The sequence below is a fragment of the Streptomyces telluris genome, assembly GCF_024519335.1.
GTDB classification, from domain to species: domain Bacteria; phylum Actinomycetota; class Actinomycetes; order Streptomycetales; family Streptomycetaceae; genus Streptomyces; species Streptomyces telluris.
The window spans coordinates 1-55,720 of the sequence record NZ_JANIID010000040.1 but is presented as its reverse complement, the minus strand read 5'-3'; the positions used below and the strand labels follow the sequence as shown (position 1 = coordinate 55,720).

The window sequence follows — 55,720 nt, the reverse complement described above, 5'->3', positions numbered from 1 at the left end:
GGGGCTCATGGTGCGCGGGTAGAAGGAGCCGGGGAAGGAGTCCTGGTGCCAGTTGGGCGCGTCGATCGCGCCCTGCAGGTCCAGGCCGCCACGCACGGGCGGGCGCAGGGCGACGGCGAGGAAGAAGTGCAGCTGCCACTGGTCCTGCTGATCGCCGCCGGGGGTGCCGAAGGCGAGGACGGGCTCGCCGTCCCGCAGGGCCAGGGACGGGGTGAGCGTGGTGCGCGGGCGGCGTCCGGGGGTCAGGGAGTTGGGCAGCCCGGGTTCCAGCCAGGCCATCTGCAGCCGGGTGCCGAGCGGGAAGCCGAGCTCCGGAACGACGGGGTTGGACTGCAGCCAGCCGCCGCTGGGGGTCGCGGAGATCATGTTGCCCCAGCGGTCGACGACGTCGAGGTGGCAGGTGTCGCCGCGGGTCGCGCCGCTGACGGTGACGGTCGGCTCGCCCGCGCCCGCCGCGGCCGGGGCGGTCCGCTCCGCCGCGGCGACGACGTGCCGGGCCAGGTGCGGGCTGCGGCCCTCCGGGCTGCCGGGGCGCAGGGTGTACGAGGCGAGGTCGCCGATCAGCGCGCGGCGGGCGGCGTTGTAGCCCTCGGAGAGCAGGGCCTTCAGCGGGACGTCGGCGGCGTCGCCGTACCAGGCCTCGCGGTCGGCCATGGCGAGCTTGCTGCCCTCGATGAGGGTGTGGACGTACTCCGGGGTGCCGTAGTCCGGCGGCCCGTCGAGCAGGGCGAGCTGCTGGAGGAGGACCGGGCCCTGCGACCAGGGGCCGGGCTTGCAGACGGTCCAGCCGTTCCAGTCATGACTCACCGGCTCCTCGTAGCCCGCGCGGAAGTCCGCGAGGTCGTCGCCGGTGAGGGGGGCGGTGTGGCGCTCGCCGGAGGTGTCGAGGGTCGGGCGCGCCGCGGCCGCCACGAGCGCCTCGGCGACGAAGCCCTCGCGCCAGACGCGGCGGGCCGCGTCGATGCGCTGCTCCCGGCTGCCGCCGCCCGCCTCGGCCTCGGCGAGCAGGCGGCGCCAGGTGGCGGCGAGGGCGCGGTTGCGCAGGAGCGTGCCGGGGGCCGGCGGGCGGCCGCCGGGCAGGTAGAGCTCGGCGGAGGACGTCCACTCCGTCTCGAAGATCTTGCGGACGGTGGCCACGGTCCGGCCGATGGCCTCGACGGGCGCGTGCCCGTGCTCGGCGTACCCGATGGCGTACGAGAGGACGTCGGCGAGCGGCTTGGTGCCGTGGTCGCGCAGGAGCAGCATCCAGGCGTCGAACGCGCCCGGCACGGCGGCCGCGAGCGGGCCGGTGCCGGGGACCAGGTCGAGGCCGAGCGAGCGGTAGTGCCCGATGGTCGCGCCCCGGGGCGCCGGGCCCTGGCCGCTGAGCACCCGCACCGGGCCGCCGGCCGGGGCGAACACGGCGGGCACCTCGCCGGCCGGGCCGTTCATGTGCGGCTCGACGACGTGCAGGACGAATCCGGCGGCGACCGCGGCGTCGAAGGCGTTGCCGCCGCTCTCCAGTACGGCCATCGCGGACTGCGAGGCCAGCCAGTGGGTGGTCGACACCATGCCGAAGGTGCCCTGCAGGGTGGGCCGGGTGGTGAACATGGCGTCCAGAAAGGCAGATCCCCCTGCCGGTGCGCAATACCGCCTGCGGGGGACCTGTGGGCCGTCCGTCCGAGGGCCGCCCGCACAAAGCACGGCGTTACGGTTGATTCCGCTGCCGGCAGCCGGGCCGGCCGGGGAAAACAAGCTGGAGGATGCGCCGTGCACGGTGAATACAAGGTGCCGGGCGGCAAGCTCGTCGTCGTCGACCTGGACGTCGCCGACGGGGTGCTGCGCGACGTACGGGTGGGCGGGGACTTCTTCCTCGAACCGGACGAGGCGCTCCTCGACATCAACCGGGCCCTGGAGGGCGCGCCCGCCGACCTGACCGCCCCGCAGCTCGCCGCGCGCATCGACGCGGCCCTGCCGGAGGGCACGGTGATGTTCGGCTTCTCCTCCGAGGCGGTGGGCGTGGCGGTGCGCCGGGCCCTGGCCCAGGCCACGGACTGGACCGACTACGAGTGGCAGCTGATCCACGACGGCCCCCAGTCCCCCGCGCTGCACATGGCGCTGGACGAGGTACTCACGGCCGAGGTGGCGGCCGGCCGGCGGCCGCCGACCCTGCGTGTGTGGGAGTGGGGCTCCCCCGCGGTGGTCATCGGCAGCTTCCAGTCGCTGCGCAACGAGGTGGACCCGGAGGGCGCGGAGCGCCACGGGATGACGGTGGTGCGCCGGATCAGCGGCGGCGGGGCCATGTTCATCGAGCCGGGCAACACCATCACCTACTCGCTGTGCGTGCCGGACGCCCTGGTGCAGGGCCTGTCCTTCGCCGACAGCTACGCCTACCTGGACGACTGGGTGCTGGGCGCGCTGGAGGGCATGGGCGTGAAGGCCTGGTACCAGCCGCTCAACGACATCGCCACCGAGTCGGGGAAGATCGCGGGCGCGGCGCAGAAGCGGCTGGTGGGCAGCGCGGGGGCCGTCCTGCATCACGTGACGATGGCGTACGACATCGACGCGGACAAGATGCTGGACGTGCTGCGCATCGGCAAGGAGAAGCTGTCGGACAAGGGGACGAAGAGCGCGAAGAAGCGCGTCGACCCCCTGCGCCGCCAGACCGGGCTGCCGCGGGCCGGCGTGATCGAGAAGATGATCGAGTCCTTCCGGGGCCGCTACGGGCTGACGGCCGGCTCGGTCACCCCCGAGGAGATGGCGCGGGCGCAGGAGCTGGCGGCGGTGAAGTTCTCCTCTCCGGAGTGGACGGCGCGCGTGCCGTAGGGCCGGTGGGTGGTCGGCGGGGGGCGGGCACGTGCGCCGTGGTCCGGCGACGGGGCCCGCCCGCCCCGCTCGGCTCGGCTCAGCTCAGCGCCGGGATCAGGTGCTCGCCGTAGGCGTCGATGGTCGCCTCCTTCGCGTCGTGCATGGCGTAGACCGCGAACTGGTCCACGCCGAGGTCGCGCAGGTGCTCCAGCCGTTCGCGGTGGGCCGCCACGGGGCCCAGGAGGCAGAAGCGGTCCACGATCTCGTCGGGCACGAAGTCGGTGGAGGGGTTCCCGGCCCGGCCGTGGTGGCTGTAGTCGTAGCCGTGGCGCTGCTTGATGTAGGCCGTGAGGGCCTCGGGCACCAGGCCGGAGTGCTCGCCGTAGCGCTCGACCAGGTCGGCGACGTGGTTGCCGACCATGCCGCCGAACCAGCGGCACTGCTCGCGGGCGTGGGCGAGGTCGTCGCCGACGTAGGCGGGGGCGGCGACGCAGATGCGCACCGCGGCCGGGTCCCGGCCGGCTTCGGCGGCGGCGTCCCGCACGTGCTTGATCATCCATTCGGTGAGGAAGGGGTCGGCGAGCTGGAGGATGAACCCGTCGGCCTCCTGGCCCGCGAGGGCGAGGGCCTTCGGCCCGTAGGCGGCCATCCACACGGGCAGCCTGCCGTCCCGGACCCAGGGGATCTTCAGCGCCGTGCCGCCGACGTCGGCCTCGCGGCCCTCGGCGAGGTCGCGGATGACGCGGATGGACTCCCGCAGCGAGGCGAGGGTGTTGGGCTTGCGGCCGGCCACCCGCATCGCGGAGTCCCCGCGGCCGATGCCGCACACCGTGCGGTTGCCGTACATGTCGTTGAGGGTGGCGAAGGTGGAGGCGGTGACCTCGGGGGTGCGGGTGGAGGGGTTGGTGACCATCGGCCCCACGACGAGCCGCTCGGTGTGCTCCAGGATACGGCTGTAGATGACGAACGGCTCCTGCCACAGCACGGCGGAGTCGAACGTCCAGCCGTAGCGGAAGCCTGAGCGCTCGGCGCGCCGCATCAGGTCGACGACGGCGGTGGCGGGCGGGTCGGTCTGCAGGACGAGGCCGAAGTCCACGGGGGTGCTCCTTACGTCATACGTGGTGCGTCGTTGCGTCTCACGTCAGGTACTGGCAGGTGGCGCGGGGGACGTAGCGGCCGTGGCCGGCGCGTCCGGTGAACTTCCGCTCTTCGATGACGGCTTCGCCGCGGGAGAGGACGGTCTCGACGCGTCCGGTGACGCGCTTGCCCTCGTAGGCGGAGTAGTCGACGTTCATGTGGTGGGTGGCGGCCGAGAGGGTCTGCTCGGCGTGCGGGTCGTAGATGACGATGTCGGCGTCGCCGCCGGGGGTGATGGTGCCCTTGTGCGGGGCGAGGCCGAACATCCGGGCGGGGGCGGCGCAGGCGATCTCGATCCAGCGGCGGCGGGTGATGCGGCCGTCGACGACGGCCTGGTGCAGGAGGTCCATGCGGTTCTCGATGCCGGGCAGGCCGTTGGGGATCTTCGAGAAGTCCCCGCGGCCGAGCTCCTTCTGGCCGGAGAAGCAGAACGGGCAGTGGTCGGTGGAGACGACCTGGAGGTCGTCGGTGCGCAGGCCGCGCCAGAGGGCGGCTTGGTGCTCGCGGGGGCGCAGCGGCGTGGAGCAGACGTATTTCGCGCCCTCGAAGCCGGGCTCGGCGAGGTTGTCGGTGGACAGGAAGAGGTACTGCGGGCAGGTCTCGCCGAAGACGGGCAGGCCCTTGTGGCGGGCCTGCGCGAGCTCGGCGACGGCCTCCTCGGCCGAGACGTGCACGACGTACAGGGGGCTGCCGGCGACGCGGGCGAGCTGGATCGCCCGGTGGGTGGCCTCGGCCTCCAGCAGCGCCTTGCGGACCTCGCCGTGGTAGCGGGGGTCGGTCTGCCCGGCGGCGAGGGCCTGTTCGACGAGGACGTCGATGGCGATGCCGTTCTCGGCGTGCATCATGATCAGCCCGCCGTTGCCGGCAGCGCGCTGCATGGCGCGCAGGATCTGTCCGTCGTCGCTGTAGAAGACGCCGGGGTAGGCCATGAAGAGCTTGAAGGAGGTGACCCCTTCGGCGACGAGGAGGTCCATCTCCTTCAGGGAGCCCTCGTTCACGTCGGAGAGGATCATGTGGAAGGCGTAGTCGACGGCGCAGCGGCCGTCGGCCTTGGCGTGCCAGGCGTCGAGGCCCTCGCGCAGGGCCCGGCCGCGGCTCTGGACGGCGAAGTCGACGATGGTGGTGGTGCCGCCCCAGGCGGCGGCCCGGGTGCCGGTCTCGAAGTCGTCGGAGGAGGCGGTTCCGCCGAAGGGGAAGTCAAGGTGCGTGTGGGCGTCGACGCCGCCGGGGATCACGTACTTCCCGGTGGCGTCCAGGGTGCGGTCGGCGTGCCAGCCCTGGGCGAAGGCGCTGCCGGACGCGGCGAGGGCCGCGACCTTGCCGTCCTCGACGAGGACGTCGGCGCGGGTCTCCTCGGCGGCGGTGATGACGAGGCCGCCGCGGATGGCCGTCGTGGTCATGGCCGTTCCTTTCCGGCGATGGTGAACTGGACCTGCTGCAGCACGGTTTCCAGGGCGGCGGCGCCCTCCTCCGCCTCGGTGATGGTGAGCGACAGGGGCGGCGCGATGCGCAGGACGTTGGCCTCGCGGCCGCCCTTGCCGATCAGCAGGCCTTCCTCCCTGGCCAGTTCGAGGGCGAGGGAGGCCGCTTCGGGCGAGGGCGACCCGTCGTGCTCGACCAGCTCGATGCCGATCATCAGGCCGCGGCCGCGCACCTCGCGGACGACGGGGAAGCCGGCGGCGACGGCGCGGAGCCGTTCGATGAGCAGGCCGCCGACCCGGCGGGCGTTGCCCTGGAGGTCGTGCTCCAGGAGGTGGGTGAGGTTGGCGAGGCCGGCGGCCATGGTGACGGGGCTGCCGCCGAAGGTGGAGATGGAGTTGGCGTCGAGGCAGTTCATGACCTCGGCGCGGGCGACGACGCCGCCGATGGACATGCCGTTGCCGATGCCCTTGGCGAAGGTGAGGAGGTCGGGCGGGCCGTGCTCGGCGTGGGCCTGCCAGCCCCAGAAGTGGTCGCCGGTGCGGCCCCAGCCGGTCTGCACCTCGTCGGTGATCCAGAGGATGCCGCGGGCGGCGAGGACCTCGCGGAAGGCGGCGTAGAGGCCGTCGGGCGGGGAGGTGAACCCGCCGACGCCCTGCACGGGTTCGGCGATCAGGGCCGCCACCCGGCCGTGGGTCTGGCCGAGCATGTCCTCGAGGTCGGCGACGCAGGCGGCGGTGAAGGCGGCGTCGGACAGGTGGGCGTAGGGGCCGGAGGTGCGGACCCCGCCGTGGACGTAGAGGGTCTGCAGGGGCGAGAGGCTGGTGGGCGACCAGGCGGAGTTGCCGGTGATGCCCACGGCGGAGAAGGAGCGGCCGTGGTAGCTGTTGCGCATCGCCAGGATCTGGTTGGAGCCGCGGTGGGAAGTGGCCAGCAGGAGGGCCGCGTCGTTGGCCTCGGTGCCGGAGGTGGTGAAGAAGACGCGGGCGTCGGGGATGCCGGAGAGGGCGGCGATGCGCTCGGCGAGCTCGACCATGTGCCGGTCGAGGTAGAGGGTGGAGGTGTGCAGGATGCGCCCGGCCTGCTCGGAGACGGCCTTGGTGACCTCGGGCAGGGCGTGGGCGGTCATGGTGGTGAGGATGCCGCCGAAGAAGTCGAGGTAGCGCCGGCCGTGGGCGTCCCATACGTGGCGGCCCTCGCCGTGGGTGAGCTCCAGGGGCTCGCGGTAGTAGAGGGAGAGCCACTCGGGCATGACCGCGCGGTGCCGGGCGTGCAGGTGGGTGGCCGGGGAGCCCCCGGGCCCGGGCGCGGAGGTCATGGCCGGACCAGCCCGTCGTAGGCGTCGGGGCGGCGGTCGCGGTAGAAGGCCCACTGCTGCCGGACCTCGTCGATGAGGCCGAAGTCCAGGTCGCGGACGACGAGTTCCTCCTTGGTGTCGCTCGCCACGTCACCGACGAACTGCCCGCGGGGGTCGACGAAGTAGGAGGTGCCGTAGAAGTCGTTGTCGCCGTACTCCTCGCGGCCGACGCGGTTGATGGCGGCGACGAAGTACTCGTTGGCGACGGCCGCGGCGGGCTGCTCCAGCTTCCAGAGGTAGCCGGAGAGGCCGCGGGAGGTGGCCGAGGGGTTGTAGACGAGCTGGGCGCCGTTGAGGCCGAGCTGGCGCCAGCCCTCGGGGAAGTGGCGGTCGTAGCAGATGTAGACGCCGACCCTGCCGACGGCCGTGTCGAAGACGGGCCAGCCGAGGTTGCCGGGGGCGAAGTAGTACTTCTCCCAGAAGCCCTTGACCTGGGGGATGTGGTGCTTGCGGTATTTGCCGAGGTAGCGGCCGTCGGCGTCGATGACGGCGGCGGTGTTGTAGTAGAAACCGGGGCCCTCGGTCTCGAAGACGGGGACGACGATCACCATGCCCGTCTCCCGGGCCAGCTCCTGCATCCGGCGGACGGTGGGCCCGTCGGGGACGGGCTCGGCCCAGCGGTAGTGCTCGCTCTCCTGCACCTGGCAGAAGTAGGGGGCGTTGAAGACCTCCTGGAACCCGATCACCTGCGCGCCCTGGGCGGCGGCCGCGCGGGCGTGCTCCTCGTGCTTGGCGAGCATGGATTCGGTGTCGCCGGTCCAGGTGGCCTGGACCAGAGCGGCGCGGACGACATTGGCCATGAGCTGCTCCTTCACGGGGGCGTCAGCCGGGCCGACCGGCCGGGCTGACACGCGTAGATCCACGTGTGGTTGCGACCGTAGGACGCGGCACGCCGCGCGGCAAGACCATCGATCGTCCTGTGGATAACCCGGCCCCCGCATGACAGAACAGAAAAACTTGCAAGTTTGCCTGTCAATATTTACGGTGGGCGCATGCCCGCCCAGGAAACCGGCCAGGAACCCGATCAGGAAACCGGCAAGGAAGCCGGCCGAGTCTCCGGCACGGCTCAGGAACGCGCCGCCGCCGATCTGGCCGCGACGGTCTCCCAGCTCATGCGCCGTCTGCGCGCGGCCTCCCCGCAGGGCTCCCTGACCCCCTCCCAGCGCACGGTCCTGGGCCGCCTCGCCGGCGGCGGGCCGGCCACCACCGCGGACCTGGCCCGCGCGGAGCTCGTGCGGCCGCAGTCCATGCGCGTCATCGTCGCCAGGCTGGAGGAGCTGGGCCTGGTCGCCCGCTCCCCGCACCCCACGGACGGGCGCCAGGTCCTGTTCTCCCTCACCGGGGACGGCGAAGAGGCCGTCGCCTCCGTACGGCACTCCAAGCACGCCTGGCTCGCCGACGCCATCGCCGACCGGCTCACCCCGGACGAACAGCGGACCCTCGCCGACGCCGCCCTCCTGCTCAAGCGCCTGGTGGAGGAGTGAACACTTTAAGGGAGCCCCCGCGGGCCCTCCCTGCGCACGCCCAGCACACGAGCGCGACGGCCGCCACCGGCCTCCTCGCCCTTCGACCCCCGAGAAGGAGCCCACGGCCATGCCCGTCACCACCCTCGACACCACCACCGCCCTCGTGCTCGTCGACCTCCAGAAGGGCATCGTGGCGATGCCCACCGCCCATCCCGCCGAGGAGATCGTCGAGCGCGGCGCGCGCCTGGCCGCCGCCTTCCGCGAGCGCGGCCTGCCGGTCGTCCTCGTCCGCGTCGTCGGCTCCGCGCCCGGCCGCTCCGAGGCGCCCCTGCGCGGCGGGCGCCCGCCGGCCGGCTTCGCCGACCTGGTGCCCGAACTCGGCCGGGAGGACGGCGACATCGTGATCACCAAGCACACCTGGGGCGCGTTCCACGCCACCGACCTGGACCTGCAGCTGCGGCGCCGCGGCGTCACCCAGGTCGTCCTCGCGGGCATCGCGACGGGCGCGGGCGTGGAGTCCACCGCGCGCGCCGCCCACGAGCACGGCTACCACGTGACGGTCGTGACCGACGCCGTCACCGACCCCGACCTAGAGGTGCACCGCATCGCCGTGGAGAAGGTCCTGCCGCGCCTGGCGGAGACCGGTACGACCGACGATGTGATCAAGCTCCTGGGCTGACGCCGCGGCCGGCCCGCTAGCCCACATAGGCGGCGTACGCGGTCATCGCCCCGGCGACGACCGCGTACGCCGCCAGGGCGATGACCGCACCGCGGTGGTGCAGCTTCTCCACCCGCTCCGGGTCGCCGCCGCGGACGGTCCAGCGCCAGGACAGCACGGTGGCGACCACGGCCAGCAGCACGTAGACGAGCGTGAGCAGGTGCAGGGCGTCGATGAGCGTCAGCCCGACGGTGCTGGTGATGACCGTGTTCACCTGCTGCATATTGATCATGACAACGAACAGCCCGCCGCCCAGCAGGGACAGCCGGCTCTGCATCGAGTCGAGCTTCTCCCCCATGCCCAGCGCCTCGCTGTGCGAGGGCAGCAGGAACGTGGCCGTGCCGATGAGCAGCATCAGGTACAGCGGGCCCGTCAGCTTCCAGAAGATGACGGGGTCGCTGCGCGACAGGGAGATCTGGACGAGCAGCCGGCTGCGCGTGCTGCCCTTCCCCCGAGGGAGGCTGGGGTCGCCGAAGTTGGTGGGGAAGTGCCGGTCGGCCGCGACGAGCCGGAAGCCGGTGATCCGCCAGCCGGGCGGCGCGATCCCGGAGTTCACCCCGGAGTCCTCGTTGTCGGGCGTGAAACGGAACTGGTCGGCCTCTTTGCGCGAGGTGATCTTGATTTCGATGCGGTGGCGGTCGAAGGGGAAGGCCCGGACGCCCCAGTCCTGCCGGAAGGTCCCCTGCACCCGGACGACGTCCCGGAACATGCCCTTCTCTCTGGTCAGCTCCGGTTTGCTCCGCTCCAGGTCGTCGTTGTAGTTGCTGAACGCCACGCCGGGCAGCGGATCCAGCTCGCGCCGCGGGCAGACGCTCCATACCGTCACCCGCGCCCCGAAGGTGTGCCCGACGGGGTCGAGGCCGTAGAGGTCGCTGAGGTAGGCGCCGGTCCGGCAGGTGTCCGGCTCCGCCGCGCTCGCGGCGGGACTGCCGAGCAGCCACGCCGCGAGCGCGCCGAACAGTGCCGCCAGCATCCCCGGGACGCGGGCGAGGGCCCGGCGCAGGCCAATGGATTCCCCACAGTGCACAGCCATATGCCGGTGATCCTCACCGGAACGGCGGCCGGTGATTCACCCTCCGCGCTCACCGCCCGGGCGCATTTCAGCGCACCGGCGGCTCGCCGCTGGGGTGCACCACCATCGCCGAGCCCCCGCCGCGCCGGGTCCGTTCGGCGGCGGCCGCCCACCGGCCGTCCGGCAGCAGCTGGACGCCGGTCGCCGCGCCGATCTCGGGGTTGGCCTTGAAGACGTGCCCGATGTGCTCCAGACGGCCGCGCAGCGGGCTGTTCCACAGGCCCGGTTCCAGCTCGGTGGCGGCGGCGTTGCGCTGGCTCGCGCGCGGCGCCGCGATCGCGTCGACGAGCGGCATCCCGCGGTCGACGTGGTTGAGGATGGTCTGCAGCGCCGTGGTGATGATCGTGGCCCCGCCGGGCGAGCCGAGGGCGAACGCGGGCCGCCCGTGGTCGAGGACGACGGTGGGCGACATCGACGAGCGCGGGCGCTTGCCCGGCCCGGGCAGGTTGGGGTCGTGGACGCCCGGGGTGACGGGGACGAAGGAGAAGTCGGTCAGCTCGTTGTTGAGCAGGAAGCCGCGGCCGGGGACGGTGATGCCGCTGCCGCCGGTCTGCTCGATGGTGAGCGTGTAGGCGACGACGTTGCCCCACTTGTCGGCGGTCGTCAGGTGGGTGGTGTGCTCGCCCTCGTAGGGCGTGGGCGCGGCCTTGCCGTGGGTGCCGCAGGACACCGGGCGGCGCGGGTCGCCGGGCGCCAGCGGGCTGGTGAGCACCGCGCCGTCCTTGATCAGGCACGCGCGCGAGTCCGCGTAGCGCTGGGAGGTGAGGGCCTTGGTGGGCACGGACTCGAAGGCCGGGTCGCCCACCCAGCGGTTGCGGTCGGCGAAGGCGATCCTGGCGGCTTCGATGTAGCGGTGCAGATAGGTCTTGGCGTCGAGCTTCGAGAGGTCGCTCTTCTCCAGGATGTTGAGGGCCTCGGCGACCGTCGTACCGCCGGAGGACGAGGGGCCCATGCCGTAGACGTCCAGGCCGCGGTAGGACGTGCGGGTCGGCGCCTGGCGCTTCACCGCGTACTCCCGCAGGTCCCGCTCGGTCAGGTCGCCCGGGCGGGCCACGCGCCCGGAAGCGGGGTCGACGGGCGGCTTGCGCACGGTCCGGACGATGTCGCGGCCGACCTCGCCGCGGTAGAGGGCGCCGACGCCGCGCTCGCCCAGCAGCGCGTAAGTGCGGGCGAGGTCGGGGTTCTTGAGGGTGCTGCCGACGGCGGGCGGGCGGCCGCCGGGCAGGAAGAGCTTCGCGCTCGCCGGGAAGTCCTTGAAGCGGGCCTCGTTGTCGGCCGTCTGCTGCCGGAAGGTGGCGTCGACGGTGAAGCCCGAGCGGGCGATGCGCTCGGCCGGCCGCAGCACCTGGGCGAGCGAGCGGGTGCCCCAGGTGCGCAGGACGGTGTCCCAGGTGGCGGGGGTGCCGGGGGTGCCGACGCTCAGGCCGCTGGTGACGGCGTCGGCGAAGGAGACCGGCTTGCCCTTCTCCAGGAAGAGGTTCTTGTCCGCGCTCAGCGGGGCGCGTTCGCGGCCGTCGATGGTGGAGACCTGGCGCCGCTTCGCGTCGTAGTGGACGAAGTAGCCGCCCCCGCCGATGCCCGCGGAGTACGGCTCGGTGACGCCGAGTGCGGCCGCGGTGGCCACGGCGGCGTCGACGGCGTTGCCGCCCTTGCGGAGCACTTCGATGCCGGCGGCCGAGGCGTCGGCGTCGACGCTGGCCACGGCGCCGCCGTAGCCGGCGGCGACGGGGGTCTTGGCGGGGGTGCGGCCCTGGTCGGTGGACGGGCCGCCGGGCCGGGCCGCGGCCGGGAGGGCGCCGAGTCCGACGACCAGTGTGGCCGCCGCGGCGAGTACGGGCAGACGTCGGTGGGGCGGCTTCTTCGTTCTCGGGCGGGCCATTCTGCCTCCAAGCGGCGAGCGGGCCCCGGAGCCTACCGCCGCCACCGCGGCGCGCAACCCCACCGGACGCAATCGGCGGCGCCGGGCGGCGCGCAACCTGCACCCGACGCGACCGGCGGTGCCGGACAGGCCTCAAGCCCGTACGGCACCGCCGGTCACCACCGTCGTGGCGCGCCGCTGCTGCGGCGGGTGGAAACAGCCTGCGCGTCGCGTCAGCGGCCGCGGGCCGCCGAGATCACGGGGCCGGACATGGCCGCCTCGCCCTTGGCGTTCGGGTGGAACGGGGCGGCCGGGTTCTCCGGCTGGGCACCCTCGATCCAGCGGTCCGCGGTGGGCTTGCACACGTCGTGGCCGAGGGTCGGCTTGTAGGTGTCCGCGAAGCGGACGCCGGCCTTGCGGGCCTCGCCCTGCAGCATCGTGTTGAGCTTCTTCTCGGTGTCCCGCAGGTAGGGGACGTCGCCCGCGGCGATCGGCACGGCCGGGAAGCACCCGACGCCGTCCTCCGGCATGATCGCCGGGTAGCCGACGAGCACCACGCGCGCGTACGGGGCGCGCTTGTGCACGTCCTTCAGCACCTTGGCGACCTTGGGCGCGGCGTCGGCGATGCGGGCGGTGAGCTGGTCCGTGCCGCCCTCGGTGTACTTCGTGCGGCAGGGGGCGCCGGCCGGGTCGGTGACGGACAGCTGGGCACAGGTGCCGATGATGTCGCCGAAGCCGATGTCGTTGCCGCCGATGCCGAGCGTGACGAGGCGGGTGCTCCGGCCGAGCGCGTTGAGCTGCGGCGGGTTGTCGCCCTGGGCGCGCCACATGTCGTCGGTCTTGGCCCCGCTGCAGCTGACGTCCTTGAAGGACGTCTGGTGCAGGGCCTTCGCGGTGAGCGCCGGGTAGTTGACGCTGGAGCGGGCGCAGTCGCCGCCGCTCTGCTCGGGAACGCCGGGGGCGGAGGTGTAGGAGTCGCCGAGGGCGACGTAGCGCTGGCCGCCCGCGGGGGTCGCGGCCGTCCCGGCGTCCGCCGCCGTCGCGGTGCCGGCGAAGGACGCCGCCAGGGCCGCCGCCGCGCCGAGCGCCGCGAGTCCCTTCCCGTACCGCCCACCACGCTTGTGCGTGTGTGCCACCGATGCCTCCATGAAATTGTCCGGTGTACGTCTTGCGATGATCGCGGACGTCAGACTCGCCGGGCGGTGACCGTCTGTCAACTGACGGCCCGAGATTAAATTGGAGTGCAAGAATCAAATTAGGTAGAGTGCAGATGTGCGATTGACCAAGAGCACCGACATAGCGCTGCGCATCGCCATGCGCCTGGCCGTGACCGGCGACGACAGCCCGACCACCCGTGAGGTGGCCGAGGCGGTCGGCGTGCCGTACACCCATGCCGCCAAGGTGGTCAGCAGGATGCAGCACCTGGGAGTCGTCGAGGCCCGCCGGGGCCGCGGCGGCGGACTCACCCTCACCACCGCCGGGCGGACGGGATCCGTCGGCCGGCTGGTGCGCGAGCTCGAAGGCACCGGCGACGTCGTCGGCTGCGAGGACGATCCACCCTGCCCGCTGCGCGCGGCCTGCCGGCTGCGCGGGGCCCTGCGGAACGCGCAGGAGGCGTTCTACGCCTCCCTGGACCCCCTCACGGTCGAGGAGCTGACCGGGCCGCCGACCGGGCCGGTCCTGCTGAGCCTCGGCACGCGGCCGCAGGACTGAAAGCCCCTCCCCTCCCCGCGGTCCTTCGCACGACCAAAAATATGCATTCGAGATGCCAATTAAGGAGCGCCGATGCTGTCCCCCAAGTCGACCGAGATCGTCCGCGCCACCCTCCCCGCCGTCGGCGGCGCCATCGGCGAGATCACCCCGCTCTTCTACGACAAGCTCTTCGCCGCCCACCCCGAGCTCCTGCGCGACCTCTTCAACCGCGGCAACCAGGCGAACGGCACCCAGCAGCAGGCCCTCGCCGGCTCCATAGCCGCCTTCGCGACCGCCCTGCTCGAGCACCCGGGGACCCGCCCCGACGCGATGCTCGCGCGCATCGCCCACAAGCACGTCTCCCTCGGGATCGCCCCCGAGCAGTACCGCGTCGTCCACCTGCACCTCTTCGCCGCCATCGCGGAGGTCCTGGGCGAGGCGGTCACCGAGGAGGTGGCGGCCGCCTGGGACGAGGTCTACTGGCTGATGGCCAACGCCCTCATCGCCCTGGAGGCCCGCCTGTACGAGCAGGCCGGCGCCGCCGCCGGGGACGTCTTCCGCCCGTACCGCGTCACCGGCCGCATCGAGGAGACCGCGGAGGTCACGACCTTCCTGGTCCAGCCGCTGGACGGCCGCCCCCTGCCCGACGCCCGGCCCGGGCAGTACGTCTCGGTGCGGACGGAGCTCGCGGACGGTGCCCGGCAGATCCGTCAATACAGCCTTTCCGGCCACCCCGACGACGCCCTGCAGTTCTCCGTCAAGCGCGTGACCGGCGACCCCGACGGCGAGGTCTCCCACCACCTCCACCACCACGCGCGCGTGGGCACCACGCTGATGGTCGGCGCGCCCTGCGGGGACGTGACCCTGGACGAGGGCACCTCACCCGTCCTGCTGGCCTCCGCCGGCATCGGGTGCACCCCGATGACCGGGATGCTCTCCCACCTGGCCGCGACCGGCTCGCACCGCCGCGTGATCGCCGTCCACGCCGACCGCAGCGAGGCCACCCACGCCTTCCGCAGCGACCTGCTGCAGCTCACGGAGAAGCTCCCCGACGCGGTCGCGCACATCTGGTACGAGCAGCCCGAGGGCGACTGGCCCGCCGACCGCACGGGGTACGCCGACCTCTCCCGCATCGGCATCCCCGCGGGCACCACGGCTTACCTCTGCGGCCCGCTGCCCTTCCTCCGCGCGGCCCGCACACAGCTCCTGGCGGCGGGCGTCGCGGCCGCGGACATCCACTACGAGGTCTTCGGCCCGGACCTGTGGCTGGGGCAGGACGCCTGACCGGCGGCACCGCGCGCCACCGATGGGGCGCCATCACCCACCGGCGCCCCATCCGTACACCAGCACCCCTCTTCGTTAGCACCTTCGAGTGACGGGCGGTTCTCCGGTCGGCCGGAGGGAAGAGTCATCGCACTCACGTCCGAGGAGGGCTCTCATGCCGCACTCACCCGCCCGTTCGCTCCTCCGCCTCCTCACCACCCTGCTCGCGGCGCTCTCGCTGGGGGCGCTCATGGCCGGCCCCACGGCCGCCCAGAGCAAGACCTTCGCCGCGCGCACGGTCTCGATGGTGAACTTCCGGTTCGTCCCGCAGACGCTGACGGTCAACGTCGGTGACACGGTCACCTGGATCAACAACAGCGGCAGCACGCACACCACCACGTCCGACGCACTGCTCTGGGACCTTCCCGTCGGCCCCGGCCAGGCGTCCCGGGCCGTGCCCTTCAACACCCCGGGGACGTTCCCCTACCACTGCACCCCGCACGCGGGGCTCGGCATGACGGGCACCATCACCGTCCAGTAGCCGCCGCGAGCGTCACGGATGGATCTGCCCGGCACCCGGCATCAGGGTGCCGGGCTCCGCCGGGGCGACCTCCACCGCCTCCGTCTTCAGGCTGCGGCGCTGGCGCCTGGCGACCCACGTCGCGAACCACGACAGGAGCATGCACATGCCGATGTAGATCGGGGAGATGACCATGACGACGGGGATGAACGGCAGCCCGTAGTCGAGGTTGCTGGCGATGAGCTTGCCCGCGTGCAGGAACTCCTCGTAGGTGATCAGGAAGCCCAGCGAGGTGTCCTTCAGCGCCACGACCAGCTGGCTGATGATCGTCGGCAGCATGGCGCGGACCGCCTGCGGCACGAGGACATGGGTCATCACCTGCGTCTTGCGCATCCCGAGGGCGTACGCCGCCTCCCGCTGGCCGCGGTCGACGGAGTTCACCCCGCTGCGGAAGACCTCGGCGAGCACCGAGCCGTTGTAGAGGGTGAGCCCGGTGACGAGGGCCGGCAGCGGCTGGACCTTGAGGGCCACGAAGACGAAGAAGATCATGACCAGGACCGGCATGGCCCGGAAGAACTCCACGAAGAGCGTGGCGGTCCAGCGCAGGATCCGGTGCTCGGACAGCCGGCCCGCGGCGAGCAGCCCGCCGAGGGCGAGGGAGAGCACGGCGGCGTAGGCGAAGGCCTTGAGCGTGTTGCCGAGGCCGCGCAGCAGCAGCTCCTGGATGCCCTCGTACGCGAAGGGCCGCCACTTCTCCGCCGTGAACTGGTTGGTGTCGAACAGCAGGTAGATCACCCCGGCGACGATCCCCAGGATCACGGCGGTGGAGACCAGCCCGTAGATCAGGTGGCGCCGCCGGGCCATGGGCCCGGGGATGTCGTAGAGCGCGGTGTCGGTCATCGGGGCACTCCCCAGCGCTTCTCCAGCACGTTGAAGATCGCGCTGATGGACAGGGTGACGATCAGATAGCCGACGGCGATCCAGATGAAGGACCAGATGACGCTGTAACCGAGCTCGTTGAGCGGCTTGTACGTGCCGAGGAGCTCGGTCACGCTGAACGACCCGGCGATCGCGGAGTTCTTGGCGAGCGCGATCAGGGTGGAGCCGACCGGCGGGATGACGGAGCGGAAGGCCTGCGGCAGCACGACCAGGCTCAGGGTCTGCGCGAAGGTCATGCCCAGACTGCGGGCCGCCTCGCCCTGCCCGGTCGGCACGGTGTTGATGCCCGAGCGCAGGGCCTCGCAGATGAAGGCCGACGTGTAGCAGCCGAGGGCGAGGACGGCGAACAGCTCGAAGGGCAGGACGACGCCGAAGCGCGGCAGTCCCAGCAGCACCGCGAAGAACAGCAGCGTCAGCGGGGTGTTGCGCAGCACCGTCACCCACACCGTGCCGAAGACCCGCAGGGAGCCGACGGGGGCGACCCGGAAGGAGGCCATCACGAAGCCCAGGACGAGGGCGAGCAGCGAGGAGTAGACGGTGAGTTCCACGGTGCCGAGCAGGCCCTCGCCGTAGAGGGAGAGGTTGTCGGTGAGCACGTTCACAGCGGGGCTCCTCAGCTCGCCGGGTAGCGGTCGACGGCGGGCGGCGGCGGGGCGGGCACCCCGGAGAGGCCGAGCGTCGCGTCGTACGCCTTCTTCCAGTCGCCGTTCTTCTCGTGGGCCGTGATGGCGTCGTCCAGGGCGAAGCGCAGGGCGTTGTCGCCGCGGGGCACGCCGATGCCGTAGGGCTCCTTGGAGAAGGGCTTCCCGGCGATCTTCAGCTCGTCGGGGGCCTTGGCCGCGAAGCCCATGAGGATGGTGTCGTCGGTGGTGACGGCGTCGACCTGGAGGCTGAGGAGGTTGTCCACGCAGACCGAGTAGGTGTCGTAGGCGACGGCGATGGCCTTGGGGTACTCGCGCTGGATGCGCTGCAGCGGGGTGGAGCCGGCGGCCGAGCAGACGCGCTTGCCCGCCAGGTCCTGGGGCCCGTTGATGTCCGTCTCGTCGGTGCGGACCAGCAGCGACTGCCCGGCGATGAAGTACGGCCCGGCGAAGCCGACCTGCTTCTTGCGCAGGTCGTTGATGGTGTAGGTGCCGACGTAGTAGTCGATCTGGCCGTTCTGGAGGGCGGTTTCGCGGTTGGCGGAGGCGATGGTGCGGAAGCGGATGGTCTTGGGGTCGAAGCCCAGGGAGGCGGACATCATCCGGGCGATCTCGATGTCGTAGCCGGAGTAGACGCCCGTGGCGGGGTCCTTCTCGCCCATGTAGGGCTGGTCCTCCTTGGCGCCGACGACCAGGTGGCCGCGGGCCTTCGCGGCCCGCCAGGTGGGCGAGTCGGGGAGCTGGAACGCCTTGTCGACCGTGTAGACGGGCAGTTCTTCGGGTTTGGGGCCCTTGACGGGCGGGCTGCCGGGCTTGCCGCAGGCGGCGGCGAGCAGGGCGAGCCCGGCGAGGACCAGGCCGGCGGCCCGGCGGCCCCGCGTGCGGGTCCCCGTGAGGCGCCCGGCCCCCTGCCCGTTCCGGTTCTTCCCTTGCCTGTTCCGGTTCCGGTTCCCTTGCCTGTTCATGTGCGCAGCACTCCCCGCTCAGTGCTTGAGGATCTTGGAGAGGAAGTCCTTGGCGCGCTCGCTCTCGGGTGCGGTGAAGAACTGCTCGGGGGAGCGGTCCTCGACGATGCGGCCGTCGGCCATGAAGACCACGCGGTTGGCGGCGGAGCGGGCGAAGCCCATCTCGTGGGTGACGACGACCATCGTCATGCCGTCCCGGGCGAGCTGCTGCATGACCTCCAGCACCTCGTTGATCATCTCCGGGTCGAGCGCCGACGTCGGCTCGTCGAACAGCAGGGCCTTGGGCTCCATGGCCAGGGCGCGGGCGATGGCCACGCGCTGCTGCTGGCCGCCCGAGAGCTGGGCGGGGTACTTGTCCGCGTGGGCGAGCAGGCCGACGCGCTCCAGCAGCTCGCGCGAGCGCCGGTCGGCCTCCTCCTTGGACCGCTTGCGGACCTTCACCGGTGCCAGGGAGACGTTGGCCAGCACGGTCTTGTGGGCGAAGAGGTTGAAGGACTGGAAGACCATCCCGACCTCGGCGCGCAGCTTGGCGAGCTCGCGCCCCTCCTCGGGCAGCGGGTGCCCGTCGAGGAGGATGGTGCCGGACTCGACGGGTTCCAGCCGGTTGATCGCCCGGCACAGGGTGGACTTGCCGGAGCCGGAGGGGCCGATGACGACGACCACCTCGCCCCGGCCGACGGTGAGGTCGATGTCCCTCAGAACGTGCAGCTTGCCGTAGTGCTTGTTGACACCACGTAGTTCGATCAGGGGATCGACGGCCATGCCCAGTCCCGCCCACTCTCCGCGCTCTTCGGGTCGACGCTCACCATCCGGGCAAGCTATTCCCCTCCATAGGGGACTTCAGCCATGACACGCATTCATATGGGCATTCGTTGCACATTGCCCGCCATTTGCCCTAGGTACACAGACCGGGCCTGGGTACCTAGCCTGAGGGGGACGGACTGGGGGAACTCGGGGGAAAGGAGCCGGGGGTGGGCGACAGCAGGCCCGTCTACCAGCGCATCGCGGACGATCTGCGCCGGCGTATCGACGAGGGCGGGCTCGCCGTGGGAGAGCGCATCCCCTCCCGTTCCGAGCTCAAGCGCACCTACGCCGCGAGCGACCAGACCGTGGACCGGGCGGTGCGCGTGCTGAAGGCCGCCGGGTATGCGGAAGGCCAGTTCGGGCGGGGCGTGTTCGTCACCGACCGGGCGCCCCTGGGCAGCCTGCTCCGCTCCACCGGGGCCGTCGACTCCCCCTTCGCCGCACAGATCCGGGGCTACGGGCCGCCCGTCCCGCGCCGGGGCGAGCAGTCCGGCCGGCAGCCGCAGCCCGACGGCGGCACCGCCCGTAACACCACCCTTACGTGGGAAGCGTCGTCCACCGAAACCGCCGCCCCGGAGCGGATCGCCGAGCGGCTGCACATCGGCGTGGGCACCCGCGTGCTCTGCACGCACTACGAGTACCTGGCCAACCGGCACCCCGTGCAGCTCGCCACCAGCTGGGAGCCGCTCGCCATCACCGAGGGCACGGACGTCGCCCTGCCCGAGCGCGGCCCCTACGCCCGGCGCGGGGTCCGCGGGCGGCTGGCGGCCATCGGGATCCGGGTCGTGCGCGCCCGGGAGCTCGTGGGCTCCCGGCCGGCGAGCACACCGGAGGCCGAGGCGCTCGGCTGCGCCGCGGGGAGCTGCGTCACGGTCATCGAGCGCACGCACTTCGACGGCGACGGCCGGGCCGTGGAGACGTCCGACATCGTCGTGCGCGCCGACCGGTGGCGGGTCGAGTACGACATCGCCTTCACCAGCTGAGACCGCCCCCCGGCCCGCCGCCCGCCCCTGTTCTGTCCCCGTCCTGCCCCGCCACCCCGGCCGCCCCGCCCCGCCCCGCTCGCCCGAGGGAGATCAGTTCTCCGCGAGCTCCGCGTACAGCTGCGACAGCTCCGGTGCGCCGTCGGCCGCCCACTCGCGGCCCGCCTCGACCACGTCGACCTCCCGGCCGTTGGCGAGCCGCACCACCGGCTGGCCGTCCGGCCAGATCCACCATCCCGCGCCCGGCACCGTACGGATGACGACCGTGCCCAGGTAGAGGCCCGCGTCGTTGCCCAGCCAGGGCACCAGCTCCGGGTCGTCCCGCCAGCGCGGCTGCAGCTGGTCCAGCGCCTCCAGGGAGGCGGGCGAGTCGTCGAGCACCACCCCTGCGGACTGCGCGTGCGTGCGCAGCAGTTCGCACTCGGACAGCAGCTCCGCAAGACCTTCCGGGTCGCGGTCGACCGCGTTCGCCAGTGCCGCGCCGCGCCCCGGTCCGTGTCGCTTTCGCCAACTGTCCAAGAAGGGAATGTTCATACCGGACAGGATCGCACTCGCACGGATGGCCCCACCACAGGCGCGCGGCGTCCGACGTGACCGGATGGCCTCCTTGACGTTGCCCATACGTCTCCTTAGCTTCATGCAGCCACAGACCGAGCGGGGAACCAAGGGAGGCATGAGACACATGCTGCTCCGAACGCAGACACCGGGCGGGAAACGGCACAGACGGTGGACGGCGGCGCGGGCTGCGGCCCGGGCCGCCGCGGTGGGGATCGTGGGCGCCGCCTGCGCCGTCGCTGCCGCAAACGCTCCGGCGCTCGCCGCCGGCTTGCAACCCGGTGCACAACCCGGCAGAGAGCCGCTCCCGCTGGAGCGGCTCTTCGACAACCGGGCGGTCAGCGACGACGCCCGCCCCGGCGGTGCCGACTTCGACGGGGCCGGCAACTCCCTCTCCGCCCAGGACCTCACGGCCGCCGACTGGACGCCCGGCCGTGAACTCGCCTTCGACGGCGCCCGGCTGCACTGGCCCCGCTCCGCCCCCGGGAAGCCCGACAACGTCCGCGCTGCCGGCCAGGCCGTCCGGCTCGGCGGCCGTGGGGAGGCCCTGACGTTCCTCGTCGCCGGCACGACCAAGGGCGCGCCGGGGGGCGACGCCGCCGGCACCGGCACGGTGCGCTACCGCGACGGCTCGCGCAGCACCTACCGGCTCGCCGCACCGGACTGGCGCGCCGGCCTCCTGACCACGAAGGCCGTCGGCCTCCCCCACCTCAACACGAGCAGCGGGCGGAAGACCGCCACCACCCGGCTGTACACGGTGTCCGTGCCGGTCGCGCCCGGCCGCGACGTCGAATCCGTCGTGCTGCCGCCTGACCCCGGGCCCGAGCGCGACCTGCACGTGTTCTCGCTCGCGCTGCGCGGCACCACCCGCGGCTGGACCGGCACCTGGGCCGCCTCCACCTCCGGCTACGCGGCCGTCGGCCCGTGGACGGACCGCACGCTGCGGCTGGTCGTGCACAGCAGCGCCGGCGGGTCCGCGACGCGCATCCGGCTGGAGAACACCTTCGCGCCGCGCCCGGTGCGGATCGGCCACGCCACCGTCGCCCTGCAGGGCAAGGGCGCGGCCACGGCCGGCGCGCCGCGGGCGCTGGCCTTCGGCGGGCGGCCGGGCACCGTGATCCCCGCCGGCGCCCAGGCGTTCAGCGACCCGCTGGGCTTCCGGGTGCCCGAGGACACCAACCTGCTGGTGAGCATCCACCTGCCCGGCACCGTGCCGGCCGTGCCCGTGCACAGCTACACCAGCCAGGTCTCCTACCTCACCGGCGACGGCAGCGGCGACCGGACGGGCGAGCGCGGCGCGGGCGCGTACACCGCGACGCTCTCGACGTGGCCGCTGCTGACGGGCGTGGACGTAGCGGACGGGCCCGGGTCCGTGGTGACGCTGGGCGACTCCATCACCGACGGCGAGCGGTCGACGCCCGGCGCCAACGGCCGCTGGCCCGACCTGCTGGCGCGGCGCCTGCGGGGGCAGCACGGCGTGCCGCGGTTCGGGATCCTCAACCACGGCATCTCCGGCAACCGCGTGGTGACCGACCGCTATCCCGGCGACGGGACCAGCACCATCATGAGCGGCGTCAGCGCCCAGCACCGGCTGGAGCGGGACGTGCTGGCGCAGACCTCGGCCCGTACGGTCATCGTCTTCGAGGGCGTCAACGACATCCGGTCCGGCACGAAGGCCGAGCAGGTCATCGCCGGGCTCAAGGCGATCGCGGCGCGCGCCCACGAGCGCGGGCTGCGGGTCGTCGCCGCCACCATCGCGCCCTGCGGCGGCTTCTACGACTGCACGCCGGACGCCGAGGCCCAGCGCACCGCCATCAACCGGCACATCCTGGCCGGCGCCGGCACGTACGACGCCGTCTTCGACTTCGACGCGGCGATCCGGGACCCGCAGCAGCCGGACCGGATGCTTCCGGCCTACGACGGCGGCGACCACCTGCACCCCAACGATGCCGGCATGAAGGCGTTCAGCGACGCGATCGACCTGCGCAAGCTGATCTGACCGCGCCGGCCGCCGGCCGTGCGCGGCGGCGCGGGCGGGAGAGCGCGGCGGGCGGGGCGCCCGGGCTCAGACGTCCAGGTCGACGACGACCGGGGCGTGGTCCGAGGCGCCCTTGCCCTTGCGCTCCTCGCGGTCGACGAACGCGTCCTGCTTCGCCTTCACGAAGGGGGTGTTGCCGTAGACGAGGTCGATGCGCATGCCCCGGTTCTTGGGGAAGCACAGCTGGCGGTAGTCCCAGTACGTGTACGGGCGGTCGTACTTCAGCGGGCGCGGCACGACGTCGGACAGGCCCAGGTCGCGCAGGGCGCCGAGCGCCGCCCGCTCGGCCGGGGTGACGTGCGTGGCGCCCTCGAAGACGGCCGGGTCGTAGACGTCCTCGTCGGTCGGGGCGATGTTGTAGTCACCGAGGACGGCGAACGGGCGCTCGCCCTCCGCATCGGCGGCGACGGCGTCCCGCAGGGTCTCCAGCCAGCGGAGCTTGTACGCGTAGTGGTCGTGGCCGACCTCCCGGCCGTTGGGCACGTAGACCGACCAGACGCGGACGCCGCCGCACGTCGCCGAGATCGCGCGGGGCTCCTGCCCGCCGTCGTAGTCGGGGCCGCCCGGCAGGCCGCTCACCACGTCCTCCAGGCCCACCCGGGAGACGATCGCCACGCCGTTCCACCGGCCGGTGGCGTTCACCGCGGCCTCGTAGCCCAGCTCGCGAAGCTCGTCGAACGGGAAGGCGTCCTCCGCGCACTTCGTCTCCTGTATGCACAGCACGTCCGTGCCGCTGCTCTCCAGCCAGGCCAGCAGCCTCGGGAGACGGGCGGTGATCGAGTTCACGTTCCAGGTGGCGATGCGCATGGAGCAACCCTAACGGCCGGGTCCGACATTCCCCGTCCGTCAGAGGGTCACGCTCTCCCCGGGCGCCAGCCGGGCGTGCTCGGCGCCGACCCGGGCGGGCGTCAGCATCCGGTCGTACACCGGCCGCGCGAGATCGGTGAGCAGCGCGTCGTGCACGTCGATCGCGAGGCGCGGCGCGAGCTCCCGCACGTAGTCGATGACCTCCGAGATCTTGTTCCAGGGCGCCATGACCGGCAGCATCAGCGTGTCCACCGGCACGTCCGGCAGCGTCAGCGCGTCGCCCGGGTGGAAGACCGAACCGTCCACGAGATAGCCGACGTTCGTGATCCGCGGGATGTCCGGGTGGATCACGGCGTGCAGCTGCCCGTGCACCTGCACGTCGAAACCCGCCGCCGTGAAGGCGTCCCCCTCCCCCACCGTGTGCACCCGGCCCGGGAAGGCCGGAGCGATCTGCTCCGCGACGCTGCGCAGCGTCCACAGCTCGGCCGCGGGGTTCGCCTCCAGCGCGGCCCGCAGGCGGTCCTCGGCGAAGTGGTCGGGGTGCTCGTGGGTCACGAGGATCGCGTCGGCGCCGACGGCCGCGTCCGCCTCGCTGAAGGCCCCGGGGTCGATGGCGAGCGTGCGGCCGTCCTTCTCCAGGCGGACGCACGCGTGGCTCTTCTTCGTCAGCTTCAGCTTGAGCTCCATGAGCCCATACTGCTACGCCCCGGAGCCCGCCTCCTCGGCGATGACACGCTGCGCGGCGGCGAACGCGGCGCCCGCGGCCGGCAGGCCGCAGTAGACGGCCGTGTGCAGCAGCGTCTCCTTGATCTCGTCGGGGGTGACGCCGCTGCGGAGCGCTCCGCGGGTGTACGGGGCGATCTCGTCGACGTGGCCGCGGGCCGTGAGGGCGGTCAGGGTGATCAGGGCCCGGGTGCGGCGGTCGAGACCGGGCCGGGACCAGGCGCCGCCCCAGGCGGAACGCGTGACGAGGTCGTGGAAGTCACCGGTGAAGCCGTCCCGGTCGACGGGCTCGTCGCCGAGGACCTCGCGCCGGACGCGCTCGCCGCGCTCGCGGTCGTCGGCGGGGCCGTGCATGTCCGCCGGGGGCGGCCCGAAGCCGCGCGGGGCGGCGGAGCCGGGCGCGCCGAAGCCGCCGGCGTGGCCGGCCGCACCGGGCAGCCCCGCCCCGGGCACGGGCAGACCCACGCCCCCGAATCCGCCACCGGCCGGCGCCGGCCCGGGTATCCCTGCGGGCACCCCCGGCCCGGCGACGCCCGCGCCCGCGCCGGAACCGGAACCGGAAGCGTTGGTGCCCGCAGGCTCATGCGCACCGGCACCGTGCCCGACCGGCCCGAACCCGGCACCGGAGGATCCCGGGGAATCCACGCCGGGACCCTGGGCCCCGGAACCCGCGGAACCGTGCACGCCGGGCCCCTGCCCCACCGGCCCGGGGCCCGTCCCCGGGGAACCCGGGGAACCCTGAGAGCCGGAAGCGCCGGGGCCCGCGGCATTCTGGGCACCGGACTCCCGCCCCATCAGGCCGAAGCCGGTACCCGAAGCCCCCGGTCCGCCCGGTCCGCCCGGTCCGGAAGCGCCGGAAGCGCCGGGACCGGCGAGGCCGGGCGCGCCGGGGGCCGGGGCGGCGGAGCCCGTCCCCGGTGCGCCGAAGCCCGCGCCCGCGCCGGGAGAAGTCGTGCCCGGCGCCCCCGTACCGGAGTCGGTGGCCCCGGCCACGCCCGCTCCGGGCGGCACCGCCGGACCCGCGCCCGTTCCCGGGCCGCCGAAAGCGCCGCCCGTACCGGAGCCCGGCGCGCCGAAGGCCGGGTTCGTGCCGTCCTGGCCCGTGCCCGGCGGCATGGCCGAAGCCGTACCGGCCCCCGGGCCGCCGGACGGCGCGCCCGTGCCGAAGGCCCCGCCCGCGCCGGAACCCGGGGCGCCGAAGCCCGCGCCGACTGCGCCGGCGGCCGAAGCCCCCGGCCCCGCCGTGCCCCCGGCCGGACCCGACGGCCCCGCCGCACCGGCCGCACCCGCCGCGCCCTGCGCCGCAGCCGCCCCCGTCACCGGCGACAACCCCTGCTGCGTCGACATCTGCCAGGCCGTCGTGAAGTGGCGGACCAGCAGGTCCGTCACCGCCGACGGCTGTTCCACCGGGGCCAGGTGCGACGCGCCGGGCACCACGGCCAGCTTCGCGTCGTGGATGCCCGCGACCAGGACCCGCGCGTCGGCGGGCGGCGTCGTGGTGTCCTCGGCGCCGACGATGACGAGCGCCGGCACGCTGATGCGGGTCAGCTCGGCCCGTACGTCGAAGGCGGCCAGCGCGTCGCACGAGGCGATGTAGGAGTACGTGTCGGTGGTGCCGACCATCTGCACGGCCCAGTCGACTATGGCGGGCTGGGCGCCGGAGAAGTTCGCGGTGAACCAGCGCTCGGGCGCGGAGCGGGCGACGGGGTCGAGGCCGTCCCGGCGGACCGCGGCACCGCGCTGCCGCCAGGAGTCGGCCGTGCCGTAGCGGGCGGAGGCGGCGACGAGGGCGAGGGAGGCGAGCCGGTGCGGGTGGCGCAGGGCCAGGTCGATGCCGACGGCGGCGCTGAGCGAGCAGCCGGCGTAGCCGAAGCGGTCGACGCCGAGCGAGTCGAGCGTGGCGACGAGCCGGTCGCCGAGTTCGCCGACGGTGGGGGTGGGCGTGGCGGGGGCGCCGCCGTGGCCGGGCAGGTCGAAGCGGAGCACCCGCCAGTGCCGGGTCAGCTCGGGTATCTGGCGGTCCCACATGTGCCACGTGGTGCCGAGTGCGGGGCCGACGACCAGGACGGGCCCGTCCTCGGGGCCGTCGGTCCGGTACTGGAGGGGCTGCGGGGTCTGCTTCTCGCTCACCCGCGCCACGCTATCCGACGGCCCGGAAGGGCGATCAGGGCGTGGTCGTGGACACCACAAAAACCCGTGGGTACTTCGGGTCGTCGAGGTTGGCGGTGATCTCCAGGGAGGGCTTGGGCTTGTCCTGGTCGACGGTGGTGCCCGCCCAGCGGTGCCCGCCGCCCAGGTCCCAGCCGACCTCGGCGGCCTCGTCCTCGTCGATGGTGACCTCGCCCTCCTCCAGCTCGGAGGCGCTGGTGCCGACGTCGGAGAGCCACTTGTCGAACTTCTCGCGCGTGGTCGTGAACTGCAGGAAGAGCGAGCTCGCCTTCCACGCGTTGGTCTCGTAGCTGGCGACGTCCTCCGCGTAGGGCGGGACGGTCACTTCGTAGAGGCGGCGCTGGAGCCGGGTGGGCCAGCCCTCCTCCAGGCCGGAGGCGGCCGCCTGCTCCTTCTTGGACTCGCTGCCGCCGCGGCTCTGCATCGCGGAGATGTAGAGGTAGCCCGCGGGGATGGCGATGAGGAGGAAGACGACGACGGCCTTCAGGCAGCGGCGGCGGAAGCCGCCGTCCGGCTGCCCGGGGCTGTGCGGCGGCGCCGTGCGCTCGGGGTGTTCCGTGGTGGTCATCAAGCGCGACCCGCCCTCGCGTACCGCTCGTAGCGCTCGACGCGGCGGCGGTTGGCGCGCCGGAAGCGGCGGGCGACGAGCCGGGCCAGGTCCGCGGCGCCGACCATGCCGGCCTCGGGGCCGAGCTGGGCCTTGACGATGCGGGCCTCGGGGCGGTAGCCGCGGCCGGTGAGGTGGCGGCGGAAGGCGTCCCGGGCGGGGCCGATCAGCAGGTCGTCGGCGGCGCTGACGCCGCCGCCGATGACGAAGCAGGAGGGGTCGAGGGCGGCGGCGAGGTTGGCGATGCCGACGCCGAGCCACTGGCCGATGTCCTGCAGCAGTTCGACGCACATGGCGTCGCCGGAGCGGGCCAGCTCGGTGATGAGGGGGCCGGTGATCTCGGGGATGTTGCCGCCGACGCGGTCGATGATCCCGTACGCGACGGGGGACTCGGCGGCGGCCAGCTCGCGGGCCTCGCGCACCAGGGCGTTGCCGGAGCTGTACTGCTCCCAGCAGCCGCGGTTGCCGCACGGGCAGCGGTGGCCGCCGGGCACGACCTGCATGTGGCCGAACTCGCCGGCGACGCCGAACTTGCCGCGCTTGACCTGGCCGTCCTCGAGGATCGCGCCGCCGATGCCCGTACCCAGAGTGATCATGACGAGGTGGTCCTCGCCGCGGCCGGCGCCGAAGCGCCACTCCGCCCAGGCGGCGGTGTTGGCGTCGTTGTCGACCATGACGGGGACGGCGAGGCGGCCGGCGAGGCGGTCGCGCAGCGGCTCGTTGCGCCAGGACAGGTGCGGGGCGAACAGGACGCGGTTGCGGTCGGCGTCGACCCAGCCGGCCGCGCCGATGCCCACGGCGTGGACGTCGTGCCGGTCGGAGAGGTCGAGGACCAGCTCGACGATGGTGTCCTCGACGACCTTGGGGCTCTTGGACTTGTCCGGCGTCTCGGTGCGGACCTTCTCCAGGATGGTGCCGTCGGCGTCGACGACGCCCGCCATCACCTTGGTGCCGCCGATGTCGATGCCGACGGTGGGGACGCGCGGAGCGGTCAGGTGCGAGCGGCGCTCGCGCGTGCCGACGGTCCGGAGCACGGTGGCCTTCGCCGCGCCCCGGTGGAGGTCGCGATACATGCTCATGACACCACCGCCACGGCGTGGAGCTGTGCGGTTCTACGGTCGCTCCGGTTGCGTGCTCGCAAGAGTCGTCGTCCCTGCGGTGGTCTCGGGAGGTCTCCGCCTCGTGGATACGGTCGTGGCCGATTGTGCCTCAAGGAAGCGTCGCGTACCGCATCGCACGAAGCGGGCCCACCGTCGGCGGGCCCGCTTCGTGAGAGCTGCGTCACCCCTCGCCGGAGGCGACCGGTTTGCCGCCGATCACGTCCGGCCCGGGGGCCCGCTGCAGCTCGTGGCTGAGCTGTTCGAGCTCGCTGCCGCCCGCCATCTGGCGGGTGAGCTCGTCGAGGGCGATCTCCGACTTGGCGTGGCTGCCGGCCATCGCACCGCGCTTGAGCAGCACGAAGCGGTCACCGACCAGATACGCGTGGTGAGGGTTGTGGGTGATCAACACCACGCCCAGGCCGGCGTCGCGCGCCGCGGCCACGTACTTCAGGACCACGCCCGACTGCTTGACGCCGAGCGCCGCGGTCGGCTCGTCGAGGACGAGCACCTTCGCACCGAAGTAGACCGCCCGCGCGATGGCCACGCACTGGCGCTCGCCGCCGGAGAGGGTGCCGATGGGCTGGTCGACGTCGCGCAGGTCGATGCCCATGCGCAGCAGCTCGCTGCGCGTGGTCTCGCGCATGTGCTGCACGTCGAGCCGCTTGAAGGGGCCCGCGCCCTTCGTGGGCTCGGAGCCGAGGAAGAAGTTCCGCCACACCGGCATGAGCGGGACGACCGCGAGGTCCTGGTAGACCGTGGCGATGCCGCGGTCGAGGGCCTCGCGGGGGGAGGCGAGCTTGGTCTCCTCGCCCTCGATCTCGAAGCTGCCGGCGTCGTGCTGGTGCAGACCCGCCACGATCTTGATGAGGGTGGACTTGCCGGCGCCGTTGTCGCCGAGCACACAGGTGATCTCGCCCGCGTGGACCTCCAGGGAGACCCCTTCGAGGGCGCGGATGTTCCCGTAGAACTTGCTGACGTCGGTCAGCTTGACCAGGGCAGCAGCACTCACTTGCGGGCCTCCGCCCTCTTGCGCACCCAGGCGTTCAGCAGCGTCGCCAGGAGCAGCATCGCGCCGAGGAAGAACTTGAACCAGTCCGGGTTCCACTGCGCGTAGACGATGCCCTTGCTGGCCATGCCGAAGATGAACGCGCCGACCGCGGAGCCGATGGCGGAGCCGTAGCCGCCGGTCATCAGGCAGCCGCCGATGACGGCCGCGATGATGTACAGGAGCTCGTTGCCGACGCCCTCGCCGGACTGCACCACGTCGTACGACATGAGCAGGTGCTGACCGGAGACCCAGGCGCAGAAGGCGACCGCCATGTACAGGGCGATCTTGGTGCCCTTGACGGGGACGCCGACCGCGCGGGCCGCGTCGGAGTTGCCGCCCACCGCGAAGATCCAGTTGCCGGCGCGGGTGCGCAGCAGGACCCAGGTGGCCAGGGCCACCAGGCCGAGCCACCACAGGATGGTGATCTGGAGGTCCACGCCGCCGATCGTCAGGTGCGAGGCGAAGACCGCGCGGGCGGACTCGAAGCCCTCCATGTCCCCGATGGTCTTGGTGGAGACGGTGCCGCCGATGAGCTTGGTGAAGCCCAGGTTCAGACCGGTCAGCATCAGGAAGGTGGCCAGCGTGATGATGAAGCTGGGCAGCTTGGTGCGGGTGAGCACGAAGCCGTTGAAGAAGCCGACGGCGAGCATCACGAGCAGCGAGACGCCGGCGCCGACCCAGACGTTGGCCGTCATCTGGTAGCTGAACATCGAGGAGACCAGCGCGGCGCTGGTCACCATCACACCGGCCGACAGGTCGAACTCGCCGCCGATCATCAGCAGCGCCACGGGCACGGCCATGATGCCGATGGTCGAGGAGGCGTAGAGCACCGTCGACAGGCTCGACGCCTGCAGGAAGCTGTCGGCGACGACCGAGAAGAAGACGAAGACCGCCACCGCGCCGACGACCGCACCGAGCTCGGGGCGGCCGAGCAGCCGGCGCAGGTGCGAGCGGTGCGTCAGCCGTTCGTCGGGGGCGTCCTTGACGGGGGCCGTGGCGGGGGCGCTCATCGCGTGCCCCGCTTGGCGTACTCGGCGAGGGTCTTGGCGTCGTCCTTGGTGACGATCTGGGGGCCGGTCAGGACCGGGCGGCCGCCGCCGAGCATGTCGCGGTTGTAGCGGTAGAGCCACAGCAGGTCGACGGCCTCGTAGCCCTGCAGGTACGGGTCCTGGTCGACGGCGAAGCCGAGCTTGCCGGACTGCAGGGCCTCGGCGACCTTGGCGTTGAGGTCGAAGGTGTCGACCTCGGCCTTGCTGCCGGCCTGCTCGGCGGCCTTGACCGCGGTGGGGGCGAAGGGGGCGCCGAGCGTGACGACGGCGTCGATGTCCTTGTCGGACTGCAGCTTCGCCTCGATGGACGACTGCACGCCGGGCATGTTCGTGCCCTCGACGTAGAGGTTCTGCACCTCGCCCTTGAAGGACTTCTTCACGCCGTCGCAGCGCTGCTCGTGGCCGACGTTGCCCTGCTCGTGCAGGACGCAGACCGCCTTCTTCTTCCCGCGCTCGTTGAGCTGCTCGCCGACCGCCTCGCCGGCGATGACCTCGTCCTGGCCGATGTGGGTGAGCGCGCCGAACTCCTTGGACTTGTCGGAGCCCGAGTTCACGGTGATCACCGGGATGCCGGCCTTCTTGGCCTTGGCCACGACGTCCTTCATGGCGTCGGGCTTGGCGAGCGTGACGATCAGGCCGTCGACCTTCTGGTCGATCATGGCCTGGACGCTCTGCGCCTGCTTGTTGCCCTCCACGTCATGGGCGTAGAGGAATTTGATGTTGTCCTTCGCGGCCGCCTGCTTGGCGCCGCTCTGGACGATGTCCCAGAAGGTGTCGCCATCGCCCGAGTGAGTGACCATCGCGAAGGTCCAGCGGGGCGTGTCGACCGCGGCGCGGCCCTGGGCGGCCTTGGCCGCCCGCTCCTCCGCGCGCTTGCCGCCCGTAGCGCTGCACCCCGCCAGGGTGGCGCCGAGCACCGCTGCCAGCACGGCGCTCACCGCACGTACGCCTGTCCGAACCCTTGCCACGAGGAGTTGCCCTTCTCACTGTCTGTCACGGTGCGGCCGGACCCCGATTCCGACGGGCCCAACCGCCCAAGTATCCGTCACCATCCGTCACCGCTGACCGCGGGGGCTTCAGCGGGTACCGCGGGGGGCTGCTGCATGTGGGTGGAGTTCTAGTGGCGGGCGCCCCACCGCGTCAAGACTTTGTCCGAACATTCTGACGGCATGACGTAAGGGGGCGGGACCGTCCGCGCCGACGAGGCCGGGACCGGGCGGGGCCGGGCCTCGTCCGGGACCGGGCCGCCTACGAGCGGACCAGCAGCTGGAATTCGAAGGAGTAGCGCGAGGCCCGGTAGACGTGCGAACCGTACTCGACGGCGCGCCCGGTGTCGTCGTACGTGGTCCGCTCCATCGTCAGCAGCGGAGCGCCCTCCGGCTCGGCCAGCCGCTCGCCCTCCTCGGCGGTCGCGGCGCGGGCGCCGATCGTCTGCCGGGCGCTGTGCAGCGTGATGCCGGCGGCACGGATGAGGCGGTAGAGGCCGGTCTCCTCCAGGCGGGCGGGGCCGGCGTCGAGGAGGCCCACGGGCAGGTGGTTGCACAGGTGGGCCATGGGCTCGCCGTGGGCGAGGCGCAGCCGCTCGACGCGCAGGACCTCGGTGCCCTCGGGCACGCCCAGGGCCGCGGCGACACCCGCCGCGGCGGCCTCGGTCCCGTGGTGGAGCACCCGGGTGGCGGGCTGCTGCCCCGCCGCTTCGAGGTCGTCGTAGAGGCTGCTGAGCTCCAGGGGGCGCTTGACCTGGCTGTGCAGCACCTGGGTACCGACGCCGCGGCGGCGGATGAGCAGGCCCTTGTCCACCAGCGACTGGATGGCCTGGCGGACGGTGGGCCGGGACAGGCCGAGCCGCGCGGCGAGGTCGATCTCGTTGCCGAGCAGGCTGCCGGGGGCGAGCCCGCCCTGCTCGATCGCCGCTTCGAGCTGCTGGGACAGCTGGTAGTAGAGCGGGACGGGGCTGCTGCGGTCCAGGCTGAACTGGAGGGGTGGTTGGTTCGCCACGAAGGGAGCCTAGCCGCGGGGCCGGATGACGGGAAGTTCGTAGGTCAGGTTGTCCGGACATGTAACGGCACGTATCCGCCGTTACCGATACGAGTGACCGCGGCGTCAACCTCGTGCCCCTTGCAGGCGTCTTGTGCAATACAGATGTCAGTACTGATGTCACTGGATATCCACTGATTTTCACCTATGCCTCCTACGGGGGCCGGTGAGGGGAGATGGGCGGCGCCGTGGAAGAGCTGGCTCTGGGGGTGGCGCTCGGCTTCAGCGCGGGGATCAGCCCGGGCCCGCTGCTCGCGCTGGTGCTGTCGGGGACCCTGCGCGGCGGGCTCGGCGTCGGGCTGCGCGTGGCGGCCGTGCCCCTGCTCACCGACCTGCCGGTGATCGTGCTGGCCGTGACCGTGCTGGCCGTGCTGCCCGAGCGGGCGATCGCCGGCGGCGGCGTGCTCGGCGGCCTCTTCCTCGCCTGGCTGGCCGTCTCGACCCTGCGCGAGGCCCGTACGGCCGTGGTGCCCGAGGTGGGCGACGCGGCGGAAGCCCGGGTCCAGGGCCGCCGGACCCTCTGGCAGGGCGCGCTCGTCAACCTCCTCAGCCCGCACCCGTGGATGTTCTGGCTGACGACGGGGGCGCCGCTGCTCGTGGCCGCCTGGCGCAACGGGCCGCCCGGCGCCGGCGGCTTCCTCTTCGGCTTCTACGGGCTGCTGGTCGGCAGCAAGGCCGCGCTCGCCGTCGTGGTCGCCCGGGCGCGGCACCGGATCGGCACCCGCGGCTACCGGCTGCTGCTCGGCGGCTCGGGCGTACTGCTGCTGGCGGCCTCGGCCTTACTGCTGGTGGAGTTCGGCTCCGCACTGACGGCGTAGCCCTCCTCGTACCGGTGGCCGCCCGCTAGGGGCGCAAAAGCGCTACTTTGCCCCGATCGCTCAACCTCAATATCGGTCCGGTCGGTTTTTCTCACTGACAAGAGACCGTGACGGGGGGACAACCCATGAACCACGGAAACGATCACTGCACCCTCCCGGACGGCGGCGGGGCGGACTCCGGCCTCGCGCGCATCCGGCTCTACGACCAGCGGGAGGCCGCCGCGGAGGAGCTGCTGCGGCCCGTCCACGCCTGGATCTCCGGGCACGTCGCCCGGCCCCACCCCGACCTCGGCCGCCGCGGGGCGGTCTGCCCGTTCGTGCCGCTCTCGCAGCGGCTCGGGCTGATCCGCTACGCGCTCGCCGAGCCGCCGGTGCGCGACGAGGCCGGGCTCGTGGCCGCCGTCGCCGCGCTCAAGGCGCACTGGCTGGCGATGGAGCCGCACAGCGGGCAGCACACCATCGACAAGACCATAGTGCTGGTCCTGCCGGGGGTGGCGGCCGCGACCGTGGTCCGCGTCCACGACCGGCTCAAGCCGGAGTTCGTGGCGGAGGGGATGATGCTCGGCGAGTTCTTCCCCGGGCACCCGGGGCCGGGGCTGCACAACCCCGACTTCCGCCCGCTGCACAGCGACACCCCGCTGCTCGTCGCCCGCAGCATGGTCGGCAACGACCTGCCGTTCCTGGCCGAGCAGCGCTACCCGCCCGCGCGGCGCGCAGGCTTCGTCGAGTCCTTCCTGAGGCACCAGCCGGGGGCGAGCCCCGTCGCCCGGCAGCGGGCCCGCGCCGAACTGGAGCGCGCCCGCGACGAGCTGGGGCACCCGCCGCCCGCCTGAGGCCGGGAGGGCGGCCGGGCGTCCTCAGAAGCGGACGGGCAGCCGGTGCGGGCCCCTGATGAGGAGGCCCTCGCGCCAGGTGAGGGAGTCCGGGTGGGCGTCCAGGGCGAGATCCGGGCAGCGCTGCAGCAGGGAGCCGATGGCGGCCCGGGCCTCCAGACGGGCCAGCGGGGCGCCCAGGCAGTAGTGGATGCCGTGGCCGAAGGCCACGTGGCCGCGGGCGTCGCGGCGGATGTCGAACCGCGCGGCGTCCGGGAAGCGGGCCGGATCGCGGTCGGCGTCGGCCAGGACGGGCAGCACGAGCTCGCCCCCGCCGGGTATGAGCGTGCCGCCGATCTCCAGGGGCTCGGTGGTGAAGCGGTACGTGGGGGTCTCCAGCGGCCCGTCGTAGCGCAGCATCTCCTCGACGGCGTTGTCCAGCAGGCCGGGGTCGGCGCGCAGGGCGGCCAGCTGGCCGGGGTGCTGCAGGAGGGCGAGGACGCCGTTCGAGATGAGGTTGACCGTGGTCTCGTGGCCGGCCACGAGCAGGAGCCACGCCGTGCCGAGGAGCTCCTCGGGCGAGAGCCGGTCGCCGTCCTCGTCCGCGGTGCTGATCAGGGCGCTCATCAGGTCCTCGCCGGGATCCCGGCGCTTGGCGTCGATGAGCGTGTTCAGATACGCGGTGACCTCGCGGGAGACGGTGATCTTCTCCTCGGCCGGGCCCGCGCCGACGCTGACGTTCGACCAGTGGCGGAAGGCCTCGCGGTCGAGGTCGGGCACGCCGAGCAGGTCGCAGATGACGCCCATGGGCAGGGGGAAGGACAGGGCCTCCACCAGGTCGGCGCGGCGGCCGGGCGCCGCCAGCATGGCGTCGAGCAGCTCGTCGGTCATCTGCTGTACGCGGGGCGCCATTTCCCCGACGCGCCGCGGCGTGAACTCCTTGGCGACGAGCTTGCGCAGCCGGGTGTGGTCCGGCGCGTCCAGCACCAGCATGTTCGGCCCGGCGGAGGCCCGGATCAGGCTGAGGTCCGGGCGTGCCTTCGCCCACTCCTTGGTCAGCCGCGGGTCGTTGAGCGCGGCGCGCACCTCGTCGTAGCCGACGACGAGCCAGGCCTCGGCGCCCTCCGGCATGCGCACGCGGTGCACGGGGCCCTGCTCGCGCAGGCCGGCGTAGACCTGGTGCGGATGCCGGGCGAACTCCTCCCCCATGGCCTCCAGATCGACGATCGTCCTCGCTTCGGCCGCGCCCATGGCGTCCCCCCTCGCTCCGGAAGATCATCATGAATTGCGGAGAGTGATCGACTCAAGGGCGCTTTCCGGACAGCCGTTCGCCGTCCGGCCAGGAGGGGAGGGTGGCGACCCGGGCCGCCGCACCGGCCGGTCCTCCCGAGTCGTTGACGACGTGACGCAGCGTGCAGCTCCCGTCGAGCGAGACGGCCACGAGGCTGTGCAGGCGCACGCCGGGCCTGCGGGGCGCCGCGAAGGCGCGGTCGGCCGCGAGCCCGGGCGCGGTGGTGAAGTGGCAGTAGCTGCCCAGGCCCCAGGCCTCGTGGCGGGTCACGGAGGGGGCGACCCGGTAGGCGGGGTAGCCGGTGGCCCGGCCGTCGCTCCAGGCGGCGCGGCCGGGCGGGTCGTAGGGCAGCTCGTTCTGGAAGAAGTACGTGCGGCCGCCCTCGCCGTTCCACAGCGTCTGGTGCCGCTGGTAGTGCTCCACGAACAGGCCGTACATCGTGACGTCCGCTCCGTCGACGACCAGCCCCTCGGCGGCGGGGTTGACGGTCCATCCGACGCCGCGGCCGTGGTCGGCGCGCCACAGCCACAGGTTGTCGCCGATCACGTCCGGGCTGTGCACCGCCAGGCTCCTGACGGCCCGTCCGGGACCGGCGCCGCCGATGCGGAAGAAGACGTCGTGCAGCGAGACGGGGTCGGCGGCGTGGCGGCGCCGGGCGCCGGGCGGGCCGATCTCCATCAGCACCGGCGAGGCCGCGCGCCCCGCGTCGACGAGCAGGCCCGCGATGCGGACGCCGTCGGCGTCGGCGACGGTCAGGGCGGCGGTGCCCCGGTCGGGCACGAGCGTGGCGAGCCCCAGGCCGAGGACGACGGTGCCGGGCCGGGTGACGCGCAGGGGCCGGTCGAGGTGGTGGACGCCGGGCGTGATCAGCAGGTCCCTGCCCCGCGCGAGCGCCTCGTTGATCCGGGCGGCGCGGGTGCCCGGCCGGACGACGAAGAAGCGGCCGAGCGGGCGGGAGGCGCCGGGCCCGGCCGCCCCGCCGGACCAGGTGGTGCCCCGGGCGGCCCGGCGCAGGGCGGGGACGAAGACCCGGTAGGCGCCCGCCCGGTCGATGTACAGGAAGGGCTTCTCGCGGACGACGGGGGTGCGCTCGACGCTGGTGCGGGGCGGGTCGGGGAAGGTCGTCGGCGGAGCGCCCCGCACTCCGGCGAACACCATGTTCCAGGTGGCGCCGGACCAGCCGCCGCGGAGTTCGCTGTTGCGCGTGAGCCACTGCTGCTGGGTCCCCGAGAGCACCCGCCCCTCGATCAGGGAGTCGGCGGTGAACCCGCCGCTCGACCAGCCGCCGTCGTCCAGGCGGAGGTCGCCGCGCAGGTGCATGCGGCGGTACGGGGCGGCCTGGGAGACGGCCCAGCGGTCGGCGCCGGAGGCGGGGGTGACGGAGAGGTTCTCGGCGGCGCGCCAGAAGTTCTGCGTCGCGTTGCCCCGGAACCAGTCGGCCTCGGCGTGCACCGCGCCCCTGACGGTGACGTCGTCGGGCCGCAGCCCCAGGCCCGCCACCTGCGTGTAGAAGCCGACGTTGACGTCCACGTCGTAGGTGCCCGGCTTGAACAGCAGCGCCTCGCGGCCGGGGCCGAACTGGGCGCGCTCCTGCCGCCGGAAGACCTCGTCCAGCGTGCGCTGGATCCGCTCCCGGGGCATGGCCGGGTCGAAGACGTGGACCCCCGGCCCGAGGTCGGGGACCCCGGGTGCACGAGACGCGGCGGGCGCGGCGGGCGGCTGCTGCGGGGCGAGGGCGAGGCAGGCGGTGGCCACGGCGGCGAGAGCGAGGGTGCCGAGCCGGGCTCGGCACCCCGCGGGCCGGGTTCTGGACAAGGGCCGGTGTCTCCTCACACGTCGGTCGGCTGCCCGGTGACCGGACCAACCCGCTGCCGGGCGTGAGGAAACGGCTGGTGAACGGAATCCGCTCGGATGGAGCTGAGGTGACGACCGATCAGCAGCTGAAGTCGATCAGGTCGAACGTCCTGTAGTGGTCGCCGGTGTAGTAGTCCTCGTGGTCGCCCTGGCCGGTGACGATGCGCCGGGCACCGCGGTCGGGCGAGCCGGGGGTCTTGACCGTGTACTCGTGGTAGTAGCCCGAGGCGTGCTTGGGCAGCACGTTCTCGCGGTTGGAGAAGACCGTGCCGTCCTTGGGGTACGGGAACGGGCCGCCCGCGTCGATCAGGCGCAGCGTGTCGTGGGCCTGGGCGGGCAGGTCCGACTTGCAGATGTCTCCGGTGATCTTCACGACGGCCGGCGCCGGAGCGGTGGCGGCGGGGGCCGTGAGCGGCGCGGCGACGGCCGGGCCGCCGGCGAACAGGGCGGAGGCCAGCGCGGCGAGGACGGCCGTGCGGGCGAAGCGCGAAGAGCGCAGGGTGTGATGGGGGGTTGCCTTCATGGGGCCAGCATGACGCGCGTAGCTATTGTCATGTCAACGACAACGTCGAATGTTTTCCGGGAGTTAACCGGAGGCGCTGTCCGGCTGGGCGGAATCTTTGCCTCAGGGCCGCCGCTTCAGAGTCTTTGCCGGTCTTTGCCTCAGAGGCAAAACTTTTGCCTTTCGGGCAGGAACGGTCCTATACCGGAAGCATGACACCGCTGCCCGACGAGCCCGCGGCCGACCTGCCCACCATGGCTCCGCGCCTGCGTGACCTGCGCACCCGCAGTGGGCTGACGCTGGAGGCCGCCGCCGCCCGCGTCGGCCTCTCCCCCGCCCACCTCTCCCGGCTGGAGACCGGCCGGCGGACGCCGTCGCTGCCGATGCTGCTGGCCCTGGCCCGTACCTACGGAACCACGGTATCCGACCTGCTGGGCGAGGCCGCGCCGGAGCGCGACCCCATCGTGCGCGCGAGCCACATGGAGCCGCAGCGGGCCGGGGGCTGGACGTACTGGCGGGCCGGCGGCTCCGGCCGCGCCATGCAGGCCCTGCGCTTGCACGTGCCGCCGGAGGCGGGCGGCCAGGCGGAGCTGGTGCGCGTCCATCCGGGCGAGGAGTGGCTGTACGTCACGAGCGGGCGGCTGCGCCTGACCCTGGGCGGGAGCACGCACCTCCTGGACCCGGGCGACGCCGCCCACTTCGACTCGCTCACCCCGCACCGCATCGCCGCCGCGTCGCGCGGCGGGGCCGACCTGCTGTTCATGCACACGCTGCTGCAGAGCGGCGCGACCGAGCTGTGCCTCAGCGGCGCCGCTCCCACTCGGAGGGACATGCCGTGAACGACGCCGTGAACGACGCATCCGCGCACACCGCCGGCAAGCGCGTGGACGAGGAGGACCGGGCCCCCATGGGGATGACCGTCCGGGTCGTCATCTACCTCGTGGCCGTCCACTTCTTCGCCGCCTTCCTCTTCCTCCTCTTCTTCCTCGCCGGAGGGTGAGACCGGGGCCGGACGGCCCTGCCGGGGCGGCCTCTCCCGCCCGGGTGAGGCGGCCCGCGCGCCGCCCGCGGACGGCATGCCCCCGGACTACGATCGCGGGAGCAGCACGCGGACCGTCCCGGGACAGGAAGGCGGAGCGATGACCCGTACGGCCCAGGAAGTACTGGCGGACGCGGTGCGGGGGCTCGCCCCCGCGGAGGGCGCCAACCGGCTCGTCCCGCTGATCGCCGCCGGCGAGGCCCCGCGCGAGGTGATCGCCGCGTTCGCCCTGGAGCAGCACCACGTCATCGCCGCCGACCGGCGCAGCTTCGCCCACCTCGCCGGGCGCGCGGCCGGGGATCCGGCCGCGGCCCGGTTCTTCGAAGCCCTCGCCCAGGGGGAGGACCTGGCCCTGCCGCTGCTGGGGCCCCTGGTGCTCGCGTGCGGGCTGGACGAGGAGGCCGTCCGGGCCCACGAGCCGCGCCCGGGCTGCCAGGCCTATCCGTCGTACGTCGCCTGGCTCGCGCTCAACGCCGAGCCCGTGGACGCGGCGGTCGCCCTGAGCGCCAACTTCGCGGCGTGGGGCGGCTACTGCGCCGCCGTCGGCGCGGCCCTGCGCGAGCACTACGGCTTCGACAACCCCGCGTGCGGCTTCTTCGACTTCTTCGCCGGGCCCGCGCCCGAGGTGGAGGAGCGGTCCGTCGAGGCCGTGGAGGCCGGCCTGGCGGGCGGGCGGCTGTCCGAACCGCTGGCCCACCGCTACGGACGGCTGCTCCAGGCCTACGAGTTGATGTTCTGGGACGGACTCGCTGTACGGTGAAACCATGCCCGTAGCCGCAGAGCCCGCAGCCGTCGTCTACCGCCCCGCCCGCCCCGGCGAGCACGCCGCGGCCGAGGCGATCGACAACTCCTTCACGACGCCCACCGTCCTCGAAGTCAGCGCGTCCGGCGAGGGGTTCCGGCTGCGCGAGACGCCCGTCGACCCTCCCCTGCGCAAGGTCTACCCGGACGAGGACGAAGAGGACGGCGACGAGGAGACCCACGTCATCGTCGCCCTCGACGGGGACGCCCTGTGCGGTGCCGTCACCCTCACCCACTCGGCGTGGAACGACCGGCTGGTGATCGCCGACATCAGGGTGGCGCCCGGGCACCGCGGCCGCGGCATCGGCCCCGGCCTCATGGAGCACGCGCTGGCCCACGGCCGGGAACGGGGCGCCCGTACCGCCTGGCTGGAGGTCACGAACGTCAACGCCCCGGCCGTACGGGCCTACCGCCGCATGGGGTTCGCCCTGTGCGGGCTGGACACGTCCCTCTACCTGGGAACGGCCTCGGAGGGCGAGACGGCCCTGTTCATGAGCCGTCCGCTGTAAGGCCTGTTGTAAGGCCTGTTGTAAGGCCCTCTCCGCGCAGGCCCCTCGCCCCCGCCTCCGTCAGCGAGCCGTGGACGCGCAGGCGTGCCACGCCCCCGTCCGGGTGGATGTCCACGCGCGCGTGGGTCGCCACCGGGGCGCCCTCCAGGGGGAACCGGTGCACCGCGTCGGGCTGGAGGCGGGTGCGGGGCACGACCACCGTCCAGCCGGCGGAGCCGCCGGCCGGGTCGGCGCCCGAGGCCGCGTCGAGGACGGAGACCTCCGCCCAGCCCGCGGCGTTGCCCTTGTAGCAGCCGGTGTCGATCTCCACGGCGCGCAGCACGGCCTGCCCGGTGAGGCGGTAGCGGACCCAGTCGTGCCCCCGGTCGCGGCGGCGGCGCGTCTCCCACCCGTCGTCCATCTTCCGCGAGCGGCCCGGCAGGACGGTGTTGAGCGGGGAGGAGTAGAAGCGGTCCGAGGCGTCCTCGGGGCACCCGCCGTTCTCCAGCGCGGCCAGGTCGAAGGTGCCGAGGGCGGCGAGCCAGGCCGGGTCGGGGCGCACCTCGCCGTGCACCCGCAGCCGGGCGATGCCGCCGTCGGGGTACTGGCACAGCCGCAGGTGGGTGAAGCGCTCCTCGGAGCGGACGGCGAAGCCGTTGGCCGCGTGGCCGCCGACGGGCGTGCGCGGCACGAGGACCGTCCACTTGACGTCGTCGGCGAGGAGTTCGCCGGGCGAGGGCGTGCCCGGCAGGCGGGCGGCCTCGACGGAGACGGCCTGCGGGTGGTTGCCGCGGAAGTGGGCGGTGTCGACGACGAGGCCGCGGATCACGCCGGGCGCGCCGAGGCGGATCAGCGCCCAGTCGTGGTCGTCGTCCGCGGGGTGCGGCCGGCCGGCGTCCGGGCCGCGCCGGCGGCGGGTCTCCCAGCCGTCCATGACCTTGCCCTTGTGGCCGAAGAGGGCGGGGTCGAAGTGCGCGGGGGCGGGGGTGAGGAGGTTCTCGCGTTCGGCGAAGAACTCGTCGTTGGCGGCGATGACGCCCGCCCCGAGGCGGCGGTCGGCGAGGTCGGGCAGGGAGGCGAAGGGGAGGTCCGCGGTGCGGTAGTCGGCGTACGGGTCCCCGCCCGCGTACGGTGCGGCGCCGCCCGCGAAGGAGGGTATGCCGGGGCTTCCGTCCGGTGTGCTCGTCATGCGCTGCGCTGCCTTTCGAGGAGGAGGCCGGCGGGCCGGCGCTCGGCGAGGGTCCCGTCGCGGGCGATCCTGCGGCCGCGCAGCCAGGTGGACCGCACGACGCCGTGGAGGGTCTTCCCGGCGTAGGCGGTGACGTGGTTGCGGTGGTGGAGTGCGGCCGGGTCGACCGTGAAGGAGGCCTCGGGGGCGAGGACGGCGAAGTCCGCGTCGCGGCCCGGCTCCACGGCTCCCTTGCGGTGCAGGCCGGCGAGGGCCGCGGGGCCGGTGGACATCCAGCGGGCGACGTCGCCGAGGGTGTGCCCGCGGCGGCGGGCGGCGGTCCAGACGGCGGGGAGGCCGAGCTGCAGGGACGCGATGCCGCCCCAGGCGGTGCCGAAGTCGGGGACCTTGAGGTCGGTGGTGCAGGGCGAGTGGTCGGAGACGACGCAGTCGATCGTCCCGTCGGCCAGGGCCGCCCACAGGGCGTCCTGGTTGGCGGCCTCCCGTATGGGCGGGCAGCACTTGAACTCGGTGGCCCCGTCCGGGACTTCCTCGGCCGTCAGCGTCAGGAAGTGCGGGCAGGTCTCGGCGGTGACCGCAAGGCCCTCCGCCTTCGCCGCGGCGATCACCGGCAGGGCGTCGGAGGACGACAGGTGCAGGACGTGCACGCGGGTGCCCAGACGCCGGGAGACGGCGACGAGACGGGCGACGGCCTCGTTCTCGGCGGCGCGGGGGCGGGAGGCGAGGAAGTCGGCGTAGCGCGGGCCGCCGCGCTGCGGGGCGCGCTCCAGGTGGGCGGGGTCCTCGGCGTGCACGATCAGCAGGCCGTCCAGCTCGGCGACGCGCGCCGCGACCGCCTCCAGGTCGCCGGGACCGAGGGCGGGGAACTCCTCGACGCCCGACGGCGACAGGAACGCCTTGAAGCCGAAGACGCCCGCGTCGTGCAGGGGGCGTAAGTCGCCCCCGTTCCCCGGGACGGCGCCGCCCCAGAAGCCGACGTCCACGTGCGCGGCAGGGCGCGCCACGTCCTGCTTCACCCGCAGGTGGGCGACGGTGGTGGTGGGCGGGATGCTGTTGAGCGGCATGTCGAGGAGCGTGGTGACGCCGCCGGCCGCGGCGGCGCGCGTGGCCGGCCCGAAGCCCTCCCAGGCGGTGCGGCCCGGGTCGTTGACGTGCACGTGGGTGTCCACGAGGCCGGGGAGCAGGGCGTCGTCGCCCAGGTCCGCCACGGCGGCCCCCGGGGGCGGCTCCGCCCCGTACGGGCGGACCGCGGTGATCGTGCCGCCGGTGACGGCGACCGAGGCCGGGCGGATGCCCTCCGGCGTGACGACGCGCGTCGAGCGCAGCACCAGGTCCTCCGTGGACACGCCGGCCACGTCCCCTCCCGGAAATTCAACGTTCTGTTGAACGACGGTGGGGGCAGTCTTCTGTCGCTCCCCTCACCCGTCAAGACCTCCGGGGGCGGAGGGGGGCCGCGCGGGCCCGGTAGGCTGCTCCCACCCCGTACCCGAAAGGATCCGCCGTGCCCCCGTCCGCCGAGCCCCGCACCCCCGCCCCCAGCGGAGGCGTCCAGTCCCTGGAGCGCGCCTTCGACCTGCTGGAGCGGATGGCCGACGCGGGCGGCGAGGTGGGGCTGAGCGAGCTGGCCACGAGCAGCGGGCTGCCGCTGCCGACCATCCACCGGCTGATGCGCACGCTGGTCGCCTGCGGATACGTCCGCCAGCAGCCGAACCGGCGGTACGCGCTCGGGCCGCGGCTCATCCGCCTCGGCGAGAGCGCCTCCCGCCTCCTCGGCACGTGGGCCCGCCCCCACCTCGCGCGGCTCGTCGAGGAGACCGGCGAAACGGCGAACATGGCGCTGCTCGACGGCGACGAGGTCGTCTACGTGGCGCAGGTGCCCTCGCGGCACTCGGTGCGCATGTTCACCGAGGTCGGGCGGCGCGTGCTGCCGCACACCACCGGCGTGGGCAAGGCCCTGCTGGCGCAGAGCCCCGACGAGGAGGTGCGCTCCATCCTCGCCCGCACGGGGATGCCGGCCGCCACCGAGAAGACCATCACCACGCCCGAGGGCTTCCTGGAGGCGCTCGGGCGCGTCCGCGAGAACGGCTTCGCCGTGGACGACAACGAGCAGGAGATCGGCGTGCGGTGCCTGGCGGTGCCGGTGCCGGACTCCCCCACGGCGGCGGCCATCTCCATCTCCGGCCCGGCGGGCCGCGTCACGGACGCCGCGACGGAACGCATCGTCCCCCTCCTGAAGGAGGTCGCGGCGGCCCTGTCGACGGACCTCGCCGGAGCGAGCGCCGGGCTCGCTTGATCCGCGCGCCCGGCGGGGCGCCTGCCTGCGACTGACCGCGGCGAGGGCCGCACGGCACCGCCGGAACGGTCGACTGCGGCTGGGCGCCGCCGCGACGGAGAGAATGCCGCGCCCGGCATCAGAATCGGCAGCCCGCAACGGCGGAACCCGGCGGTGTCGCGCCCACGGCCAGTACGGCACCGCCGGAACGGCCGGTTGCGGGCTGGGCGCCGCTGCGGCGGAAAGAGAATGCCGCGGCTCGGCACCGGAACAGCCCGGCTGCGACCGAGCGCCGGGCGGCTGCGCCCGAAACCGGTCCCCGCTCACGAGGCCGACGTCGGCCCGCCCCTCCCGCCGCCACGACGCGCAACCACAACGGCGGAGCCCGGCGGTGCCGCGCCCACGGCCAGTACGGCACCGCCGGAACGGCCGGTTGCGGGCTGGGCGCCGCTGCGGCGGAAAGAGAATGCCGCGGCTCGGCGGTCGAGCGCCGTGCTCGGCCCCAGCCGCCGTCGAGGCGCTACGCTCCGCCCCTCGGTGGCGGGACGCCGTCGTCCGGTGGGGGTGGCGCGAAGCTGTCCACTGCTTCCCTGAGAGCCGACAGCGTCGGTGACAGGGCGCTCACCGAGCCCACCGCCCCTGCGACCAGCAGCAGCGAGCGCCGCAGGCGCGAGATCTCCGGGTCGCCGGCACGGGCCATCGCGTCGAGCGCCGCCAGCTCGTCCTCCGCGGCGTCGCGGTCGGGTAACGGCGCGGGATGGCCCGCGAGCGCCCGGCGGAGCCGGGAGACCGCTCCCCGCAGCTCGCTCACCCTAGGATCTCCGGCCACTACGGCGCCTTCCGCCACGGCACTCCCCCTCCCACGCGCTCGCGCGGATCAGTTAACGCCACCTTCCGTACAGAGCGCCATACGCACAGCGAAATGAAGTCCGGAGGTCGCACGCACGGGTGATGGGCGGTCGCCCGTCGCACCGCCGTCAGCAATGCGGTATGCAGGGGCCATGACAGCCACCTCACCCCCGGTCGCCGGCCTGCTGCTCGCCGCGGGCGGCGGACGGCGCCTGGGCGGGCGCCCCAAGGCCCTGCTCGGCCTGCACGGCCGCCCGCTCGTGGAGCACGCGGCGCGGGCCCTGCACGAGGGCGGCTGCGCACCGGTGTACGTCGTGCTGGGCGCGGCGGCCGCGGACGTGCGCGTACACGCCGGCCTCACCCACTGCACCTTGGTGGACAACCCGGACTGGCCGGACGGCATGGGCTCCTCGCTCCGGGCGGGCCTCGCGGCGGCCGCCGCCTCGGACGCGGGGGCCGTGCTCGTCACCCTCGTCGACCAGCCGCGCGTCGGCGCCGAAGCGGTGTCCCGCGTGCTGGCCGCGCACCGTGCGGGCGCGCAGCTCGCCGCGGCCTCGTACGGCGGCGAGCGCGGCCACCCGGTGCTGTTCGCGCGCCCGCACTGGCAGGGCGTGGCCCGCGCGGCGACCGGCGACCGCGGCGCCCGCGCGTACCTGCGCGAGCACGCCGCGGCCGTGACGCTCGTGGAATGCGGGGACGTCGCAGGGCCGGAGGACGTCGACACCCCGGAGGACCTGCGGCTGCTGGACTGAGGCGGCGGCCGCCGAAAACCGCCGTCCGGCGCCGCCGCCCCGCCCTCGCCCCATTGAACTTCCACCATGAGGAAACTAGCCTCCGGAAAACAACCACTGCAGAGGGAGTGACCACCCATGTCCGCACCAGCTCCGTCCTCCCCGGCCACCGTCACCGCCCGGCGCCTGGAGCGGCAGGAGGAGGTCCTCACGGAGCCCGCGCTCGCCTTCGTCGCCGAGCTGCACCGCCGCTTCACGCCCCGCCGCGACGAGCTCCTCGCCCGCCGGGCGGAGCGCCGCGCCGAGATCGCCCGCACCGGCACGCTCGACTTCCTCGCCGAGACGCGCGCCGTCCGCGAGGACCCCTCCTGGCGCGTCGCCCCCGCGCCGCCCGCCCTGGAGGACCGCCGGGTGGAGATCACGGGCCCGGTGGACCGCAGGATGACGGTCAACGCCCTCAACTCCGGCGCCCGCGTGTGGCTCGCGGACTTCGAGGACGCCTCCGCGCCCACGTGGGAGAACGTCGTACTGGGCCAGCTCGGTCTGATCGACGCGTTCGAGCGGCGCATCGACTTCACCGACGCCCGGGGCAAGGCGTACGCGCTGCGGCCCGCCGCCGAGCTCGCGACCGTCGTCGTCCGCCCGCGCGGCTGGCACCTGGACGAGCGCCACGTCACGGTGGACGGCCGCCCCGTGCCCGGCGCCCTGGTCGACTTCGGCCTGTATTTCTTCCACAACGCCCACCGCCTGCTCGGCCTCGGCAAGGGCCCGTACTTCTACCTACCCAAGACCGAGTCGCACCTGGAGGCCCGCCTCTGGAACGACGTCTTCGTCTTCGCCCAGGAGTACGCGGGCCTGCCGCGGGGTACCGTCCGCGCCACCGTGCTGATCGAGACGATCACCGCCGCGTACGAGATGGAGGAGATCCTCTACGAACTCCGCGACCACGCCTCCGGCCTCAACGCGGGCCGCTGGGACTACCTCTTCTCCCTCATCAAGAACTTCCGCGACGGCGGGGCCCGGTTCGTGCTGCCCGACCGCAACGCCGTGACGATGACGGCCCCGTTCATGCGCGCCTACACCGATCTCCTGGTGCGCACGTGCCACCGGCGCGGCGCGCACGCCATCGGCGGGATGGCCGCGTTCATCCCCTCGCGCAAGGACCCGGCGGTCAACGAGGCGGCGTTCGAGAAGGTCCGGGCCGACAAGGACCGCGAGGCGCGGGACGGCTTCGACGGCTCGTGGGTCGCCCACCCCGACCTGGTGCCCGTCGCCCGCGCCTGCTTCGACGCGGTCCTCGGCGACCGGCCGCACCAGAAGGACCGGCTGCGCGAGGACGTCCGCGTGACGGCCGATCAGCTCATCGCCGTGGACTCGCTCGACGCCCGCCCGACCTCGGCGGGCCTGCGCAACGCCGTGGCCGTCGGCACGCGCTACATCGAGGCGTGGCTGCGCGGCCTGGGCGCCGTCGCCATCTTCAACCTGATGGAGGACGCGGCCACCGCGGAGATCTCGCGCTCGCAGATCTGGCAGTGGACCGCGGCCGGGGTCGTCCTCGACGACGGCGAGAAGGTCACGGCCGGTCTCGTCCGCGCGGTCGCCGCCGAGGAGCTCGCCGCGATCCGTGAGGCGGAGGGCGAGGAGGCGTTCGCGGCCGGCAAGTGGCAGCAGGCCCACGACCTGCTGCTGAAGGTCGCCCTGGACGAGGACTACGCGGAGTTCCTCACGCTGCCCGCCTACGAGCTGCTGGACTGAGGCCTCACGCCACGGCGCCCAGCGCGACGAAGACGCAGATCAGCACCGACAGGATCACCAGCAGCGGCCAGACGAAGCGCAAGTACTTGTCGTAGCCGACCTTCGCCAGCGCCACCCCGCCCATGACGACGGCGGTCGTCGGCACCCACAGGTTCATCACGCCGCTCGCCGACTGCCAGGCCGTGACCACCACGGAGCGCGGGACGCCCGCGAAGTCGGCGAGCGGGGCGAGGACGGGCATGGCGAGGGTGGCGTGGCCGGAGGTCGAGGGGATGAGGAAGGCCAGCGGGAGGTTGATGACGTAGACGAGGATCGCGAAGACCACGGGAGGCGTGCCGGAGACGGTGCTCTCGACGGCGTGCAGCACCGTGTCGATGATCTTCGCGTTCGTCATCACCACCGTGACGCCGCGGGCGAGGACGATGACCAGGGCGGGGGCGATGAAGTCGGCCGCGCCCTGCACGATCGTGGCGCTCAGCCGCTGTTCGCCCAGCCGGGCCAGCAGCCCGACCAGCACGGCGGCGACGATGAACAGCGCCGCCAGCTGGGCGAAGGACCAGCCCAGCTCCCACGGGTACGGGGTGGCGTCGGCCACGCCGGTCAGGGCGCTCGCCCAGGGGATCACCGAGAAGATCATGAAGGCGAAGACCAGGACCACCGCCACGAGGACGAGCTTGTGCAGCCCGGTCAGCTCCGGCGGCTCCGCTGCGGCCTCCGCCGCCAGCTCCCGGTCCCCGGGAAGGAAGCCCGTCAGGGAGCGGTCCGGGACGGTGCGCACCCGGTGCGCGTACCGCAGGACGTAGCCGATGGTGACGGCCGTCAGGACGATCCACATGGTGAAGCGCAGGGCGATGCCGTCGCCCAGCGAGACGTCGGCGGCCGAGGAGGCCACGCCCGTGGAGAAGGGGTTGACGGTCGAGGCGAGCACGCCGACGCCCGCCCCGAGGATGATCGTGCCCGTGGCGACCATCCGGTCGTAGCCGAGCGCGAGCATGAGGGGCACGATCAGCCCGTAGAAGCCGAGGGTCTCCTCGGCGAAGCCCTCGACGGTGCCCAGCAGCGAGAAGACGGTCATCACGCCGGCGATCAGCAGGGCGCCGCGCGTGCGCAGCCGGTGGGCGAGGCGCTCGATGCCGCGGTCCAGGGCGCCGGTGGCGAAGACGACGGTGATGAACGCGCCGATCGCGAGGACGAAGAGGAAGACGCCCGCGCTGCCGTAGAGCGCGCCGGTCGCGTCGGGGGCCACCTCGCCGGTGACGGTGTCGCGGATGCCGTAGAGGCCGTTGACGGGGGCGAGGAAGAGGTCGCCAAGCCGGTGCACGAAGCCGCCCGGCGCGGCCTCCTGGTGGTAGGTGCCCTGAACGGGGCGGCCCTCGTCGTTGTACTTGTAGGTCCCGGCGGGGACGACGAAGGTCAGGATCCAGACGGCGATCGTCACGGCCGCGAGGACGGTCAGCGCGCTGGGGAAGACGAAGGCCCGGCGCCCGCCCGGCGCTTCGGACCCGCCGGGTGCGTCAGGCCCGCCCGGGGCTTCGGGCCCGCCGGGTGCTGCGTCCTCGGCTTCCGCGTCCACGACGGAACCCCTCTCCGCACTGAGGGTGGTCAATTTGACCTTATTGTCGCGAAACGCGGTGTCCGGCCCTAGTCGCCACGCACGGGTGACGGTGACGGCTGCGGCGACGGTCCCGGTGACAGCCCCGGTGACAGCCCCGGTGACGCCTCGTCACGTCGCCGCTTGCCCAGGTGGTTGAAGGCGAGGTTGAGCACCACCGCGGTCAGGCAGCCCGCGCTCACCCCCGAGTCCAGGAGCGTCCGCAGCGTCTCGGGGACGCCGGCGCCGTCGTAGAACGTCCGCGAGACCACGGGGATCGTGCCGATGCCCAGCGAGGCCGCCGCCACCAGCAGGTTGTCCCCCTTGTCGAGTCCGGCGCCGAGCAGGACCTGGATGCCGCTGGCCGCGACCGTGCCGAACAGCACGATCCCCGCCCCGCCCAGCACCGGTCGCGGCACGACCGCGATGAGCGAGGCGAAGGCGGGGCTCAGACCGAGCAGGACGAACATCGCCCCGCACGCGGCGACCACGAAGCGGCTGCGCACCCGGGTGATCGCCACCAGGCCGATGTTCTGCGCGAACGCGCTGTTGGCGAAGCCGTTGAAGACCGGGCTGACGGCGGTGCCGAGCGTGTCCGCGCGCAGGCCGCGGGCGATCGTCCGCTCGTCCGCGGGGCGGCCCACCACCTGGCCGAGCGCCAGCATGTCGGCGGTGCTCTCCGTCATGCACACCAGCATGAGCACGCACATCGACACGATCGCCGGGAGCGTGAACTGCGGGGCCCCGAAGTGGAACGGCGTCGGGAAGCCGACGAGGCGGGCGTGCGCGGCGGGAGCGAAGTCCACCGCCCCCACGGGGACGGCGATCAGCGTGCCCGCCGCCAGCCCCAGCAGGATCGCGATCTGCCGCAGGAAGCCCCGCAGCACGCGGCGCAGCACGAGGACGATCACGAGGGTGGCCGCGGCCAGGCCCAGCCCGGTCGCGGTGGCCGGCCGGCCCGGGTCGCCGCCGCCCTGGATCCAGCCGAAGGCCACCGGCAGGAGGGTCAGGCCGATGAGGGTGATGACGGTGCCGCTCACCAGCGGCGGGAAGAAGCGGACGAGCTTGCAGAACCAGGGCGCCAGGACGAAGCCCAGGGCCCCGGCCACCATCACGGCGCCGAAGACGACGGGCAGGGCGTCGCTCTTGTCGGCCTGGGCGTCGGCCACGGCGATCATGGGCGCGACGCCCGCGAACGAGACCCCGTTGACGAAGGGCATCCGCGCCCCGACCTTCCAGAACCCGATGGTCTGGAGCAGGGTCGCGATGCCCGCCGTGAAGAGGGCCGCGCCCACGAGGAAGGTCGTCCGGGCCGGGGGGAGCCCGAGGTATGCGCCGAGGACCAGCGGAGGGGCGACGACGCCAGCGTAGCTGGCGGCCACGTGCTGCAGCCCGCCGGCCAGCAGCCGCCCCGGCCGGAGCACCTCGTCGACCGGGTGAACGGCACCCTCGGTACGGGTGCCCCCGGCTTCGTCTACGGCCACGACGTGCCTCCTTCGCTCGCGCTTGCGGCGGGGCGGGCCGTCCGGGCGCAGGGCCGGGCGGGCCCGGGCCCGGCCGAGGGCCGTCCCCCTCGGCCGGGGGTTTCAGGTGGCGGCGGCGATCCGGGCCAGGCGGCGGGACTGTTCGCGCGCCTCGCGGGCCACCTCGTCCTCGTCGACGGTCACGAGCCGGCCGTTCTCGACCACGGGCCGGCCGTTGACGAGGGACAGGGTGACGGGCGCGGGGGCGCCGAGGACGAGCGCGGCGACGGGGTCGGCGATGCTCGAGTGGCCGAGCCCGTCGAGCTTCCACAGCACCAGGTCGGCGAGCTTTCCGGGTTCCAGCGAGCCGATGCCGTCCGCCCGGCCGAGGACCTGCGCGCCGCCGTACGTGCCGAGCCGCAGCGCCTGACGGACATTCAGCGCCTTCTCCCCGCCGGCCAGCCGGTGGACGAGCAGGGCGTTGCGCAGCTCGGTGTGCAGCTCGCCGGTCTCGTTGGAGGCCGTGCCGTCGACGCCGAGGCCGACGGGGACGCCGGCCCGCAGGAGGTCGGGCACGCGGGCGGTGCCGGCCGCGATCCGGGCGTTGGAGGAGGGGCAGTGGGCGACGCCCGTGCCGGTGCGGGCGAAGGCCGCGATGTCGGCGTCGTCCATGTGGATGCAGTGGGCCATCCACACGTCGTCGCCGAGCCAGCCCGTGGACTCGAAGTAGTCCGTCGGGCCCATGCCGAACTTCTCCTTGCAGTACTGCTCCTCCTCGACGGTCTCGGAGCCGTGCGTGTGCAGGCGCACGCCCTTGCGCCGGGCGAGCGCGGCGGCCTCGCGCAGCAGCTCGGTGGTGACGGAGAAGGGCGAGCAGGGCGCGACGCCGACCCGCAGCATGGAGTCGAAGGCCGGGTCGTGGTGGGTGTCGACGGCCTCCTCGGTGGCGGCGAGCGCGGCTTCGGTGGTCTCGACGGCGAAGTCGGGCGGCAGCCCGCCGTCGGAGGCACCGAGGTCCATCGAGCCGCGCGTGGGGTGGAAGCGGACGCCCGTCTCGCGGGCCGCCCGGATCTCGGCGCCGAGGAGGTCGCCGGCGCCCTTGGGGAAGACGTAGTGGTGGTCCATCGCGGTGGTGACGCCGCCGCGGGCCATCATCGCGAGGGAGCCGCGCGCGGCCGCGTGCACCATGGGCTCGTCGATGCGGGCCCAGGTGGGGTAGAGGGCGACGAGCCAGTCGAAGAGGTTGCAGTCCTGGGCGAGGCCGCGGGTGAGCCACTGGTAGAAGTGGTGGTGGGTGTTGACCAGGCCGGGGGTGGCCAGGTGGCCGGTGCCGTCGACGCGCCGGACGATGCCGGCGAGGCCCTCGGGCGCGGGCCCGGGGCCCACGGATTCGATGCGGTTGCCGGCGACGACGACGTGGCCGGAGGCGTGCTCGGTGTCGTCGGCGTCGACGGTGGCGATCGCGCAGTTCTCGATGACGATGCGCTCGGAACTGCCGGCGGTGGGTGCGGCCACGGTGATTCCTCGCTGTCGGTTCACGGAAGGTTCGTCAGGTCCACCGGGACGGCCGCCGTCGCGCCCTCGCGCAGGACGGTGGCCTCGATGAGGCCGTAGGGGCGGTCGGCCGTGTAGTAGACCTCGTTGTCGTTCGCGAGGCCGAACGGTGCGAGGTCGGCCAGGAAGTGGTGCTTGTTGGGGAGCGAGAGGCGGATCTCGTCGATGCCGGGCGTCTGCTCGATCACCCGGGAGCCCATGGCGTAGAGGGTCTGCTGGAGGGAGAAGGAGTAGGTCTCGGCGAAGGCGCCCAGCAGGTGGCCGCGGGTCCGCTCGAAAGCCTCGTCCCACTCGTCCTTGTCCTCCTCGCCGCCGCCGTCCCAGGCGTGCCGCCAGCAGGCGTTGACCTCGGTGGCGAGGATCCGGTCGCGGGTCTCGGGGAGGGTGGTGTAGCGGTCCTTGACGTAGCCGTGGAACTCGGAGTCGGTGGTGTTCATGACCGTGAGGCCCTTGAGGCCGGAGAGGACCTGCCACCGCCCGCCCGCACCGTCGAAGGTGACCTGCGCGGTACGGGTCTCCCGGCCGCTGCGGACGAAGGAGTGCCCGGCCGGGCCGGGCGTGGGGATGCGGTCCCAGGCGTACTCCTCGACGCGGACCCGGGCGGTACCGATCGCCTCCTGGCCGGTGACGAAGTGGTGTGCCAGCCGCGCGGCGAAGCCCTCGGGCGAGGCCACGCCGTACTCCTTGGCGAAGGCGAACACGGTGTTCTTGGTGGTGTCCGTCGGCAGGACGCGGGCGTTGGAGCCGGAGAGGTGGACGTCGTCCATGGCGCCGGAGAGGGCTATGGAGACGTTGAGGTCCCTGATGTGGTGGACGGGCCCGTCGCGGGTGACCCGCACGACGCGGGTTTCGGCTTTGCCGTACTGGTTCTGGCCGAGAACGGTGGGCATGTGTGCTAGCTCCCTCGGTACACGGAATAGCCGAACGGACTGAGCAGCAGCGGTACGTGGTGGTGCTCGCCCGGCGCGACGGCGAAGGCCACCGACACCTCCGGGAAGAACGCTTCCCGCCCGGCGGTCCCCCGGGCGGCGTACGGCCCCACGTCGAACCGGAGCCGTGCGTGGGTCGTGCCCCGCGGCGGCGCCGGGAGCCCCCGGCAGCGCCCGTCCGCGTCCGTCACCGAGGTGCCGCACGCCGTCCAGGGCCCGTCGGCTCCGCTCCGTGCGGACAGCTCGACGGCGACGCCCTCGGCCGGGCGGCCCGTGGCCGTGTCCAGGACGTGCGTGGACACGGATGCGGACGAGGACGCGGACGAAGACGAGGACGCGGGCTCGGACCCCGACGCCGACCCCGGCGCCGACTCCGGCGCCGACTTGGACGCGTCGGAGACGCCTGGTGCGGCGGCGCTCATGGGCGGGCTCCTTCCTGCTCGGGTACGGGCGGGCCGGCCGGGTCCTCCAGCAGCCGGGCCAGCCGGATGCGATTGATCCTGCCGAGTTCCTCCCGCACGATCTCGCGTTCGCGTTCCGGCGTGTTGCCGACGCGGCGGCGGATCGCGTCGAGCATGTGTGCGGCGCCGAGGCCGGTGGCGCAGATCAGGAAGACGTGCCCGAACTTCTCCTGGTAGGCCAGGTTGAGGGCGCGCATCTCGGCGCGGAGCCCGGGCGGGGCCTGTGCCATGCCGCGCTGCTCGCGGGCGGAGACGGGATCGCCCGGCGCCGGGCGCCCGATCGGCGGGTGCGCCGCCATGGCCTCGGCCAGCCCGCCCGCGGTCAGTGCGGCCGTCGCCGCGTCACTCGCGGCGTAGAGCGCTTCGGCCGTGGGGTAGGGGCGCCCGCCGAGGACCGCGTCCACCCATGCGCCGCCGGCACAGATCTCGTGCAGCGCGGCGCGGGCCGCGCCGTCGCCGACCGCGTTGAACCGGGTGAGACCCGGCGTCGGACTCGAAGACACGGGCGCCTCCGTGGTGGGGACGGGCTGCGCATGGCTGTCGGGCTGCGCATAGCTAACGCCCCTCGGAACGCCGCGTCAACAGTTTGTTGAAGAACTCGGCTCCCGTGTCCGGCGCCCGGGCCGGGGATCCGAGGCGTCCAGGGCGGCGCGGAGCCAGTCGTGGGCGGCGCCGGGGGTCGGCTCCCGCGGGCCGGACGGCGGGGAGGTCAGTTCGGCGACGAGCTGCCAGTAGTGGTCGATGCGGGGCTCCGCGGCGAGCTGGACGCCGAGCCGGCGGCGGAAGGCGGCCGTGTCCCGGGTGCCGAGGGCGCCGGCGTGGGCGGAGACGAAGCAGTCGAGGGCCTCGCCCGGGCGCGGCGGCCGCTGCGCCCGCAGGTCCGGCGACGCCAGCGCGAACGCCTCGCGGAGGCCGTCGTAGAGCACGGCGGGACGGTAGCCCGTGCCGGTCCGGTGGGCTTCGGGCTGACCGCGGTCGCCGCCCGTGCAGGGGCCGGAGGTGAAGGCGTGCAGCCGGGCGAAGGCCAGGACCTGGGCCGGGGTCGGGTCGTCGGGCGGCTGCGGCACCGCTTCGTCGACGATCGCGGCGACCAGCCGGGAGGGGAGCCGCGGGGGCAGCCAGCTCCGCCAGAAGGCGGCCATCGCGGCCGTACTGGGCGGGGTGGAGATGCCCCCGACCAGGCGCAGCCGCTCGGCGCGCTCCCCGGGCGGGCAGTCCTGCAGCAGCCGGAGGGCGGCCTCCCGCCAGCGCAGGGCCGTCAGCTGCGTGCCGAGTTCCCGCAGCTTGCCCGCGACGACGTCCTCCAGCGCGTCGTCCCGTTCGAGGACGCGGCCGACGTCCGGGACCGGCACGTCGAGCGTGCGCAGGGAGCGGATCAGGCGGAGGCGGTCGAGCGCCTCGGGGCCGTACCGGCGGTGCCCGCCGCCGCTGCGGGCGGCTTCGGGCAGCAGGCCGCGGTCGGAGTAGAAGCGGACGGTCTTGACGGTGGCGCCCGCGCGCTCGGCGAGCTCTCCGATGCTCCACGTGGCGTCGGGGGACACGGCTCGACCCTCCCTCGGGCCTCGGGGAGCTCCTACCGTACCGGCGGGTACGGACGGCACGCCCGGCCGGGCCCGTGGTTCGGGCGCGCGTGCCCGGCAGCTCTACCGGGAGCCGCCGGAACCGCCCTCGCGGTTCAGGTAGTTGTAGACCGTGAAGCGGCTGACGCCGAGCGCCGCGGCGACGGTCTCCACGCCGTGCCGCAGGGAGAAGGCGCCGCGCTCCTCCAGCGTGCGCACCACCGACTGCTTGGTCCTGCGGTCGAGTTCGGCCAGGGGCATGCCGTGGCGGCGCTCCAGATCGGCCAGGATGTGGCCGAGCGAGGCGGACAAGCGCGGCAGCCTCACGGCGACGACCTCGCGCCCCTCCCAGGACAGCATCACGTCGTCCGCCGCGGCCTGCTCGGGGTCGACCATCTCCCCGCCCATGGCGTCGACCAGCGGCGCGACCGCGGCGCGGAGCGGGTGCGCGGCCGCCTCCCCCGTCACGGCGTCCCCTCCTCGTCGCCGCGTTGGCCCTCGCGCCGGTCTTGGCTTTGGTCCTCGCGTTGGCCCTCGCTGTGGTCCTCGCGTTGGCCCTCGCTTTGGTCCTCGCTTGGGTCTTCACTTCGACCCTCGACCACGCTGACCTGCAGCGACACCCGCGTGGCGCCGGCGTGCAGCGACGCGCTCAGCACCTGCTGCACGGCGGCGAGCACGGCGTCACCGCCGCCCTCCGCGGAGTTCCCGAAGGGGCCGACGTCCACGGCGTCGAGGCCGGCTCCCTGCAGGGCGTCCCGGGCGGCCTCGGCGTGGGGCGGCACCCGGTCGAGATCGAACGGTTCGGTCGTGAACTCCACTCGCAATCGCACGGTGGCCAACCTACTCGCCTTGACAGGGGTGGGGAACGCCAGCAGTCTTCCATAAAGCAGAAGTTAACTTCCACAATTCGGAAGGATGGTGGGACGGAATGCCTCTCCCCCGACACCGCTTCGCCGTCAACCTCTCGATGCTCTTCACCGAACTGCCGCTCCTGGAACGGCCCGCGGCGGCCGCGGAGGCGGGCTTCCGCGCCGTCGAGATGTGGTGGCCCTGGCCCGCGACGCCCACGCCGGAGGCCCGCGAACTGGACGCGCTGCGCGGGGCGCTGCGGGACGCCGGTACGCAACTGGTCTGCCTGAACTTCTACGCCGGGCGGCTGCCCGGGCCCGACCGGGGAGCGCTCTCGGTCCCGGGGGCGGAATCCGGCCGCTTCCGCGCCAACATCGGCGTCGCGGCGGACTTCACGGCCTCGCTGGGATGCACGGCGCTCAACGCCCTGTACGGCAACCGCGTCGCGGGCGCGGACGCCGGGGCCCAGGACGCGCTCGCCCTGGAGAACCTCGTCCTGGCCGCGCGGGCGGCCGGCCGGGTGGGCGCGACGCTCCTGATCGAGGCGCTCAACCCCGTGGAGTCCCCCGCGTACCCGGTCACCGGCTCGGCGCGCGCCGTGGAGCTCGCGGCGAGGGTCAACGAGGCCTCGGGGCTCGGCAACGCCCGCTTTCTGATGGACCTTTACCACCTTGCGACGGCGGGCGAGGACCCGTCCGCGGCCGTCACTGCGTACACGCCCGCCCACACGGGCCACGTCCAACTGGCGGACGCCCCGGGCCGCGGCGAACCGGGCACGGGGACGCTGGACGTCCCCGTGCTGCTCAAGCGCCTGGAACAGGCCGGGTACGACGGCTGGGTGGGCCTGGAATACCGCCCGTCCGGCCCGAGCGCGGATGCCTTCGGCTGGCTGGACGGGGCACGGTGACGGTTCCAGGGCGGCCCGGGTGCTGCGGCCGGCGGGACCGACCCGGCACAGCCGACGTGGCGGCAGGCTCCGGGCCGCTCCCGGCCATCCGGCCGGTCCGGCACCGCCGGAAGACACCGTCGGGGCTTCTCGCCGCCGCGGCGGAAAGAAATGTCCGGCGCAGCCGACGTGATGCCCGGCGCAGCCGATGTGATGTCCGGCGCAGCCGACGTGATGTCCGGCGCAGCCGACGTGATGTCCGGCGCAGCCGAC

54 protein-coding genes and 2 pseudogenes (1 of these 56 cut by a window edge) are annotated in these 55,720 nt (G+C 73.5%); 18 read left to right on the top strand and 38 right to left on the bottom strand.

The annotated features are described in order from the left end of the window. On the bottom strand, positions 1-1,590 hold the 5' portion of the coding sequence (locus tag NQU55_RS31505; protein ID WP_168091157.1) for a gamma-glutamyltransferase family protein. 192 nt of this gene lie to the left of the window's left edge; only the first 1,590 of its 1,782 coding nucleotides appear in the window; it begins with the start codon at positions 1,588-1,590; its stop codon lies beyond the left edge, outside the window. Positions 1,591-1,749: 159 nt separating this feature from the next. Here NQU55_RS31505 and lplAB point away from each other — a divergent pair, with 159 nt between their 5' ends. Further along, positions 1,750-2,805 (top strand): lipoate-protein ligase LplAB, encoded by a 1,056-nt coding sequence (gene lplAB / locus NQU55_RS31500; RefSeq protein ID WP_168091158.1) that lies wholly within the window; start codon positions 1,750-1,752, stop codon positions 2,803-2,805. Positions 2,806-2,884: 79 nt separating this feature from the next. On the opposite strand, the gene NQU55_RS31495 is transcribed toward lplAB, so the two are convergent. From NQU55_RS31495 to NQU55_RS31480, 4 genes are read right to left on the bottom strand one after another with little or no spacing between them, the layout of a single operon-like run. Continuing rightward, positions 2,885-3,883: a TIGR03842 family LLM class F420-dependent oxidoreductase gene (locus tag NQU55_RS31495; RefSeq protein ID WP_168091159.1), complete on the bottom strand. Its 999-nt coding sequence runs from the start codon at positions 3,881-3,883 to the stop codon at positions 2,885-2,887. A gap of 40 nt (positions 3,884-3,923) precedes the next feature. After that, positions 3,924-5,324: a dihydropyrimidinase gene (hydA, locus tag NQU55_RS31490; RefSeq protein ID WP_168091160.1), complete on the bottom strand. Its 1,401-nt coding sequence runs from the start codon at positions 5,322-5,324 to the stop codon at positions 3,924-3,926. Beyond that, positions 5,321-6,661, bottom strand: a complete 1,341-nt coding sequence (locus NQU55_RS31485; RefSeq protein ID WP_168091161.1) for an aspartate aminotransferase family protein — start codon at positions 6,659-6,661, stop codon at positions 5,321-5,323. The genes hydA and NQU55_RS31485 overlap by 4 nt, the downstream gene beginning before the upstream one ends. Continuing rightward, the gene (locus NQU55_RS31480; RefSeq protein ID WP_168091162.1) at positions 6,658-7,500 is read right to left on the bottom strand and encodes a nitrilase-related carbon-nitrogen hydrolase; all 843 of its coding nucleotides are present in this window, start codon (positions 7,498-7,500) and stop codon (positions 6,658-6,660) included. The genes NQU55_RS31485 and NQU55_RS31480 overlap by 4 nt, the downstream gene beginning before the upstream one ends. A 192-nt stretch (positions 7,501-7,692) precedes the next feature. Here NQU55_RS31480 and NQU55_RS31475 point away from each other — a divergent pair, with 192 nt between their 5' ends. Together NQU55_RS31475 and NQU55_RS31470 are read left to right on the top strand one after the other, a co-directional pair. After that, entirely contained in the window at positions 7,693-8,184 is a 492-nt protein-coding gene (locus NQU55_RS31475) for a MarR family winged helix-turn-helix transcriptional regulator (RefSeq protein WP_168091163.1), read from the top strand. 109 nt (positions 8,185-8,293) lie between these two features. Next, positions 8,294-8,845, top strand: a complete 552-nt coding sequence (locus NQU55_RS31470; RefSeq protein WP_168091164.1) for an isochorismatase family protein — start codon at positions 8,294-8,296, stop codon at positions 8,843-8,845. Positions 8,846-8,861: 16 nt separating this feature from the next. Here the strand turns inward: NQU55_RS31470 and NQU55_RS31465 are convergent, their stop codons facing one another. From NQU55_RS31465 to NQU55_RS31455, 3 genes are all read right to left on the bottom strand, one after another. Continuing rightward, positions 8,862-9,917, bottom strand: coding sequence for a ligand-gated ion channel (locus NQU55_RS31465; RefSeq protein WP_168091165.1), 1,056 nt, complete (start codon positions 9,915-9,917; stop codon positions 8,862-8,864). Between the two features lie 67 nt (positions 9,918-9,984). Further along, on the bottom strand, positions 9,985-11,835 hold the full coding sequence (gene ggt, locus NQU55_RS31460; RefSeq protein ID WP_168091166.1) for a gamma-glutamyltransferase: 1,851 nt from the start codon (positions 11,833-11,835) through the stop codon (positions 9,985-9,987). Positions 11,836-12,047: 212 nt separating this feature from the next. Beyond that, entirely contained in the window at positions 12,048-12,950 is a 903-nt protein-coding gene (locus tag NQU55_RS31455; protein WP_256791582.1) for an SGNH/GDSL hydrolase family protein, read from the bottom strand. Between the two features lie 136 nt (positions 12,951-13,086). Between NQU55_RS31455 and NQU55_RS31450 the strand changes: the two genes are divergently transcribed. From NQU55_RS31450 to NQU55_RS31440, 3 genes are all read left to right on the top strand, one after another. Beyond that, positions 13,087-13,527 carry an RrF2 family transcriptional regulator gene (locus NQU55_RS31450; RefSeq protein ID WP_168091168.1) on the top strand — a complete coding sequence of 147 codons (441 nt, stop codon included), beginning with the start codon at positions 13,087-13,089 and terminating at the stop codon, positions 13,525-13,527. 72 nt (positions 13,528-13,599) lie between these two features. Continuing rightward, on the top strand, positions 13,600-14,790 hold the full coding sequence (locus NQU55_RS31445; RefSeq protein ID WP_168091169.1) for a globin domain-containing protein: 1,191 nt from the start codon (positions 13,600-13,602) through the stop codon (positions 14,788-14,790). A 154-nt stretch (positions 14,791-14,944) separates the two neighbouring features. Continuing rightward, positions 14,945-15,310 carry a cupredoxin domain-containing protein gene (locus tag NQU55_RS31440; protein WP_240976114.1) on the top strand — a complete coding sequence of 122 codons (366 nt, stop codon included), beginning with the start codon at positions 14,945-14,947 and terminating at the stop codon, positions 15,308-15,310. Positions 15,311-15,322: 12 nt separating this feature from the next. On the opposite strand, the gene NQU55_RS31435 is transcribed toward NQU55_RS31440, so the two are convergent. From NQU55_RS31435 to NQU55_RS31420, 4 genes are read right to left on the bottom strand one after another with little or no spacing between them, the layout of a single operon-like run. Next, a complete protein-coding gene (locus NQU55_RS31435; RefSeq protein ID WP_168091170.1) occupies positions 15,323-16,189 on the bottom strand; it encodes an amino acid ABC transporter permease in 867 nt (288 codons plus the stop codon). Next, on the bottom strand, positions 16,186-16,830 hold the full coding sequence (locus tag NQU55_RS31430; protein ID WP_168091171.1) for an amino acid ABC transporter permease: 645 nt from the start codon (positions 16,828-16,830) through the stop codon (positions 16,186-16,188). The genes NQU55_RS31435 and NQU55_RS31430 overlap by 4 nt, the downstream gene beginning before the upstream one ends. A gap of 11 nt (positions 16,831-16,841) precedes the next feature. Continuing rightward, the gene (locus NQU55_RS31425) at positions 16,842-17,834 is read right to left on the bottom strand and encodes a glutamate ABC transporter substrate-binding protein (RefSeq protein WP_168091172.1); all 993 of its coding nucleotides are present in this window, start codon (positions 17,832-17,834) and stop codon (positions 16,842-16,844) included. A gap of 18 nt (positions 17,835-17,852) precedes the next feature. After that, positions 17,853-18,596 carry an amino acid ABC transporter ATP-binding protein gene (locus tag NQU55_RS31420; protein WP_256791581.1) on the bottom strand — a complete coding sequence of 248 codons (744 nt, stop codon included), beginning with the start codon at positions 18,594-18,596 and terminating at the stop codon, positions 17,853-17,855. A gap of 209 nt (positions 18,597-18,805) precedes the next feature. Between NQU55_RS31420 and NQU55_RS31415 the strand changes: the two genes are divergently transcribed. Further along, entirely contained in the window at positions 18,806-19,621 is an 816-nt protein-coding gene (locus NQU55_RS31415; protein ID WP_168093284.1) for a GntR family transcriptional regulator, read from the top strand. A 93-nt stretch (positions 19,622-19,714) separates the two neighbouring features. On the opposite strand, the gene NQU55_RS31410 is transcribed toward NQU55_RS31415, so the two are convergent. Next, a complete protein-coding gene (locus NQU55_RS31410) occupies positions 19,715-20,155 on the bottom strand; it encodes a DUF6278 family protein (RefSeq protein ID WP_058043997.1) in 441 nt (146 codons plus the stop codon). Between the two features lie 148 nt (positions 20,156-20,303). Between NQU55_RS31410 and NQU55_RS31405 the strand changes: the two genes are divergently transcribed. After that, positions 20,304-22,175, top strand: a complete 1,872-nt coding sequence (locus NQU55_RS31405) for an SGNH/GDSL hydrolase family protein (RefSeq protein ID WP_168093283.1) — start codon at positions 20,304-20,306, stop codon at positions 22,173-22,175. A gap of 66 nt (positions 22,176-22,241) precedes the next feature. Here the strand turns inward: NQU55_RS31405 and NQU55_RS31400 are convergent, their stop codons facing one another. The 10 genes and pseudogenes from NQU55_RS31400 to NQU55_RS31360 all read right to left on the bottom strand — a co-directional run bounded on the left by NQU55_RS31400 (position 22,242) and on the right by NQU55_RS31360 (position 31,715). Then, a complete protein-coding gene (locus tag NQU55_RS31400; RefSeq protein WP_168093282.1) occupies positions 22,242-23,021 on the bottom strand; it encodes an exodeoxyribonuclease III in 780 nt (259 codons plus the stop codon). A gap of 39 nt (positions 23,022-23,060) precedes the next feature. Continuing rightward, positions 23,061-23,708 carry an MBL fold metallo-hydrolase gene (locus NQU55_RS31395; protein WP_240976406.1) on the bottom strand — a complete coding sequence of 216 codons (648 nt, stop codon included), beginning with the start codon at positions 23,706-23,708 and terminating at the stop codon, positions 23,061-23,063. 12 nt (positions 23,709-23,720) lie between these two features. Continuing rightward, on the bottom strand, positions 23,721-24,098 hold the full coding sequence (locus NQU55_RS37210) for a carboxymuconolactone decarboxylase family protein (RefSeq protein ID WP_168093287.1): 378 nt from the start codon (positions 24,096-24,098) through the stop codon (positions 23,721-23,723). Between the two features lie 972 nt (positions 24,099-25,070). After that, a pseudogene (locus NQU55_RS37205) lies at positions 25,071-25,883 on the bottom strand (alpha/beta fold hydrolase); the annotation flags it as partial. A 25-nt stretch (positions 25,884-25,908) separates the two neighbouring features. After that, positions 25,909-26,481 (bottom strand): hypothetical protein, encoded by a 573-nt coding sequence (locus NQU55_RS31385; RefSeq protein ID WP_168093281.1) that lies wholly within the window; start codon positions 26,479-26,481, stop codon positions 25,909-25,911. After that, a complete protein-coding gene (locus NQU55_RS31380) occupies positions 26,481-27,599 on the bottom strand; it encodes an ROK family glucokinase (RefSeq protein ID WP_168093280.1) in 1,119 nt (372 codons plus the stop codon). The genes NQU55_RS31385 and NQU55_RS31380 overlap by 1 nt, the downstream gene beginning before the upstream one ends. A 202-nt stretch (positions 27,600-27,801) precedes the next feature. After that, positions 27,802-28,629 (bottom strand): ATP-binding cassette domain-containing protein, encoded by an 828-nt coding sequence (locus tag NQU55_RS31375; RefSeq protein ID WP_168093279.1) that lies wholly within the window; start codon positions 28,627-28,629, stop codon positions 27,802-27,804. After that, complete coding sequence (locus NQU55_RS31370; protein WP_168093278.1) at positions 28,626-29,678, bottom strand: ABC transporter permease; 1,053 nt, start codon at positions 29,676-29,678, stop codon at positions 28,626-28,628. Before NQU55_RS31370 ends, NQU55_RS31375 begins: the two co-directional genes overlap by 4 nt. After that, positions 29,675-30,685, bottom strand: coding sequence for a sugar ABC transporter substrate-binding protein (locus NQU55_RS31365; protein WP_443744708.1), 1,011 nt, complete (start codon positions 30,683-30,685; stop codon positions 29,675-29,677). The genes NQU55_RS31370 and NQU55_RS31365 overlap by 4 nt, the downstream gene beginning before the upstream one ends. 280 nt (positions 30,686-30,965) lie before the next feature. Next, on the bottom strand, positions 30,966-31,715 hold the full coding sequence (locus tag NQU55_RS31360; protein WP_168093277.1) for a GntR family transcriptional regulator: 750 nt from the start codon (positions 31,713-31,715) through the stop codon (positions 30,966-30,968). A gap of 227 nt (positions 31,716-31,942) precedes the next feature. Here NQU55_RS31360 and NQU55_RS31355 point away from each other — a divergent pair, with 227 nt between their 5' ends. Next, positions 31,943-32,572: a LysE family transporter gene (locus NQU55_RS31355; RefSeq protein ID WP_168093276.1), complete on the top strand. Its 630-nt coding sequence runs from the start codon at positions 31,943-31,945 to the stop codon at positions 32,570-32,572. A 125-nt stretch (positions 32,573-32,697) separates the two neighbouring features. Beyond that, on the top strand, positions 32,698-33,405 hold the full coding sequence (locus NQU55_RS31350; RefSeq protein WP_168093275.1) for a DUF6875 domain-containing protein: 708 nt from the start codon (positions 32,698-32,700) through the stop codon (positions 33,403-33,405). Positions 33,406-33,429: 24 nt separating this feature from the next. Here the strand turns inward: NQU55_RS31350 and NQU55_RS31345 are convergent, their stop codons facing one another. The 3 genes from NQU55_RS31345 to NQU55_RS31335 form a co-directional block, all read right to left on the bottom strand. Continuing rightward, positions 33,430-34,635 carry a cytochrome P450 family protein gene (locus NQU55_RS31345; RefSeq protein WP_256791576.1) on the bottom strand — a complete coding sequence of 402 codons (1,206 nt, stop codon included), beginning with the start codon at positions 34,633-34,635 and terminating at the stop codon, positions 33,430-33,432. Between the two features lie 52 nt (positions 34,636-34,687). After that, positions 34,688-36,490, bottom strand: coding sequence for a pectate lyase-like domain-containing protein (locus tag NQU55_RS31340; RefSeq protein WP_168092396.1), 1,803 nt, complete (start codon positions 36,488-36,490; stop codon positions 34,688-34,690). A gap of 118 nt (positions 36,491-36,608) precedes the next feature. Beyond that, on the bottom strand, positions 36,609-37,052 hold the full coding sequence (locus NQU55_RS31335; protein ID WP_168092395.1) for a guanyl-specific ribonuclease: 444 nt from the start codon (positions 37,050-37,052) through the stop codon (positions 36,609-36,611). A gap of 191 nt (positions 37,053-37,243) precedes the next feature. Between NQU55_RS31335 and NQU55_RS31330 the strand changes: the two genes are divergently transcribed. The 4 genes from NQU55_RS31330 (at position 37,244) to NQU55_RS31315 (ending at position 39,380) form a co-directional block, all read left to right on the top strand. Then, positions 37,244-37,870 (top strand): helix-turn-helix domain-containing protein, encoded by a 627-nt coding sequence (locus NQU55_RS31330; RefSeq protein ID WP_168092394.1) that lies wholly within the window; start codon positions 37,244-37,246, stop codon positions 37,868-37,870. Then, the gene (locus tag NQU55_RS36970; protein ID WP_168092379.1) at positions 37,867-38,031 is read left to right on the top strand and encodes a DUF6126 family protein; all 165 of its coding nucleotides are present in this window, start codon (positions 37,867-37,869) and stop codon (positions 38,029-38,031) included. The genes NQU55_RS31330 and NQU55_RS36970 overlap by 4 nt, the downstream gene beginning before the upstream one ends. A 139-nt stretch (positions 38,032-38,170) precedes the next feature. Continuing rightward, the gene (locus NQU55_RS31320; protein ID WP_168092393.1) at positions 38,171-38,830 is read left to right on the top strand and encodes a thiaminase II/PqqC family protein; all 660 of its coding nucleotides are present in this window, start codon (positions 38,171-38,173) and stop codon (positions 38,828-38,830) included. Between the two features lie 4 nt (positions 38,831-38,834). After that, positions 38,835-39,380, top strand: coding sequence for a GNAT family N-acetyltransferase (locus NQU55_RS31315; RefSeq protein ID WP_168092392.1), 546 nt, complete (start codon positions 38,835-38,837; stop codon positions 39,378-39,380). Here NQU55_RS31315 and alc read toward each other — a convergent pair. Both alc and allB read right to left on the bottom strand, forming a co-directional pair. After that, the gene (alc, locus tag NQU55_RS31310; RefSeq protein ID WP_168092391.1) at positions 39,361-40,548 is read right to left on the bottom strand and encodes an allantoicase; all 1,188 of its coding nucleotides are present in this window, start codon (positions 40,546-40,548) and stop codon (positions 39,361-39,363) included. The genes NQU55_RS31315 and alc overlap by 20 nt on opposite strands. Beyond that, positions 40,545-41,894 carry an allantoinase AllB gene (gene allB, locus NQU55_RS31305; RefSeq protein WP_168092390.1) on the bottom strand — a complete coding sequence of 450 codons (1,350 nt, stop codon included), beginning with the start codon at positions 41,892-41,894 and terminating at the stop codon, positions 40,545-40,547. The genes alc and allB overlap by 4 nt, the downstream gene beginning before the upstream one ends. Positions 41,895-42,049: 155 nt before the next feature. Between allB and NQU55_RS31300 the strand changes: the two genes are divergently transcribed. Further along, a complete protein-coding gene (locus NQU55_RS31300; RefSeq protein ID WP_058042426.1) occupies positions 42,050-42,841 on the top strand; it encodes an IclR family transcriptional regulator in 792 nt (263 codons plus the stop codon). Positions 42,842-43,340: 499 nt separating this feature from the next. Here NQU55_RS31300 and NQU55_RS31295 read toward each other — a convergent pair whose 3' ends face one another. Then, on the bottom strand, positions 43,341-43,631 hold the full coding sequence (locus tag NQU55_RS31295) for a DUF5955 family protein (RefSeq protein ID WP_256791574.1): 291 nt from the start codon (positions 43,629-43,631) through the stop codon (positions 43,341-43,343). Between the two features lie 190 nt (positions 43,632-43,821). Here NQU55_RS31295 and NQU55_RS31290 point away from each other — a divergent pair, with 190 nt between their 5' ends. Both NQU55_RS31290 and aceB read left to right on the top strand, forming a co-directional pair. Then, positions 43,822-44,421: a nucleotidyltransferase family protein gene (locus tag NQU55_RS31290; protein WP_168092388.1), complete on the top strand. Its 600-nt coding sequence runs from the start codon at positions 43,822-43,824 to the stop codon at positions 44,419-44,421. A gap of 117 nt (positions 44,422-44,538) precedes the next feature. Then, complete coding sequence (gene aceB, locus NQU55_RS31285; RefSeq protein WP_168092387.1) at positions 44,539-46,155, top strand: malate synthase A; 1,617 nt, start codon at positions 44,539-44,541, stop codon at positions 46,153-46,155. A 4-nt stretch (positions 46,156-46,159) separates the two neighbouring features. On the opposite strand, the gene NQU55_RS31280 is transcribed toward aceB, so the two are convergent. The 9 genes and pseudogenes from NQU55_RS31280 to NQU55_RS31240 all read right to left on the bottom strand — a co-directional run. Continuing rightward, positions 46,160-47,611, bottom strand: a complete 1,452-nt coding sequence (locus NQU55_RS31280) for a YfcC family protein (RefSeq protein ID WP_240976286.1) — start codon at positions 47,609-47,611, stop codon at positions 46,160-46,162. A gap of 185 nt (positions 47,612-47,796) precedes the next feature. Beyond that, the gene (locus NQU55_RS31275; RefSeq protein WP_168092386.1) at positions 47,797-49,230 is read right to left on the bottom strand and encodes a nucleobase:cation symporter-2 family protein; all 1,434 of its coding nucleotides are present in this window, start codon (positions 49,228-49,230) and stop codon (positions 47,797-47,799) included. Between the two features lie 102 nt (positions 49,231-49,332). Then, a complete protein-coding gene (locus tag NQU55_RS31270; RefSeq protein WP_168092385.1) occupies positions 49,333-50,724 on the bottom strand; it encodes an 8-oxoguanine deaminase in 1,392 nt (463 codons plus the stop codon). 20 nt (positions 50,725-50,744) lie between these two features. After that, positions 50,745-51,653: a factor-independent urate hydroxylase gene (gene pucL / locus NQU55_RS31265; protein ID WP_168092384.1), complete on the bottom strand. Its 909-nt coding sequence runs from the start codon at positions 51,651-51,653 to the stop codon at positions 50,745-50,747. Positions 51,654-51,658: 5 nt separating this feature from the next. Continuing rightward, on the bottom strand, positions 51,659-51,994 hold the full coding sequence (uraH, locus tag NQU55_RS31260; protein ID WP_256791586.1) for a hydroxyisourate hydrolase: 336 nt from the start codon (positions 51,992-51,994) through the stop codon (positions 51,659-51,661). Between the two features lie 116 nt (positions 51,995-52,110). Continuing rightward, on the bottom strand, positions 52,111-52,656 hold the full coding sequence (gene uraD, locus NQU55_RS31255; protein ID WP_168092382.1) for a 2-oxo-4-hydroxy-4-carboxy-5-ureidoimidazoline decarboxylase: 546 nt from the start codon (positions 52,654-52,656) through the stop codon (positions 52,111-52,113). A 75-nt stretch (positions 52,657-52,731) separates the two neighbouring features. Then, positions 52,732-53,694: a helix-turn-helix domain-containing protein gene (locus tag NQU55_RS31250; RefSeq protein ID WP_168092381.1), complete on the bottom strand. Its 963-nt coding sequence runs from the start codon at positions 53,692-53,694 to the stop codon at positions 52,732-52,734. Between the two features lie 102 nt (positions 53,695-53,796). Continuing rightward, the gene (locus tag NQU55_RS31245; protein ID WP_372504851.1) at positions 53,797-54,180 is read right to left on the bottom strand and encodes a helix-turn-helix domain-containing protein; all 384 of its coding nucleotides are present in this window, start codon (positions 54,178-54,180) and stop codon (positions 53,797-53,799) included. A 122-nt stretch (positions 54,181-54,302) separates the two neighbouring features. Further along, a pseudogene (locus NQU55_RS31240) lies at positions 54,303-54,542 on the bottom strand (hypothetical protein); the annotation flags it as partial. Between the two features lie 98 nt (positions 54,543-54,640). Here NQU55_RS31240 and NQU55_RS31235 point away from each other — a divergent pair. After that, positions 54,641-55,468, top strand: coding sequence for a TIM barrel protein (locus NQU55_RS31235; protein ID WP_168092380.1), 828 nt, complete (start codon positions 54,641-54,643; stop codon positions 55,466-55,468). Positions 55,469-55,720: the final 252 nt, after the last annotated feature.

Coding starts and splice junctions, on each gene's coding strand:
- NQU55_RS37210 (WP_168093287.1), bottom strand. CDS start 24,098: ATGCACGGCCCCGCCGACGACCGCGAGCGCGGCGAGCGCGTCCGGCGC.
- NQU55_RS31485 (WP_168091161.1), bottom strand. CDS start 6,661: ATGACCTCCGCGCCCGGGCCCGGGGGCTCCCCGGCCACCCACCTGCAC.
- NQU55_RS31410 (WP_058043997.1), bottom strand. CDS start 20,155: ATGAACATTCCCTTCTTGGACAGTTGGCGAAAGCGACACGGACCGGGG.
- NQU55_RS31335 (WP_168092395.1), bottom strand. CDS start 37,052: ATGAAGGCAACCCCCCATCACACCCTGCGCTCTTCGCGCTTCGCCCGC.
- NQU55_RS31440 (WP_240976114.1), top strand. CDS start 14,945: ATGCCGCACTCACCCGCCCGTTCGCTCCTCCGCCTCCTCACCACCCTG.
- NQU55_RS31475 (WP_168091163.1), top strand. CDS start 7,693: ATGCCCGCCCAGGAAACCGGCCAGGAACCCGATCAGGAAACCGGCAAG.
- NQU55_RS31420 (WP_256791581.1), bottom strand. CDS start 18,596: ATGGCCGTCGATCCCCTGATCGAACTACGTGGTGTCAACAAGCACTAC.
- NQU55_RS31350 (WP_168093275.1), top strand. CDS start 32,698: ATGAACCACGGAAACGATCACTGCACCCTCCCGGACGGCGGCGGGGCG.
- aceB (WP_168092387.1), top strand. CDS start 44,539: ATGTCCGCACCAGCTCCGTCCTCCCCGGCCACCGTCACCGCCCGGCGC.
- NQU55_RS31425 (WP_168091172.1), bottom strand. CDS start 17,834: ATGAACAGGCAAGGGAACCGGAACCGGAACAGGCAAGGGAAGAACCGG.
- NQU55_RS31445 (WP_168091169.1), top strand. CDS start 13,600: ATGCTGTCCCCCAAGTCGACCGAGATCGTCCGCGCCACCCTCCCCGCC.
- ggt (WP_168091166.1), bottom strand. CDS start 11,835: ATGGCCCGCCCGAGAACGAAGAAGCCGCCCCACCGACGTCTGCCCGTA.
- NQU55_RS31320 (WP_168092393.1), top strand. CDS start 38,171: ATGACCCGTACGGCCCAGGAAGTACTGGCGGACGCGGTGCGGGGGCTC.
- NQU55_RS31400 (WP_168093282.1), bottom strand. CDS start 23,021: ATGCGCATCGCCACCTGGAACGTGAACTCGATCACCGCCCGTCTCCCG.
- NQU55_RS31465 (WP_168091165.1), bottom strand. CDS start 9,917: ATGGCTGTGCACTGTGGGGAATCCATTGGCCTGCGCCGGGCCCTCGCC.
- NQU55_RS31235 (WP_168092380.1), top strand. CDS start 54,641: ATGCCTCTCCCCCGACACCGCTTCGCCGTCAACCTCTCGATGCTCTTC.
- alc (WP_168092391.1), bottom strand. CDS start 40,548: ATGACGAGCACACCGGACGGAAGCCCCGGCATACCCTCCTTCGCGGGC.
- NQU55_RS31395 (WP_240976406.1), bottom strand. CDS start 23,708: ATGGAGCTCAAGCTGAAGCTGACGAAGAAGAGCCACGCGTGCGTCCGC.
- NQU55_RS31290 (WP_168092388.1), top strand. CDS start 43,822: ATGACAGCCACCTCACCCCCGGTCGCCGGCCTGCTGCTCGCCGCGGGC.
- NQU55_RS31405 (WP_168093283.1), top strand. CDS start 20,304: ATGCTGCTCCGAACGCAGACACCGGGCGGGAAACGGCACAGACGGTGG.
- NQU55_RS31470 (WP_168091164.1), top strand. CDS start 8,294: ATGCCCGTCACCACCCTCGACACCACCACCGCCCTCGTGCTCGTCGAC.
- NQU55_RS31345 (WP_256791576.1), bottom strand. CDS start 34,635: ATGGGCGCGGCCGAAGCGAGGACGATCGTCGATCTGGAGGCCATGGGG.
- NQU55_RS31385 (WP_168093281.1), bottom strand. CDS start 26,481: ATGACCACCACGGAACACCCCGAGCGCACGGCGCCGCCGCACAGCCCC.
- NQU55_RS31380 (WP_168093280.1), bottom strand. CDS start 27,599: ATGAGCATGTATCGCGACCTCCACCGGGGCGCGGCGAAGGCCACCGTG.
- NQU55_RS31315 (WP_168092392.1), top strand. CDS start 38,835: ATGCCCGTAGCCGCAGAGCCCGCAGCCGTCGTCTACCGCCCCGCCCGC.
- hydA (WP_168091160.1), bottom strand. CDS start 5,324: ATGACCACGACGGCCATCCGCGGCGGCCTCGTCATCACCGCCGCCGAG.
- NQU55_RS31435 (WP_168091170.1), bottom strand. CDS start 16,189: ATGACCGACACCGCGCTCTACGACATCCCCGGGCCCATGGCCCGGCGG.
- pucL (WP_168092384.1), bottom strand. CDS start 51,653: ATGCCCACCGTTCTCGGCCAGAACCAGTACGGCAAAGCCGAAACCCGC.
- NQU55_RS31370 (WP_168093278.1), bottom strand. CDS start 29,678: ATGAGCGCCCCCGCCACGGCCCCCGTCAAGGACGCCCCCGACGAACGG.
- NQU55_RS31330 (WP_168092394.1), top strand. CDS start 37,244: ATGACACCGCTGCCCGACGAGCCCGCGGCCGACCTGCCCACCATGGCT.
- NQU55_RS31480 (WP_168091162.1), bottom strand. CDS start 7,500: ATGGCCAATGTCGTCCGCGCCGCTCTGGTCCAGGCCACCTGGACCGGC.